Raw genomic sequence first — 56,805 nt, forward strand, 5'->3', positions numbered from 1 at the left:
TGAGTGGGATCATCTCGGGCGAAGCTATAGGACGCTTCTTCTCCCACGTCTTGAAAGGCCCGGAGCCCGACTCGTGCTGGTTGTGGCTCGGGGCGATCAGTGATGACGGCTATGGCCGCTTCTGGCTTCCTACCGCTAACGGTCAAAGAGCGGTCGCCGCTCACCGTTTCTCCTTGGCCACCGTCCACGGTGGGCTGGGTGCGATCGAGGGGCTGACCGCGCTGCACTGGTGCGACGTGCCGCTGTGCGTGCACGCGAGCTTGGAGCCGTCCACGCACCTGCTATTGGGCAGCCGGTCGGAGAACATGGCCGACCGGGCGATGAAGGGCCGGATGCCCTCGGCCACCGCCGCCCGGTGGCGGCGGCTGTCGCGGGCCGAGCGCTCGGCCCGGTCCCGGCAGCTGCGCGAGGAGTTGAAAACCCGCGGGTGGGACGAGGACGTGGTGCGCGAGCTCGTGCACGGCATCGACCCCGACCACCCCACCCTGTTCTGACGACAGCTCTATCCCGAAAGCGGAACCGAATACGTCGCGGCAGTTCCCACACACTCGCTCCAAGCCAGCTGAACATCGTCTTGCTGGTCCACGGAAAGGCCGGCCTCCACCTGGAAACCGTCCGCGCTCACGTGCGACACCTCCCACCCCTGATCGGTGAGGCATGAGGTTAGGTCCGCCCCTACCGTTTCGAGGTCCGTGGACGCCCCGCTGGTGGGCATGGAGGAGGGGGCGCAGCCGGTCAGCGCTGCTGCGGTGACCATCCCGGCCACCGATACGCGGGCCCAGGTCGAAGTCGGAGATGTTGGTTTGGCGATCATCGTTGCTCCTGTGCGTTGAAAGTGAGCGGGCTACACGCTGACGGTTTCACGCTGGGACGCCTCAGCGTCGTCCTGGGTCAGCTGTACATCGTCGTTGTTGCTGGACACGTCTGCGGCCTCTGTGGGCGCGTGAGCCGAGGACGCCTTCAACATGGCGCGCACCTCAGCGGCCGGCAGCTCCAAACGCTGGGCAATCTCGGGCACCGTGACCCGCTCAGCCTTCATGCCGGCCACCACGCGCACCTGATCCTCCTTGGCGCGGGCGGCGTCCTGCTCGGCCTTGGCCCGAATCTCCGCGATGCGCTGCTCGGCCGTCTCGATGATCTGCTCGGCCTCACCCTGGGCGACGAAGAACTCCTCACCCAACTCCAGCAACCGCTGCTCCCGAGCCATCGACTCCGCCGCCGCCCGGCGGGCCCGCTCCCGCGCCTCGGTCTTCGTCGCACTCTTACGCTGCGCCATCACGCCTCCTTTACATCAGCAACACCATTCCATCCCATTGAACACCAAACCCGCCCTAACGGTCATAGACCAACTTCTCCACCCCGACCGTTCCGCCGACCGCTCCACCGGCCGAGCCGGCAGCGCGCGAGAGGGCGCCTACCCGGCGGCAGTGCTGTGAGCTTTGGTGGGGATTGTGGACCGCTTCCGAGATTCATCCTCCGGTCTCTCCACCGGACCCACAGCCCCCACCAAACCTCGTGCAGGTTGTCCACACGAACACCACATGTGGACAACCTGGGTTCGCTTGCACCCAATCGACTGATCGTGTGGACAGCTGATGCGCTGCGGTTCGTCCTCGTTCCTCGTCCTCCCTGGGCATCCCCTGCCCACAAGATCAGTCTCGTGGGCACAACCGCGTCACATCCGTGACGGACTTTCTGGGTCGCTCCAGCCCAATGACTCGCAAGCTCGCATCGGCCTTCCACGCCCTGCCAGAACGTCACACCTAGTGCATTCTTGATAATCGAGGATGCGAACGCGCATGATTGCGTTTGTGATGACCCTCCACAAGCTCAGTGCTGGGGACGGGTATGCCTACTACACCTCCGAAGTGGCCTCGGCTGATGAGCTGCGCCACGGGGACCGGGAGCTGGGCGATTACTACACCGTGGAGGGCATGCCCCCGGGGCAGTGGGTGGCCCACTCCGAGGCGCTGCTGGGGGTATCCGGGGAGGTCACCGAGGCGCAGATGGCGGCCCTGTTCGGGGAGGGCATCCACCCGGATGCCGACCGCATCCTGGCTAACGGCGGCGGTGAAGCCGACGTGCGGCTGGGTCGGAAGTTCCACATGTTCTCCCAAGCCAACACCGAGCTGACGCGCCGCTTGGATGAGGAGATCGCCCGGCACGAGCGCACCACCGGGGCGGCACCGACCCGTCAGGAACGCCAGGCCATCCGCGGCCGCGTGGCCGGTCAAGTGTTCCGGGAGGCCCATGGACGCGACGCCCGGAACACCGAGGAGCTGGGACGGTTCATTACCGCTCAGACCACGCCGAAGCAGCAGACGGTTGCCGGTTATGACTTGGTGTTCTCCCCGGCCAAGTCCGTCTCCTTGCTCTGGGCCCTGGGAGGGGAGGAGGCCCGTAGCGCAGTCGAGACAGCGCATAACGAGGCTATTGCCGAGTCGCTGAGCTTCCTGGAGCAGGAGGCCACGTTCACCCGGCGCGGGTACAACGGGGTCCGGCAGATCGACGTGGAGGGTGGTCTGGTGGCCACCCAGTTCCGCCACTACGACTCCCGGAACGGGGACCCGCAGCTGCACGATCACGTGGTGATCGCCAACAAGGTCATGGGCGCGGACGGGAAGTGGTCGGCCCTGGACGGGCGCACCCTGTACCGGATGAAGGTGGCCGCCTCTGAGACGTACAACGCCAAGGTGATGGAGAAGGTCACCACCTCCTTGGGGGTGGCGGCGACTCCCCGAATGGCCGGTGGGGACGAGCCGATCTACGAAATTGCGGGGGTGGACCTGGATGCGATTCACCACGCCTCCTCTCGGCGCGCTGACATTGCCGCGACCCTGGAACGGCTAGAGGCCGAGTTCACCGACCGGCACGGGTACGCCCCACGGCCTACCCAAAAGATCGCGCTGGCTCAGCAAGCCACCCTGGAATCCAGGCCCGCGAAGAAGTCCGCCCGGCGCCTGTCCGAGCTGGTCGAGGAGTGGGGTAAGGAGTACGGCCAGAACGTCGGCATGCCTGTCGGTGACGACCTGCTGGCCCACGTGCGGGCCGCCGCCGGCAATGCCCCACAGGGCACCGACGCCACCCAGATCGATGTGGCCGAGCACGCCCGGACGGTGGTGCACGAGCTGTCCCAGAAGCAGGCCACCTGGAGCATTAACCACGTCTACGCTCAGACCCGCCGCCACCTGAAAGAGGCCATGATCGGGCGCACCGTGCCCGATGAACTGGTGGCCGAAGTCGTCAAAGAGGCCACGGACACGCACAGCCTGTCGGTCTCCCCGCAGGCCGATGTGCCGCACCTGGCTGAGTTCACCCGCGCCGATGGGACCAGCCAGTTCGTCCGTTCCGACGCCCACGTGTTCACCTCCCGGGAGGTCTTGGAGACCGAGCACCAGGTGCTCGTCGCCGCCCAGCGCACCGTCATTCCGGCCGTGTCGGCGGAGCGGTTCGAGGAGGTGCTGGCGGCACACACCGGCCCGCTCAGTGAGGGGCAGGTGGCTTTGGCCCGGGCCTTTGCCACCGACGAGAAGCTGCTCTCTTTGGGCATCGGACCGGCCGGTGCCGGCAAGACCACCAGCCTGGCCTTGGCCGCCGATGCGGTACGCGCCACCGGCGGCAACGTCGTTGGCCTGGCCCCCACTGCGGCCGCGGCCGCCGTCATGTCGGCGGACATTGGGGCGCAGGCGACGACCATCGACGCCTTCTTGATCGCCCACCGCACCGGCCGCACCAATGTTATGCAGCTGCACGCTGGGGACGTGGTGATCGTGGACGAGGTGGGCATGGTCACCACCCCGAAATTGGCAGAGCTCGTGGCCGTGGCCGCCCGCCACGGGGCCGTGGTGCGCGCCATCGGGGATGACCGCCAGCTCGGTGCGATCGGCTCCGGCGGGGCGCTGCGGCTGCTGGACAACGAGGTGGGAGCGACCCGCCTAGAGGCCGTGCACCGCTTCCGCGCGGAGGGTGAAGCCGCCGCGTCTCTGGCGCTGCGCGAGCCGCCGGCGGCCGGGGCGGACACCCCCTGGGCTTGGTACCTGGAGAACCGTCGTGTGGTCGCCGGGGATACCGAAGCCATGACGGACGCCGCGCTGCGCGCCTGGATCGCCGACACCGAGGCGGGCAAGCGGTCCCTGCTGATCGCCACCGACAACGCCACGGTCACCGACCTGAACGCCCGCGCCCAGGCCGCCCGCATCGCCACCGGAGACCTCGACGTCACCGGCTCCTCTGTGGTGCTGCGCGACGGGCTGACGGCGCATGCCGGGGACGTGGTGGTGACCCGCCGCAATGACCGCACCTTGCAGCTCAATGGTGGCAAGGACTTCGTGAAGAACAACGATGTGTGGACCGTGGAGAAGGTCGGGGCCGACACCGCGACGCTGCGCCATACCGGCCACGGGGGGAAGATCACCCTGGACGCCGACTACCTGGCCCAGCACGGCCAGCTGGGCTACGCCGCCACCGTGCACCGGGCTCAGGGCGCGACCGTGGACACCGCCCACGCCATCGTGGACTCCGCCACCGACCGGGCCGGCGCCTATGTGGCCGCCACCCGGGGACGCGAGACCAACCGGCTCTACGTCTCCCTGGCCGAGGGCGAGACCCGGGACGAGGTGCTGGAAACCATCGCCGGCGCCTACGACCGGAACCTGTCCGCCCACGAAACCGTGGCAGCCGAGGCCATGCGTAACGGCGACGTCGCCACCCTGGCCGGCATCTACCGCGAGACTCACGATGCCGCGTGGACGGCCAAAACCCACACGATCGCCGTGGAGGTCCTGGGCGCGGAGAAGGCTGCGCAGTTCACCGGCGCCGAGGCGTGGGGTGCGGTGGCCACCCACCTGCGAGAGGCCCAGGATGCAGGGATGGACCCGGCCGTACTGCTCTCCCGGGCAGTGGATCAGCGCGGGTTCGGTGACGCAGCAGACCCCGCCGCGGTGCTGGCCTGGCGCGTCGAACACCAGATGCAGGCCGCTCAGCGCATCCTCGACAACACCGACCGCCGGCCCCTGGGCAATCTCACTGACGAGCACTTGGAGAAGCTGGCTGAACGCACCCGCTCAGCTCTGGGACAGCCGGTGATCGAGGACCCGGACTGGGCGGAGCGCCCGTTCGCGCTCATGCCTTTCGAGCAGCTGGCCGACTCCCGCCGACTCGGCCTTGACCAGCTGGAGGCCCTTCCTCCCGAGCGGTGGACCTCCACCACCGCCGCCAAGCTGGAGTGGATGACTCAGGCCATGGGTGCCGAACAGGACCGCCGCGCACACCTCGCCCCGGCCCAGGCAGCCGTGGAGCAGATCGCCCGCGGTGAACGCCCCCGCACCGACTCGCACATCACTATCGGTGAGGCCATCGCCGTCGAGCAGCAGGTGCGCGCCGTGGCCGGTAAGACCCCGGCATCGGCCCCCGTGGCGGACGGGCGCCGGGTGAGCGAGGACCTGGCCCCCACGGCGTTGCTGACCGACCCGCAGGTGCCGGTGCAGTACCGGGAGCAGCTGGAGAGGCTGCGTACCCGCATGGAGGACCGTATCGCGGTGCGCGGGGCGGAACTGGCTGAGACCCGCCCGGAGTGGACCACGGCCCTGGGGCCGGTGCCGGCCAAGCCCGCCAAGGCCGCCGAGTGGCACCAGGTCGCCGCCGAGGTCGAGGCGTACCGCAACCGCTACAACATCGGGACCCACGAAACCACGCTGATCCCCACAGTCCACCAGGACGACCCGGTGGCGGTCGCGCTGATCGCCCGGGCCACGGCCCTGCACAAGCACTCCGCGCTCACCACTGCCGCCCCGCAGGACCAGACCCGCATCCGCCGGACAGTCGATGAGGCCCACGTGGCCGAACGGGTGCGCAGCACCCCCGCCGAAGCGCAGCAGCTTATCGAGCAGCTGCGCACCACCCGCGCCCAGGGGCCCGACCCGCTACCGGCCGGCCAAGCCCGCCAGGCCGCGGTCACCGCCGCGGCCACCGGCGGCGGCGAGAACAGCATTACCGACCGTCAGAAGCTCATCAATGCGGCGGTGGCCCGTTATCGGGCCAGCCAAGCTCACGAACGTCCCGATCCAATGCAGGAGCAGGGCATCACCCCGACCAACCAGAACAAGGAGAGCGCCGTGACGGAGACCCCTCGGACCCCGCAGCGAAAGTCATTGCACCAGCTGGGCCAGGAGCAAGCCGAACAAGCACGCAAAACCCATGCCGCCAAGTACCCGCAACAGCAGCAGAAGGACACTCCCACCCCCCAGCGCACCACGGCTCAGCAAGAAGCGGCCCGAGCGGCCGCCGCATCCCGGCGGGCGCAGCAAGCTCAACGCGACACCGGCGGCCGCAGTCTCTGACACCGCCTCGATCGTCCAACCGGGCGCAGAAGTAGGGCCGGGCCTCCTCGCGGGAAGCCCGGCCCTACTCGTGGACACGGCGCGGTGTCCGCCTATGCGCTCCATCCCGCCGGCGGTGGCACCGTGGGGAGACGTGGCTTGTCCACGTGCCCGTCACGGCATTCCCCGAACGGGCCGCGCTTGGCGAAGAGCACGGCCGCGTGATGGTCGAAGTGATCGGTCCACCATGAGGACAAGAGCCCGTAGGGCTGATCCTTATTCGGGGCCGAGGCGAGGTATTGCTGGTGCATCCCCCGGAACCGCTCGACCGCCTCGGGGTGGGCCCACCACTGCGGGCACCAGTGCATGTTGCCCTCGTGGTCGAAGCTCTCCACGCTGGCGATCAGCGTCTCCACCCACGACACCAGCGACATCCAAGAGGAATCGCGGTCCGGGACGTCCTCACCCTCGGGCAGCACCTCGTCCTCGTCCGGGCCCGGATGATCCTCCGGTTCGGGGAACTGATCGTCCTCAATGTCACTCATGGCTCAGCCGGCCTCCTTCATCTCGTCCAGGCCCTCGTTGATCCAGGCAGCCAGCGGCGGATCGGCAAACCAGCCAAGGGTGCGCACGATCGTGCCCCCACCCTTGTTGGTGCGTACCCACGCCCGCCCCGGAGGCAGGGCGGCGAGCTTGTCCACGGGCAGAATCTCGCGCTGCTGGGTCTGCACGGAGGTGCTGCGCCCCCCACCGCGGCTGGTGGAGTAGGACTGTGTGCGGTGGTCGTATTTGCCGGTGACCTTGGAGAGTTGTTCCAGGAACTTGTCGTCATCCACTCCGCCGCCGTAAACCCGCACCGCGGCCGCCGACCACAGTGTCTCCCATCCGGTGTGGCGCAGCATGGTCACCCCCTGGCCCTTGGTTTGGAAGAACGCCGAGACCACGATGCCCATCGACCCGAAGTAGGAATACCACTCGGCCAGGGCCGGCAGCTTCACGACGTTACCCACCTCGTCCAGATCGGCCACTAGGGGCACGCGCAACCGCCCGCCATTGCGCCGGGCGCTCTTTTGCGCGGCGGTGAACACCGTGTGCAGCACCGTGGAGACGAATGCAGCCCCGGAGCCGGCTGTGTCCTGGGCCAGCAGGACCAGTGTGTCATCGCTGTCCACGAAGGCCCCAGGGTCGAACCGGCGCACCCCCGCGGTCGGGGTAGCCCACCGAACCAGCGCGTCATGAGACAGGGCGGAGGCCATGCGCTGAGCTGTGGCGAAGACCGAACCGCGGGTGTCGTCGGGTTGCTGAGAGATGCCGCGCAGCATCGCGGCCCGGCCGGTGTGCCCATGCTCGCGCAGCACTGTCTCGGGGTCACGCAACTTCCCCGAGGTGATCCAATCCAGGATTGTTGCCGGCTCCCGCCCGTCCTCGGCCGCGGCGAGGATGCACGCCGAGAGCAAGTCTCGGCCCTGGGAGTCGAACTGCGGATCTCGCCCGCTCGCGCCGGCGGACCCGGCGGAGGCGGATTCGAAGATCGCCGCGACCTCATCGGCGGTGCGGGTGTCCTCCACCGAGGCGAACAGGTCGATCGTCATTGTCGGCTCCCCGGCCTCATCGAGGATGCGCTGGGGATCGAAGACCCACACCCGACCCCGGTCGCGGCGGGCGGCAATTACCTCGGTCACCCCGTCCACCTTGTTCGAGGTCATCAGGAACGCTCCCGGCGCCTCGGCCGCGTGCCGGACGACCTGACTGGTGGTCTTGCCCCGTCCGGTGCCCCATACGTGCACCGAGCACTCCCGCCACCCCTGGTATAGGCGCCGGTCCCCGTGCTCGCCCAGCGCCCCGATGCTCAGGCCCGGGCCGATGCCCGGAGCGTTCGGGTGCAGCTGAATGGCCTCCTCTTGACGCTTGTCCCGATCTACCGCACCGACAGGGTGCGCACGATCGAGGCGCTTGACGGTTTCCCCCATCGACCCGCCCTGGCGCCCGGAGTACCACCAGGCCGCCGTCACTGCCCCCAGTACGAGGGCCCCAATCAGCATCCACAGCGAGCCGCTCATGCCCGGGCCCTCGCCATCGCCTCGACCCACGCCTCATTCGTGTCGTGGATGCGGTACTCGGTGTCGGTGAGATTCATCTTGAACGGCACCCCGGGGGCGTTCTCCCCCAACTTCATCATGAACCGGCCCCGCCCTGGCGGGGGCAGCGATCGGCCGGTGCGCGGATCAGTCGCGCCCTCGGCTGACCATTCCACCAGCAGGTCCTTCTCCCGCTGGGACAGCGGCAAGACCTGTTCCAGCAGCTCCATCTCGTTGCGGGCCAGCCCGCCGAAGTACTTCACTGAGGACCGCTCCAGGAACCCGCGGGCAATCTCGGACAGCTGCTCGGTGGACAGCGTGAGGTCTTTCATGGTGTGGGTAATCATGATCTGCCCCAAGCCCTTTTGCCGGTTCAGACGGGTGAGCGCGTCGATCTGGTGCACCAGCAGCTCCGAGGCGCGCAAGGTCTGCCACAGCTCGTCCATGATCATCAGGTGGTGCCGCTCAGGCTCGAGCCCGGCCACCGCCAGCGTCTTGGCCGCCGAGACCCCGGCCTGCCCGTAGGCCCAGCACACGATCTGGATCGCCGCGCGCATCATCTCATCAGAGATGTCCACCCCGGACACGTCGAAGCAGGCCGGGCGGTCCACCCGCATCTGTCGGGTGGTGGGCTTGCAGAACACGTCCCCGAACGGGCCGTCCTCCAGCAACCCGATCAAGCCCTTGACCAAGGACTTGGACTCCGCCAAGAACTCCGCAGCGTCATTGGCCAGCGTCACCGCCTGCATCTCCGCCGGTGCCTCCCGGATCGCCGTCACCAGGTCCCCCAGCAACGGTTGCCGCCCCTCCGCCTCGGCCCGCACCGTAGCGGTGCGGATCGCCATGGACAGCACCGTGGGCTCCTGTTTCTCCGTGTCCAAGCCCCGACCACGGGCCAGCTCCAGCAGCCCGCGCACCGTGTTGACCCGGCGGGTGTGAATCTCCGAGAGCAGTTCGTTGCGCTTGGCCACCGGCAGCTCCTCGACCCGGTTCCACAGCGGCCCCGCATCCAGGGGGTTGACCGAGCCGATGCCAGGACCCACCCGGATCACCTGTCCGCCGATTTCCTGGATCATGCCCACGTAGTCCGGTTTGAGGTCGCCCAGGATCAGCGGCACGAACGACAGCGAGGAGAGGTAGATGCAAATCCGCACCGTCACCGAGGATTTGCCCCGGCCGTTGAGGCCCATGATGAACCCCGACGGGGAGGAGATCGTGCCGCGGATGAACAGGCTGATCGGGTCTCCGCACACCACCGACCCGTTGTTGGTGTTGCGTCCCAGCGGGGCGCCAATCAGCGGGGAGGATGTACCTACGCAATAGGGCCACAGCCCGGCCGTCTGGGCGCTGGTGGCCGCGAACTCCGGCGGAGCCTCTACCCACGAACACCGGCCCCCATCGGCCATGTCGAAACCCTTGGCGGTCAGTCCCGGCATCCGGTCTCCGCCGGCGGCGCCTTCCCGCTCACCGAAGAATCGATTGCCAATCCGGTCGATCACATCATCAAGAACGCTCACAGTGCCCTCCTCATCGCATCGGAAAGTGTGGCGGCCTTGTCCGGGACGATCCCCAGACCCAGACCCATCGCAAAGGCCGCGTCGTCGTTGTGATCGCACCCGCGCAACCGCAGCTGGATACCCTGGGCCGCCTTCTGCCGGATAGCAGCCTCAGCCTTGGCCAACTCCTGGCCGGCCGAACCCACCGTGGCCGTGACCAGGATCGAGAACCGCACCATCGCCGCACCCCGGGCCTGCTCCTGGGCAGCCTGCTTGGCCTTGGCCACCGCCAGCTGCTCAGCGGCCGAGACCCGCCGGTTCTTCTGGTTGGCCGCGAACTCCGCATTGACGATCCGGGCGTTGACCTCCCGCACGCTGGACTGAGGATCAGCCGGGCGGTAGAACACCGTGACCCGCTTCTGCAGGAAACGGTCATCGGGCTCCAGCAGCGCCCGCAGTCCCCACTCCCGGAACACTCCCGAGGGGGCGCCGAACATCTGCCAGGACTTCGACACCGCCCCCGAGTGCGCGTAGCACATTGGCTTCGCCAGCACCTCGGCTGAGGTCGGTCCCACTTCCTCCCAGGACAACCCAGTGCCGGCGGCGGTCAGCCGGGACCGTTCCACATCGGCGGCCGCCGAGGGATTGAATGCTACGTGCGTGGAATCAGTCACGTCCGCTACCTGCAGCAGCGACACCGCACCGGCCCCGGAGACGGTGGCCAACTCGCAGAAACCGGGCAGGACACCGCCGATCTCCTCCATCAACTCCTGGGCCGTGCGCGCGGGCACCGCCCCGTCCGTGGACTCTCGGGCGGAGAATGTCAGCGTGATCCACTGATCCAACCGCGGTGTCCAGGACGAGAGCTCATCGACCACATCACCGATCACCTCCCGGGCGAACGTGGACCCACCCGCCTCGGCGCCGGCCACGGAGCGGGCGACCTCTACGGCATCACGCAACCGCTCTCCGGGATCAGCCGTGGACTGGGTGGTGACCGAGACCTGCACCAGGGACGGGACACTGCCGGCCTCACGCTGGAACTCTGACCAGGCATCGACCATCTGATCCACACTCTCCTGATCGCGCAGCCCCATGCCGGTTGAGGAGGTGCCGATGAACACCGCCCCCGTCTGGGTCCGCGGGGCCCACAGCATCGCAAACGGCTGCCCGAACGTGGTGTGTCCCTCCAGCATCTCGGTGGCCGCCAAAAGCCCCGGCGCCCGGAAACTGCCGTCCGGGACCTGCGAGGCCGGCCCGGCCACATACCGGGTGTGCCCCTTCTTCTGCGCTTTGCGGAACATCGTCTGCGCCAGCCTCTTCTCCGCTCGGGACCGCTCGTTGCGGTCCTTGGACTGCAAATACCAGGTCGCCGGCACTGTCAGCACCAGTAGCAGCACCGCCAGCCACAACAGCTGCCCGAACCACAGCACCAGCAACGCCCCGATTGCCCCGGCCCCGGCCACCGCCGTAGCCGCCAGGGACAGGCCCATGATCCCGGTGACCTTGGTGTCCGTGATGTTGCCGTAGGACCGCACCCGCGGCGTGGAATCCACCACCGTCTCTGACATCGCTTACTCCCCTGACTCCATTGACTTCTCAGCGTCATCGGCCGCCCGACGCGCCTCGTACCCTGCTGCCCGGACCGCGTTCTGCACGAACGAAGCCCGCGCGCCCATCGCCCCGCCCGTCTGCGCAGCGGACCCTTCCGGGCCACTCACCTCACGCAACGGCTCCTCTGCGCCACCGTTGTTTCGCCCCGGGTTGGCTCCGGCGGCACCCGTGGGACCACCCGCGGTGCTCGATGTCCCTCCGGCCGACCCGCTGCCCGCCCCGGCTGCCTCCGCGCTCTGTGCAGAGGCACCCGAAGGGCCGGTGCCGTGACCGCCTGAACTACCCGGACCCGACGCGGGAGCACCAGGGGCGCCATCCGGGGAGGACCCTCCGGCCCCAGTCTCAGGCTGTGCACTCACAGGACCGTTCCCGCCACGTCCCTCGGCGGCGCTGCTACCAGTGGCGGCGCCACCGGCGTCAGTAGATCCCTCACCGCTGGCTGAGGTTCCGCTGCCTCCTTGGGCACCGTTGGCCTGTGCAGGTGCCCCCAAGCCCTCGCCTCCCCCGGGGCCGCCGGCGGCGCCAGAGCCGCCACTGGTGCGACTGCTGGGGCCGGTCCCGCCACCACCGGCCAGGGCGCCACCCTGCCCACCACCGACCATCCCGCTACCGGTCATTCCGCCGCCGAAGCCGCCACCGCCGGCTCCGGCCGCTCGTGCCCCAGCACCGCCGGCCAGCGTGCCGGCACCGGCGGTGGCGGCACCAATCAGCGCACCGGTGGCCAGCGCGCCGCCGGCCGCCACGAGGCTGCCCGCCCCCATACCCCGCGGGCCCTCGGCCACCATCGGGGCCGCCACCCGGGCCAGGGCCGGCAGGGCCAGGGAGGCTCCCACAACCATCACCAGGCCCACGAACAGGCCCACCATCTGATCCATCGGCTCCTGAGAGCCTTCTCCGACGTAGCCCTTGGCCAGGGCCAGGCCCACTCCCCAGATGATCGCGGCCACCGGCTTGAACAGCACTACAGCGATCAGCCACGACAGCACCTTGTCGAAGCTTTTCTTGCCCTTGTCCGTGGTGGACACCGCGGCGAAGAACGCCAACAGTCCGGCCAGCACGGACGCCATGCCGTAGGAGAACAGGACCAGGAAGGCGTTGACCAGCGACCCCAGCAGCGCAATGAACGCCAGCACCAGGATGATCACCGCCAACGCCGCGGAACTCTGGACGCCGCTGATCATCGCCTGCAACCCCAAGGTCTCGGCCATCTGTTCATTGACGTCCTGGCCGCCGATCTGCTCGACCAGCCACGGGGAAATCTGCGTACCGAAATCCAAGCCCATGGACGTCGCCACCAAAGCGACAGCCACGGCGGCCACGCTGCGCAGCATCGATGCGATCAGGCCCTCCACCGATCCTCGGTTCTGCTCTCGGGCGATGCGTACGCAACCAAAGGCCATGCCGATCACACCGAACAGCGGCAGTAACGCCCGCGTGGCCTCCACCGCACGCATGGCCGCCGACCCTTCACCCATCCCTGGGGCCTCGATCGACAGCCACCAGGTGCCCAGCCATTGCACCGTGTCGAACAGCGCAGTCAGCACCACCCCGGCCAGCCACGTCAAGATCGCCTCGACCCCACCCTCGGCCGCTGAGGCCGCCATCTCGCCAAGCCGTTCGAGCATCACGGGCCCCAAGTCACGGACGGCGAGGTAGTGGCAAAGTCGACCGTCATGAGCTGCTGGCCGGATGCCGGCTCAACCCGCCAATCCCCGTTTTCCCATACAAGATCGATTTGCCCGACTGCCTGCTGACGAACGCCTGCATCGTTGTCAAAGCTCATATAGATGTTGAATGACGCTTGGTCTTTGCTGGCCTCTCGCACGTCGTAGCCAACAAACTCGGCACTGCGCATCGCTGCCGGGTCTGTCGCCGGGGCGCTTCCACTGCTGATCTGCTCGGCTCGGTCAAGCAGCTCGTCCCGATCAGGGCCTTCGGCAACGGCTGCCTTGATGCTGTCCTGCGCCTTAGTACCCGAGGGATCGACAACCACGGCGTAGTTAGCGGCCGCCATCAGGGCTCCGGCGGGGGTGTGGGCGTAACCCACCCTCAGACCAGAATCCTGCTTCTCGCACCCACCCAGTTCCGTGGACATCGGCACGACGTTGTAGCCGGCCGACACCCACTCATCGACCTCGGGTGCCTTGTCTTCGACCGAGGCAGTGTCGGTGGACAGCTCTGCTTGACACGGGTAGGCAAAATCCTCGGAAGAGGAGTCCAGCAGCCCGTCCACCTCAGGAGCAGCCTCCGAGGCCGGCGCCTGCGCGTTTTCCTCGGCGGGGCCAGCCTGCTCGTCGGGCTCTACCGTGACGGTGCGGACCAGCAAGGCGATGATCACCAGCGCCGCCAGTACCCCGACCGCTACGGCTGCACCCAGCCACCGCGGACGGTTCTTTTGCTGTGTTCGTTCCTGCTTCATCTGTCCTGTCCTCCCTGTGGGGCGTCGTGTTCCGGGGCGTGATTGCGGGCCTACAAGGGGCAGGCCCGCAACCACGCAGGGGCCGGTGTCAGCCGATGATGACGTTCCAGATCGTTCCGGCGGCGCCCAGCAGGGCGGCGGCCACCAGCGGCCAGATCGGGGCTTCGATCTCGTTGCCGTGCCGGCGGTTCCGACCGGCTGAGACCAGGCCGAAGATGAAGAAGACGAACAGCACGATGCCGGCGCCCCACAGGATCCAGGACACGATCAGGTTGAAGTTGTCCAGGCCCGGAGGTGCCTGAGGGGAAACGTTGATGGCCTGCATCACAGCGGCCTGGGCAGTGGCGTAGAGAGGGGGGATGTTCATGACTACTTCTCCTTTCGGGGGGAGCTCGTCCGGGTGGCGAGCTTGTCGAGGGCCTCGATCACTTTCCGGGATCGAGTCACCCCCAGATCGAGGGCCGGGGCCGCGGATTCGCGCAGCTCCGGCAAGAACGGGATCGTGTACCCGCCGCCTTTGACCATTCGCAGGACCGCGCGGGCCCGGCGGCGGCAGTCCTTGGACACCAGCTCAGCGGACCGGTCGTGGACGATGACCACGGCCACCGCCTCCCAGGGCACGGTCCCGGCCTGGGAGGCCTGCACCAGCTCTTGGGCGGCGTCCAGGCCGGTGCGGGTGCAGGAGGTGACCACTGCGGCGCGGGCGGCCCACGGAGGCTCCGAGTCGGCGCCGTCGTGCACGTGTGCCCCGCACGCGGCGGCCAGAGTGGACACGCCCACCCCGCCGGCCGCGCCGATCAGCCACAAGCCTTCGCCGCCTCCGGTGTCCTCCACGCCGGCGCGCCCCAACAAGGAGGCCGCGGTGCCCAGCACCGGGTCGGTGTCGATCGGCTCAGGACCGGCTTCCTCTTCCTCCGGGGGAAGTACGAAAGGGTTGCCCCCGGCCGGGGCCATCCGACGGACCGGGCGGTCCAGCGGGGCAGGTGCGGGGACCGTCGTTTCCTGCTCCTGGCTGCCTGCCTGGGTATTCTTGTCCTGGTTGGTGATCACTTCTCCTCCTTTCGGAGTGCGGACGGCGCGAGGCCGAGGCGCTGAGTGTTGAGGTGTCGCATCAGAACTCCGCGATCACAGCCGCGGCCGCCAACTGCCACGCCCGTCGAGTGGGGCCGGAGAGGTCCTGGGCGCGCATCCGGCCCTGCACCAATGCCTGATCGAAAGGCACGATGTGGGCTGAGCGCACGATTGGAGCGAATTCACCCACGATTTCCTGGGCTTTGAGAGAGTGCTGGGGGTGGACCTCCGAAACGATCACCACCGCGTTGCGGGCCAGTTCCGCGGCGTGACCACCGCGGGCATGGAGGGCCTGGAGAGAGTTGACTGCGCCCTGGGCCTTGTCCGACTCAGAGGTGGTAGCGATCACGACCTGATCGGTGTGGTCGATCATCCGCGTGAAGTTCTCCCCGCGGGTCGAGTTGCCCGAATCCATGATGATCAGCCGCCAGTTACGGGAGGCGACCTCATGCAGCAGGTCTACCTCGGCTCCGGTGATGCGGTGATCGTGCTCGGGGCGCTCGTCGGAGCGCAGCACGTCGAAAGCGTCCTCGGGCTGGTGGTGGACGAACGCGGCCAGATCGGCCTTGCTCGCCCCGGCCTTCAAGAACTCCGGGGCGGCAGTGATGAGGTCCAGCACCGTGGCGCTGTGTTCCCCCGAGTGGGTCCGCCATCCCAGGGTCCCCAAGGACTCGTTGTTGTCCCAGGCCAACACCCCGCCCCCACCGGCGCGGGCCAGTTCGGAGGCCAGCCGGATCACCGTGGGCGTCTTGTTCGCCCCACCCTTGGAGTTGAGCACGGCCACCGTGCGGGAACCGATCCAATGACGCGACAGGGCATCCACCGCCGTGCGCTGGCGCAGCTCGGACTCGGAGGGACCGACTTTGAGCCCGAACACCCGGTTGAGCCAGCCCTGCCAGCCCTGCTCGGCCGGGTCCGGGGTGACCGGGGAGTTGTTCTGCAAGAAGTTCGGGGTCTGTCCCGCAGCGCCGGCGGCGCTGAGGCTCTCCACCGGTGGCGCCGACACCGGAGCCGTAGCAGGCCCCTCTGCCATGCCCTGCATCGGCGCGACCGGGGTCTTCGCAACCAGGAACGGATTGCCCCCGGCGCGCTTCTCCGCGGTGGGAGCAACAGCCTCAACCGCGGCCTCCGCTTCTTTTGCCTGCGCCGGGACGCTCTCCTCGACGTCCTGCGGGGCCGTCTCCTCCACATCCTCCGGGGCAACCTCATCGGGTGCGACCGGTGCCGTGGTCGCCGGTTCCTCAGCGGGCGCCTGTCGTGCTGCCTCTTCGGCGGCCGTGGCCGGCGCGTTGAAAACCTGCCCATCGGCGGAGACCGTCAGCACGTGCATCCCCGAGGGGTCCAGGGTCACCGCCCGAGTCGGCTCCCCGGTCGATCCAGCGACCTCGCTGGAGAGTTTCACCAGCGCCCGCCGGGCCGCGGCCACGTTCTCGTGCTGCTCGGCCAGCTCCTCTTGGTCTGCGCCCATGGTGACCGTCATGGCTCCGGTCTCGGTGATCGTCGCGTGCAGCTCCATCACTTCTCCTCTTCCTCGGGGGCCGTCGAAGCGTCCCCGTCCGTCGTCTCCTGCTCGTCCTGTTTCGTGCTCGCCTGCCCGGCCGGGGTAGTAGCCGGGTTCGGGGCGGTCTCGGTCACGGCGTACACCTGGCCGTTCTCCTCTACCACCGCCAGCCCACCGTCCGTGATCAGCGCCGGCACCGAGGCTTTGGGGTCCCCGGCGTCCAGGGCGGTGCCCGCCCGGGAGAGCCGGGCGCTGGTCTCATCACCGGTCCCTGTCACCCACAGGTGTCCGGCGGAGGCTTGGGCTGACTCCGGCAGCACAGTCACCGTCACGGCCTCGAAATCCACCGACACCCGCCCCAGGGACACCAGTGCCCCGGCCGGGTCCCACTGCGGCTGGCCCGTCCCGGTGGAGCCCTTCACCGACTGGGACACCAGCTGCGTCACCTCCGTCTTGCCCTCTCCGGCGGTGAGCTCCAGGACCGCGACCTCACCGGTGCTCTTCTCGCCGGCGAACTGGGCCACCACCAGCGACCCGTGCCCGGCCGGGAACGCCGCCACCTTCATGCCCTTGGGTGCTTTCACGGTGGCCGGCTGCGGTAGCTCCGGGCTCTCCTCGGTGATCTTCCACAGACGTCCGGTCTGCGCGTCCGCGGCGATCACGGCCCCACCATCGGCGGCGACCGCTTCGGCCCCAGCGGGCACGATCCGCTTCTGGACGCTGTTGCCGGCCAGCACCCCGGCGGTCTGGTCCGCTCCGACGATCAGCGGCTCCCCACCTTCCAACACCACCTCGGCGCGCTCGGGCAGCTGGACCTCAGTGAACTGCTCGCCGTCCTGGTCCATCACCGCCAAACGGCCCCCGCCCCCGGATACGGCCAGCCGCGGCGTGCCATTGTCGGTCCACACCGCCAGCCCGGTCGGCTCGAACGGGGCCGCCACGCGCTTGACCTCCCGCCCGGTCTCGGCCTGCCGGGTGACCACCTCGCGGTCCTCGACCATCACCAACCGTCCCGCGGCGTCCTGGCGCACGGGCACCCGGTTCTCGGCCGGGGCCGACCACTTCGCGTAGGTGGACCACCCTGCTGGGGCCGCCACCGGCAGCTGGGTGGGCCCCGGTGCCGGCAGCACGACTTCGGCACTGGAGTCCTCCCCGAGCACCTGGGCGCCCACCGGCACCGCCACCCCGACCAGCACGAACAGCCCGGTCAGCGCGTAACCGGCCTGCCGCTTGGTCAGCGTGCGTAGGTCCCACCGCCGGCCCCGCCGGGGTCCACCGGCGGCCGCAGCCATGCTCCGGGTCCTCCCCACACCATCAGCAACCGGGGACGGAACAGGCGCCTCGTGCAGCTCCACCAAAGTGCCCTCATCCACGTCCACGACCATCTGATACACCTGGTCGTCATCGGTGATCCCCTCAACCCGGCACCGCCGCTTCCCCAGGGCCTCGCACACCGCCAACGCGGCATCACGAGCCGCCAAGGCCACCGATCCGGCCTCATCGACGGAGACCACAGCCCGCTTGCCCCCACATGTGGCCAAGGCCTCGTGTGAGGTCATCGTGACCACGATCAGCGGCCACCGGTGGACCACCTCAACCATCACTGCTCTCCCGCCCCGCCGGCGTCCATGTCGCGCAGCTGGTGGCCCACGACCTCCCACGCACCGTCGTGCTTCTCCAGATAGAGAGTCACCTGGCGCCGCCCCGTGCCCGGGGCCGGCTCCTCGTCGCGGCTGATCCAGCTCCAGGTCACGTCGTAGACCCGGATCGCCTTATCCGGTGCCACGTCTCGGGCAGCGTCCCCAATCGCCGTTACCGCCCGAGCCTCGCTGTAGGCCCGGTGCTCAGAGGGCTTCAACCAGGCGCCCTGCGAGGAATTGCGCTGCGGCTCGATTTGATTGGCCGCCCACTCCTCGGACATCAGCGGCTTGGCGCGGATCGCCGCGGCCGTCTCGGTGCGGTCGGTGGCCGTGTCCCAGGAGTGCAGCATCAGCGCGGCCGTGTGCGCGGTGGACTCCACATCGGAGCGGTCCGCGTCCCCCGGCACCGGGAACGTGCCATCCCCCGGCACCGCCGGGGTCGCCTGCACGGTGGGAGTGCTGGTGGAAGCGGCCGCACTCGTGGGAGAGGTGGTGGCCTGCTGGGAGGTCTGCTCAGCGCCCGCCCCGCAACCTGCCAAGGGCAGGGCGCACACGACCAGGACAGTACTCAGACGGTGACGGTGGCGGATCATCTCGGCCACGCTCCCTTCTCTTTGAGGATCGGTTCGGGGTCGATGTTGTAGCCCTCGTAGGGGAAAACGACGTCCGGGGCGGAGGGCTTGTAAATCTCGAAGTGCAGGTGCGTGGCCATGTCGAACTGGCCTCGGCTGCCCTCGGTGCCGATCACGTCCCCGCGGGAGAGCTTCTGGCCCTTCTTCACCGCGTAGGAGTTCAGGTGGCAGAAGGCGAACCCGAAATCGGGATCGTCGCCGTTCTCCTTGGCGATCACGCACCCGTCCTCGTTGTTGAACCCGGTGATGCGTAGATCGGTCGGAGCGATCACCGGACCCCCGGAGTCAGAGCCGGCACCGGCGGTGGCAATATCCACTCCCACGTGGTCCTGCGCCCAGTCGGGCAGGCCGGGCACGTTGCGCCGCCCGTAGCCAGAGGTGAACTTTCCGCCAGGTAGAGGCACGGTCCACTCCCCGTCGCCCAGGTCGCCATCCCACTCCTTGGCACCGGTGGGCACCTCGCAGTCCGCGGAGAACTCAACCTGCCCACCGTCGAGGATCGTGGTCACGTACTTCTGGGTCTCCGCGAACGGCGGTACCCCCTTGTGTTGCTGCACGGCGCCGGGGCCGGCGTTGTAGGCGGCCAGCATCAAGCGCACCAACTGGTCCGCGTCATCGCCGGCCAGGTCCTTCACCTCATCGCGCAGCGCAGCCATGTACCGCCCATAGGCCGGAATCGCATCCTCGGGATCGGTGATATCCCCACCCTGGCCGTACCGAGCCCAGGTGTCGGGCATGAACTGCGCGATCCCCTGCGCCCCAGCAGAGCTACCAGCGTTGGGGTCCCAGTTGGACTCGGCTTTGAGCTGGGCCGCGACCACGCTCACCGGCAGCCCAGCCTCCTCAGCCGCCGCCTCCACCAACGGTCCCCAGCCGTTGGGAACGTTGATCAGACCATCCTCCGACTCTTCGCCGGAGACCACCGCGGCCGGGGCGCATTCACCGGCTGATGCCTGGGTCTGCGTCAGCACCGCCAGACCCGCCACTCCGACCACCGGCACTGCCGTCAGCAGGAGCGCACCCACGGTCACCGCGGCCACCAGGCCGCCTCCGCCCTTGGACTCCTCGCTCATGCTGACCTCCGGTCCCAACAACAGTCATTCAGGGTTATCCTTTATGAAAAGTGTAACTCGTTCTATTCGTGGCGTGCGTCATCACGCCGTATCCGTTTAAGTGAGAGGACAGTGGAGAATGGGACGCATGCCAGCCCCGATCCAACCCCGAGGTCAGAGCGACGCAGTGCATGCGGCTGCTGTGGCCTTGGGAAATACCGTGCGCCTCGCGATCATTCATGAACTCGCGCAGGGCCCGCTCCTCGGCCCAGACCTCATCTCCCGCCTCGGCCTGCCCTCAGGAACCGTCGGGCCGCACTTGGAGCTCCTTCGGGGCCAGGGCGTCATTACGTCCACCGCGCAAAGCGGGCGGGGCCGCCCCACCCTTCACGAGCTCAACACGGATAAAACCCGTGAGCTGCTAGACATCTGGACCACGTATCTGCTGAACCAAAACACGCTCTGATCCATCGCGGCACACCACTCCGACACATCTCCCTGCGGCGCTACTGGCCTTGTCGTCCGGCGGACCTTCCTGGGGCGCCTACAACGATGATATGTATGCAAACGACTGCTTCCCAACGTGCGCTACCGGCCTTTCGTCGGCCGTGATCAGCAGGGGAAGCAACGCGCAAGCGCAGGGGCAACCGGCTACATCCTCTGCTTCTTGTCCCCGACATAAGGGATGGCCTCCCCCGCCATGCTCGGCTTCGCCCAGTGGCTTGACTGATGGAGCCTGTGAGCCGGCCAGAAACAAGACACACCCTGCGGTGTCCTAGCGCTAGCAAAAGCTATGTGAGATGGTGAGCGCATGAAGGAGTACACACCCCCCAAGCTGTTTGGGCAGCGCGTCGCACTCAACATGCGCGTTAAGCCTGCTCAGCACCGTCGTGTGGCGGAGCGGGCGGCTGCGCTGGGCCTATCCCAGGCTGACTATGTGGGTGCTCTAGTTGATCGTGACTATGGGCTGCCGAACCTGATTGACGACCGGCAGAACCAGGAGAAGGACCGACTACCCCTTGACCCTTAAATGACTGACGGCCCGCCGTGGTGGGCGGGCCGTCGAAGTCATCCAGCTGTCACAAGTTTGCCGACCGAGACAGCTGGTTCAACAGCTAACTGAATGAGACCTATCAATGAACCCATTAACAGGGGACTGTTGTGCCCCCTAGTGTAGCCGAGACGCGTCATCATGTGGAGCCCTCCCGGCTCCGTGCCGCCGACGTGACGTCGGCCGCTGACCAGGTAGAACGTCAGCACCCCCAAAAGTTCCCGTCGCGTACCCGTCGTGTGCGGGTGGAGCAGGAGCGTTCCAAGGCTGTCGTGTTGCGGGCGGTGCCCACGGGGTGCCAGCTTGCCAAGCACGCCGCCGCCTGGCGCCGGGCCGTGCTGGAGCACCCCAGCCTGGAGTTGATCCGTGCCGATGCCCGGGCGAACCTGCTGGCCGTGGTGGAGATCATCTGCCACCAGCAGGACCCCGCCTCGCGCACCTGGCGCACCACCTGGGACTGGGTCGCTGCGAAGATCGACCGCTCCCGCTCCACCGTGGCGCGGGTGATCCGCCACCTGCGCGAGTGCGGGCTGCTGGCCGTGGTCGCCACCGGCCGCAGCGCGGCCCGTACCCCGCGCGCCACCGGCCGCACCCAGGGCGAGGCCCCCGTCTACGCCCTCATCCACAACACCCCTCAGCCGGCCCCTGAGCCTGTGGAGATAACTGACACCCCGGTCCCCACGAAGTGGGAGAGTCTTTCCCCGCACGCGCGCGAAGAACTTTCCCGGAAGGACGCGGCTACGCCGCGACCGACCCGAAGGCGCGCCGCACAGCGGCGCGAGGTGGTCGCCGCCCTGAGCCGTCGTACAGCCCCGCTGTGGCCCCGTCATGCGACGACGGAGCCTTTGACGAAGCGGGTGACCCGTCGGGCGCGGAAGGAGACTCAGCGGGCGGCTGCCCTGGAGCTCCAGTACGAGGCGATCGTGCTGCGCCAGCTCACCACCGCCCACGTCGCAAGCGTGTGCAAGCCCTTCTTCGAAGCCGGGTGGACCATCGCCGACGTGCTCACCGCCCTGGACTGGACGCCTCAGGGCACCCGCTACGGCTTCCTGACCGTGGAGGGCATCGAGAACCCCGGAGCCTGGCTGGCTGCCCGGATGCGCGCCTGGACCCACCCCGACGGCACCCCGATGCGGTCCCGGGACCAGCGGGTCGCCGCCGAGGCCGCCCAGCGCCGCGCGGCAGCACGCGCGGCCGCCGAACGCCACGCCACCCGCCAAGCTCAGCAACAAGCTGAGAGGTGTGGCGTGGCCGTTAGGTCCGATGGTGAGCCGGTGGTTGGGCAGCGGCCGTTCCGCCAACGCTTCGCCGCCCAGATCGCCGCCGGCCGGGCAGCCGCCGCACCGCTAGCCTGATCCTGCCCCCAGCACCGGAGAACTGCCCTCCCATGACTGCACCTACCTACCAGCGGCTCGCTGGAGTGCTCCCCGGCGAGTCCCTGCCCGACCCAGCGCCGGCCGACACGCGGCTTCACCTTCTACTGCACTACGTGCACGAACGCACACGTGTCCTACCCTGGGGACATCGATCAGCAACGGCCAGTACTCCTGCCGCAGATGGACGTATTCCTGCGTGCCACGGGAGTAGATGCTGATCGACGATGTTCCGTCACCTCCCCCGTGCGGGCATCGGACGGGCCCTGCCGCCCCCTCAACCAGGCAGGGCCCGCCCCCTTTTAAGCCAAGCACCCGATAAGGGAGTCCACCGGGACCACAGCATCGGCCCCCACGGCAGACGAAAGACCGGGAACGAGCCCCGGCCTTTCGGGTGAGATGCCTTTCACCGACGCCCAGTGTCCTCCCCGTGCTGGCAGTCGTCTACTCCCGTGACCACCGCACCTCGGAAGGCCGTCGATGGAGGCACGAGACGAATCGGTTCAGGCGAACAGTGGACAAACACCAGGCATGCGCCGCGTTTCGATCCGGGAAACGCACTCCCGTACCCTTTTGCTGATGCGACAACGACAAAAGCGGAAGAGTCGTGCATTCCATGCGCGGCAAGGGACCGCCCATGCCTTGGGGGCGCTGGGGGTCCTGGTCATAGGTGTGGCCGTGACCACGGCAGCGCTGGGCACCATGGTCGGACCCCCGGTGGACACCCTCCTCAGCGAACCGAAGTCCGAAGCTGCCGATGCCCGCGAACAGCTCCAGCAAGTATTGGCCGCGGAGATGAGCTGGCACCATGCGGTGCTGGAAGACCTCGCCCCCACCCCGGCGGCCATGGCTGACACCGACCGCTACGTAGCCGGTGACATCGACCTCGACGAGCTCGCCCGACGCTCCCAAGAACGCCGCGGACAACCGTAATCCACCACCCCGAGAGCAACAGTGAACACCTGGCCCTCTAGGGTGAGCTGCCGTTCGGGGCGCAGTGCCCACCGAGATTTGCCCTGAGGACCTCCCCCAGCGACACCTCCGACTAGGCGGAGCTGCCCACCGTAAGCTGCGTGGGTGGTTGTCTGCTGCGGTGCTGTGTCGAGGTAAGACCCAGTTCCGGCTCCTACCCTGGCTACGTCGATGCGCCACCTGGAACCTGCTGGACGTGAACGACAATCCACCGGCAGGCAGGTGCCCTCATCGATGTGCGTCCAGGCTTGGCCGCTTCATGGACGCACGGGGCCCCGCTGAATCCCATGGCGGGGCCCCACTGCGCGCCCGCCCACACCGCCCCCGCGTCCTCTCTCCTTTCTGGCCCCCGCCGGCCGTTCCGGCAACGCTGGGCCGCCCAAATCGCCGCCGGCCAGCACGAAGCAGCTGCTGCAGCCGCCTCGACCCCGTAGCCGGTCCGCCCTTGGCGTGTCCGGTGGACGGGGCAGAATCCGCCCCGTCAGCACCAGTCAAACCGCATATGTGTACGGTATGAGTTTATGTTTTGGCTTTGGGGTCGAATAGGTGTTCTATCCTGGCGGCATGAGACACCCAGTTCCGCTCACCATTGACCGCCCCGTGCTGGTCTCTGCGGTCCTGGTCCGAGTCCCGGCTGGCTTCCCCTCCCCTGCCCAGGACAGCTTCGACGACGGCCGGATCGACCTCAACGAGGTCCTGATCAGAGACGTCACCTCCACCTACGCCTTCCGGGTCACCGGAGACTCCATGGAAGGCATCGGGATCTACCACGGCGACGAAGTCCTCGTGGACCGATCCCTGACCCCCAAAGACGGCGATGTCGTGATCGCCGTCCTCGACGGGGACTTCACCATCAAGACCCTCCACGTCCACCCGAACCGGGTCGTGCTGCACCCGGAGAACCCGGCCTACCCCGACGTGGAGGTCCCGTCGCTGTCGACCCTGCACATCTGGGGTGTCGTGGTATACGGAATCCGCCACATCAACCAGCGGAAGCTGCACTAGGACGGTGGTCTGCGGTGATCGCCCTGGTCGACGTGAACAACTTCTACGCCTCCTGCGAGGCCCTCTTCGAGCCCTCCCTGGCCGGCAAACCCCTGGTGGTGCTCTCCAACAACGACGGCTGTGTCGTCGCCCGTTCCGCGGCGGCCAAGGCGTTAGGGATCAAGATGGGGGACCCCTGGTTCCAGCTGCGCGCCGACGCGGCCCGGTGGGGATTGATCAAACGCTCCTCCAACTACCAGCTCTACGCGGACCTGTCCGAGCGGGTGATGCTGCTGCTGGCCCGCCACGCGATGGGGCAGGAGGTGTACTCCATCGACGAGTGCTTCCTCCTCCCACCCGAGGGCACCCCGGCCGAGCAAACCCGGTGGGCACGCCGGCTCAAGGCCACCGTGGCCCGCAACGTCGGGCTGCCCGTGAGCATCGGGATCGCCAGCTCCAAGACGCGGGCGAAGATCGCCACCGAAACCGCGAAGAAACTGCCCGCCACCGGTGGGGTGGTGCACTGGGACCAGGCCCCCGAGGGGTACTGGGAGAAGCTCATGGCCGCCCTGCCCGTCACCGAGGTCTGGGGGATCGCGGGTCGGCTGGCCCAGCGCCTGGAGGCGATGGGCATCGAGACCATCGCCGACCTGCGCGATGCCGACCCGGTGGCCATCCGGAACACGTTCTCCGTGGTGCAGATGCGCACCGTGCTGGAGCTCAACGGTTTCCCCGCCATCCCCGTGGAGGACGAGGTGGCCACCAAGCAGCAGATCCTGGTCTCCCGATCCTTCCCGGACCCGATTCATGACCCGGAGATCGTCGGGGCCGCGGTGGCCGAGTTCGCCCAACGCGCTTCCCGCCGTCTCCGGAAGGAAGGCGAGGTCACCGGGCGCTGCACCGTCTTCGCCAGCACCTCCCCGCACCGGCCAGGCCCAGCACACAATGTCTCCGCGCACGTGCGGCTGGCCGTGCCCACCAACGAGCCCACTCCCCTGGTGGCCGCGGCCCGGGCGGCGCTGGGGCCCAAGCTGATGCACGGCATGTCCTACATGCGCGCAGGCATCCTCTGTGTGGACCTCGCCCCCGAGGGTGCCGTGCCCGTCCTACCCGGTGTGCTCGAGCAGCCGGCCCCGCTCGGGGAGCTCATCGACGCGGTGAACCGCCGCTTCGGCACCGGCAGCCTGGCGCTGGGCCGGCTTGGCACCCGCTCCTCCGCCCCCTGGCGGAACCGGCAAGCTGACCTGTCGCCCCGGTATACGACCGACTGGGCAGAACTACGCACCGTGAGCTGACCCAAGACACATGAGGAGCTGCCGCACGTTTCCTCGGCCCCGGAGGGCCTCCGAAACGCTTGCCAAAGAAGACTGGGGAACCTAAGTGCCACTTCCCTGCCCCCGCATCTGGGAAGACACGTCACCTTTGATGTCAGTGTGCCTTGAGGGCGGCCGCATCACTGGGGTAGCAGATCCTTGAGCAGCTTTCCTGTATAAGTTTGGTGCCACGCCTGGCCAAGACGTTGGAGGTAATAGTTCTAACTGTGTACTGTTAGTTCCAACGGAACTAACAGTGATAGGCATGCTTTGGCATCACTCCCCCGAGACCCAAGGAGTCCCCGTGGACATCGTCGCTGTCGCCGCCCAGAAGGGCGGGGTTGGGAAAACAACCACCACGTACCACCTGACCCGAGCCGCCGCCCGTGCAGGTCTGCGCGTACTGGCCGTCGACGCTGATCCGCAGGGCAATCTGACTTCCGCACTGGCTGCTGAACCCCCACAGCCGGAAGCCCTTGGGGTTGCTGACACGCTCAATCCGGAAGCGGAGCACCGCTACGCGCTTGACGACGTGATCGTCCCCGCTGTTTGGGAAGGCGTGGACCTTGCTCCAACGTCCGGTGAGGCGCTGACTTACATCGAGGACGAGCTCACCCAAAAACCCAAAACGCCAGAGAACTCCTCACGGCTGAAAGCCAACCTGGCCACAATGGCCGACCGCTACGACTTGGTGATCATCGACTGCCCGCCTAACCGCGGGGCTCTGACTGTCAATGCCCTGGTGGCCGCCACGCAGGTGCTGGTGGTGACCATGCCGGCACTGTATGCCGCCAACGGAGTCGCCCATATCTTCACCTCCATCCAGGAAGTTCAGAAGGAACTGAACCCGGAGCTGATCAACCGTGGGGTGCTACTCAATCTGTGGGAACCCTCCACTATCGCCTCGCGAGAATGGCGCTTGTGGCTGGCTGAAACCTACGGGGACCAGCTCCTGGAGCCCTATATCCCCAAACGCGAAGCTGTGAAGACTGCTCAGGAGGCCGGAATGGGATTGGACGAGCTGCCCAAGACGGAGGAACTGGTTCGTTTTTACGATGCTCACCTCCAACGCCTGCTGCCCACCCGAGTTGGAGGGAACTGACCAATGCCCGCACGCCCAGCGCGCCGACAGGCCTTGACCCCTCCGCTGCCAGCCTCGGACCGTCTCATATCCCCTATCGCCGGGCGATCCACCTTGCCCTCACGCAACACGCCGGCGCCCGAATCGGGGCCCGAGGCCAAAGCAGGCCCCAAGCGCCCCAAAGCAAATCTGCGAAAGACGCGTGTCCAGCCCTACGTGGAGCCCGAAATCGATGTCAGGCTGAGGGCGGCCTACAACGCTCTGGCTCCACGGGACGATTCGTTCAGTGACTTCCTCGAACAGATGCTCGTGGACCGATTGCAGGATCTGGAGTCCACCCACAACGGCGGCAAGCCTTTCCCTCCCGTCACCAAGCGTCTGCGCACTGGCCCGCGGATGAAGATGCCTGATGCAGAGTGAACTTGTAGCTGCCAACGCGCCTCCACCATCGTGGCTCGGTGCCTGTTCGAGCGCGCGTATGGCGTTCGAGCAATGTCTGCCTTTCTCGTAGCTGCATCGAGCAGAAAAAGAACGACGGAGTGAACTTGACGCTCCTCTATGCAAAGACCGCGGGTCATTTAGAGATGTTAGTTCTAACAGTTCCAACAGAACGATCATCTGTAAACCACTGCCTTTGTCGGGGCAGGGCTTCAGGCGCAGATCTTCCATGATGAAACGTCACTTGTTGGAGCTGTTGGTTCCAACTTTCCCACTAGGTCCTGGCTCCTCGGGACGACCTCACTGTTGCGGGACAGGCTATGTAGGTAGTGACGACATGAGCTCCGATTTCATCCCGTCCAGGTTGCACGCCAAAATGTTAGAGCGGTTAGAACGGTTAGTTCTAATCGCTCTAACATTTTCGGTAGACCGGCTTCGCCTAGGGTGCTTGATGGGTGGTGTGGGCAGTTGATGTATTGCCTCGCTGCCCAGGCTTCCGCCGAAGCGTGGATCCGAGTTATTGGGGGCCCGCTTCAGGTGGGCGAGCTAAGCGTCTGCTGCTGCCGTTGTTACCTTCAACCTCGATATAGGTCCGGTTGCCCGGAGTTGGTTGGCTGTGGGGCGGTGACGCTTGATGGACATTGTGAGTAGCTCTCCGTGGCCTTCCTGATATAGACATCCATTAAGGGCAACATGGGACGGTGGCACGTAGTTGGAGCGGTTAGATCTAACAGTTCCAATAGGCCCAGGGGCCTTTTGATTCAAGCCATCTCAGTCCATGCCGAAGGGGCATGCGATCAGAGGTGGGTGGCGAGGATGGCGCGGCCGCGGGTGAGGACGTCGCGGATGAGCTGTTGCTCGGCGCCGGTGAAGTCGGGCCTTCGGAGGTGGGGGCGGTGGCGATCTGGCTGTCACGGACCGGCACCGTGTCGGTGTCCTCGTCAGAGGTCTGCGTCCCGTCGTCGGTCTGCCAGATCAGGCCCAGATCTGTGCCACGGAAGCGGATTCACAGCGGGCAGGAGAACCTCATGGGCGCACTTTATCCGTCGACGCCAGCGCCCTCATCATGCCAGGGGAGTGTCCGAGAGTGCGGGCTGGCCGTGGCGGGTTGAGCGTGACGGGAGGGGGCCGGCCAGCTCAAGGACTGCCCTTTCGTAGTCATCCCCGAAATCGATCTGGGTGATGTCTTTGAGGCGGATCTTGTCCATGGACTGCTCCCACCGCCCCTCCGGGGTGATGAGCAACAGCCACAGGTTCCTCTCCTCCCACTCAACCGGTGCCCCGATCAACAGCGTTCCCGGGCGGGTGGCCTCCCGGTAGACGGACACAACCCCAGTAAGGGACGCACCGGCGGTGATGATCGAACGCGCCTCAGGCAGGTCAAGGGAGCTGATCGGAGCTGCCGGTGGCCACGACTGGCGTCGCTGCAGGAGCGGCACGAAGGTGGCATGGGTCTCCACGCGCACCAGGTCCTGGAGGCGCAGCGCGTGGTAACCGTTGAGATAGGCGCCGTCACGGATGCCGACCAGCAGCACCCAGGTCTCACCGAGCTCGACCACCACGCCCTCGAGCACCTCGTGCGGTTCCACGGATCGCTGAACCTGGACCGGAGTAGCTGAAATCAGGGACTTCCGCAGCGTAGCCAGTATCTTCTTCCGCGACGTCTTCTTCGAAGGCTGGTTCTTGATCACGGCCCATGGTGGCACCCGGGCGAGATGGCACAGATGGGGACGCGCGGTATCCCAGCGACCCGCAGGGTCAGCGCTACATGCGACTCCAGGCGCACACTGTTAGAACGGTTCGTTCTTCTGGAACTAATAGCTCCAACATAGTGAAGGTCGCTTCGCGCTCATGGGCGGGGTGAGGGCAGTAGTTGGTCAGAGACGTCGTGACCCGCCCATACTTTCTTTCCTGTGACCGCCGCATCCGGCGGTCACCGCCGGATGCGGGCACACCACTGCCCACCGGAGGTGCGGCTGGAGGCCGTGGCTTGCCACGGGTGGCCTTATGGGCACAGCCACCACATGGACCGGTCCGAGGCGGGCCTGAGATCCCGCGGGCCCAAGTTCCCGTTGCGGGTGGGGTGCCACTGCGTGGCCACCGCCGTGCTCTTCTCCTCCAGCGACCGCCCCGGCTTATGGAGTGGGGGAGGCCCCGGCGCAGTTTGCCGGGGCCGAAGGCCGGGTCACCCAGGTCTCAGCCCGTGCGGCTTTGGTTGCCGAGTCAGGCGCGCACCGGGGGCACCTGGTGTCCGACCTGGTGCCTAAGCCGGTGCGGGAGGCGACAGGCCCTCATCGACACTACTTAGTGTGTGTTTGATAAAGCATGGGCCAAGGGGGACATGGCTAAGCTCGGCTTATGACAGCACAAATTACCGAGGGTGAGTGGATCCCGCTTCCTGGAGCGCTTCCCGAGACAGTCAAAGCAGACACCGTCTATGTAATCCCGACACGTGCTCCTGCCGAAGGCAACGACACACCCCGCTATACCGAGACCGTGAGGTACCTGCCCAAGGTCGCACGGTCCAAAGACGTGCCTGTGGAGTTCGCTACGCCAAGCGGTACGCGCCAGTACCTCTCTGAATACAGCATCGATCCGGAGATGTGGTCGCTCGGTCTCGCGTGCCTGCAGATGGCAAATGACTGGATCATCCACACGGTCTCGCACTTCATCAGCCTTCGTGCCGACTCTCAGGGATGGCAGCAAGAGGAAGCTGCTCAACTTCCTCTCAAAGTGACCGTCGCCGAGACTTCGACCGGTCGAAATTACGAGATCGAGGGCAGCGGTGCCGAGGTCATTGAAGCGCTGAAGGTTCTCCAACAGGAACAAGCCGAGGGTGAGGAGAAGGTCGACTGACGTGGCGGAGCGCAGAGGGGGCCAATTTAAGATGAGGATCATGCAGGCCGGGCCTATCCCCCCGTCGGGAGGCCCCCTGCGAGAGAGGTACCTCGACCATCACGGTCGAGAGGCGCTTGAAGTCGCGACCTCAGAGTACTCCGAGGCCATCGCACTCCTGGGTGCCCGCGCCGCGTCCATGCCAGCTCTAGATTTTGCCCTTGTCGAGTTCGACGACGATGTGCGGGACGCCATCCAGCGCGACAAGCGGACTCGGTGGAATGAATTCCGGGCGGGGATGGATCAGTCCACGCTCGAGGCCATCGAGCCTCACGTTAAGAAGTCAGTGAAGGCTGCAATGGATGCGCTTAACTATCTTGAGGATCACGAGTTAATGGAGGAGGCGCACACGCTCATCCATTGCGCCGCGTTCGTCAACCGGGGTCTTTTCGGCTGCCCAATCGTCCTCCGTGACGATCAGTACTGGAGCGACTGTCCCATCAACATGTCACACCTTCGGATGGGTGTGTCGCCTGGCTTTGTCAGCGACTTTGAATGCTCGATCTGTGGCGAACTGGTTGAGGATTGTGACCACCAGATGGGACAGCCGTACTCAAAAGTTGCCGGACGCACCGGCGAGGGCAAGTGCATCATCTGCGATTCGGTCGACTGCGAGCATCCCGAGGGTGAAGTTTTCCTCGTGCAAGCACACGCTCGTGCGCGGAATATCAAGCCGAGCGAGGTCTCTTTCGTGGCGCGTCCGCGGTATCCGCTGTCTCGGATCGTTGAAGAGGCGAGGGACATGGGACCGCTGCATGATGACCCGCACGTAAAGCATGCCGCCGAGCACGGCAACCTCAACTGTGACGCTGACCTCGGGCCATGTAAGGGCTTCAATGAGATGAAGGACTGGAACCTCAACGAAGTATGACGGCCTGGACAACAGAACTAGGCAACGTATGAAGAGACCTGTCGCGACCCGTACCCCCGTCGCGGGGCAATGAGCAGCCCGAAACTCGCCTGCATCCCCCAACAATGACGTCAGACGATGATGCTGGCACGGGTCAACCCCTCCCACCGATCGGGATCCCAGACCGGCCTTGGGGTCATTCTCCTTCGTGGACGGCCAGTTCCTTCCCGGTGTAGCGTCCGCGGGCTTGGACGTGTTCGGAGACCGGGGTGGCTTCCAGGACCGTTTCGATCAGGGAGGTGAAGAACTGGGGTGCTCCGAGGTCTTCGGGCACGCCTTCGCTGAGTTCGTCGTCGGGGCCGGTGGTGTGGTCGAGGACCCGCACGGAGTCCCCGGGGTTCGCGTCGTCCCATTCCAGGAGCAAGAGGCAGGTGGCGGTGTAGCCGTTGCCGTCGCCGCGGTCGCGTAGTTTGCGCATCATGTCCACGGTCTTCTCAAACGCGGCCTTGTCCTTCTCACCCAGGATGGTGGCTCGTTGGACGAAGAGGAACCCCACTCCGGCCAGGGGGTAGCGGGCGCGGAGGTTGCCGGCGTCTCCGTAGGCTTCTTCGAAGCGGTTGGCCACGTTCTTGCCGAAGGAGGCGGTCATGGCTTTGGTAGAGATCAGCAGTTCCGGGCCGCGGTCCCAGCGGGCCATGGCCACATCGACCTGTTTGACGTAGGCCCGCCCCAAAAACCGGGCATCAGAGGGCGCCACACTGGTCAGGGCCGGCAGGCGGCGGGCGATCTCCGCACTGAGGGTCCTGGGGAGCTTCTCCATCAGCAGCCGCACGTCCCGGGGCAGCACCCGTGGGCGGGTGGCCCGGGGCCAGACGTCGTCGGGGTCGAAGCCGGCCCGGCGCAGTTCGTGAGCGACCCAGGCGTCGATGCCTTTGGCCAGGCGCCCGCTCTGGGTGGTGGCTTCATCGGCGATGGGCAGGCGCACCAGGTCCTGCAGCAGGTTCGTGTCGATGCGGTAGCGCGGTGTGGGCCCGGCGTGGTCCCACGGATTGGCGGCCAGGTCCGCGGCGGCCAGGACGGCGTCGAATTCCCCGTGCTTGGCGGCCACTTACTTCACCGACTTGGAGCGGGCGACCCGGCGAGCCTTGAGCGTGGCCCGCCCCTGAGCCAGGGCTTCGAGATCCTCGGGGGCCATGCCGAGGCCAGCGACGAGCAGCACCTGGTCGACCAGGGCGGTGGCCCGGTCCCGGTCCCCGTTCTCCAGCAAGGCGGTGACCTTCGGTTTGATCGCCAGCAGTGCTTCCCGGTGCTGCTCCAGCAGCTCGGGGGAGGGCACATGCCACCGGTCGGCTTCCCGCGGTTCAATCTTGAGCATCCCACCCCCGTAGGCCCGGCCCACGGTCTCCGCGCTCAGGGAGGTGACCGTGTTCAGTGCGGCCAGCGGCAGCAGCTCCTGACCCAGCTGGTGATAGGGGTCGGCCAGGTACACCCCGTGCACGGAGTTCAGGTGCCGCACCCGGGCGGTGTTGGTGGCCAACTGCGGGATGTCGGCGTTCATGTAGGTCAAGAACAGGTCCGGGGCCTCCAGCAGCGGGGTGCGCCACCACGGGGTGCGGACCCGGCACTTATAGGCCTGATCCACCCCGGCGGCCTCCCCGGCGGCGATCTTCACCTTCGCCGCCGCCGATGGGTTGACCCCGGGGCGGAAGAGGTAGGTGGCCGAGCCTGCCTGGGTGAGTTTCTTCAACCGGGCCGGGGTCAGGGCCAGCTGGCGCAGGTGGCTGGAGCCCGGTGGGGAGATCCGCACCACCTCCCCACGTCCCAGGCCGAGCTCGGCGACCTCCTGGGCGGTCATGGTGAAGTACCGGTTCCCGCCGGTCACCGCCCCGAGGCTGGTCTTGCCCCACATCCGCAGCTCGGTGAAGGCAGGGGAGTCGGCCACGGTGTGGAACAGGGCGCTGGCGATGGGGGAGACCATCGCGGCCGTCCACTTCTCCCCGGTGCTGGTCGGCACCCAGGTGGCCGGGGCCCCGAGGTGGGCCAGATCCGCGGCGTTGTGCGCGTGGAAGAGCTGGAACCGGTCCGTGGGGCCCTGGGCCCAGCCGCTGGCCAGCAGCAGCACGACCTCTTCCTGGACCGTGGGGAAGACCCGTTCGGAGAACAGCACCAGGTCCACCTCGGCAAAATTCTCCATCAGGAACGACCGGACCGGGGCGGCGTAGTTGGTCGACAGCAGCTCCGCCGGCAGCACCAGCCCCAGCTTCCCGCCCTCACGCAGGAACGCGGTGGAATGGGCCACGAACGCCGCCCAAGAAGAGGCGAGCTCGGACAGCTGGACCCCTGCGGCGGCGGCCGCGGCACGGGAGGCGGCCCGGGAGGCCCCGGCGTGGGCCTGGTAACGGATGTAGGGGGGATTGCCGATCACCGCATCAAAGCGTGGGGAGGCCGGGACTTCGAAGAAGTCCGAGACCTCCAGGTGGGCCTGCGCCCCGTGATCGGCCAGGACCTCGCTGGCGAAAGCGGCCGAGGACTCGTGCAGCTCCACCCCGACCAGCTCCACCGCCCCGCCCACGGCCTGAGCGCGGGCGGCGGCGGAGAGGAGGAAGGCTGCCTCACCGGCCGCCGGCTCCAGCACCGCCTCGGTGGTCTCATCGATGGCCCACTGCGCGATGAAGTCCACGATCGCACCCGGGGTGAAAAACGCCCCCCGAGCCTTGCGGAGATCGACGGTGTCCCCGCCACGCAGTACATCAAGAGCCACAGCTTCGGTCATCCCACCATCCTAGGGCGACCCCCCGTCACGGTACGCCAGCTCAACCACACACCTCCAGGTCAGCATCAGATCAGTGCGGGGCACTCGCCAATCTCAAAAGTAAAGCGGATATGCCCTCAAAGCCCCAAAATATTCAGCTTGCCTAAACAGGGCAACACGCCAGAAGCTGCGCTGAATCGGCCACTAAAAATTCACCTATGGCGAAAAAAGGCAAACAAGCATTATGAAAAAGTAAAAACGCTAATTAGCCACCGGGTGCGTCGATGTCAGGATAGTCGCTGGCTTTAACGTCATCCAAAATTGCTTCATAAACCTGAAGATCAACAGCTGGGGCGGTGCCAATAGCTTGAAGTCGGCGGAACAAGTGCATCGTGAACCAAATAAGCTGAACGTCAGAATTGGAAAAAGTTAACCCGGGGGACAGTATTTTCGTATTGCAGTCATTGGGAACGTGATCAAATCCTGTATCAAGGAGAGATAAACCTAAATCAATATGCGTTTCCCCCTGGTGCTTTCTAAGATGACTTACCCCAACATCGCTGGATAGGCCGCTAGCCCAATCAGTGCGAAGGGCAAGAATCCCCCCGATGATTGGTCGATCCCGAAGAGCAGGGCCGTCCTGGGTGCCATAAATGTCTACAATGGGCGCTGATGTTCGATTCAATCTCCGAACACTAGCAATTTTGTTAGCCGCGTATGCTACATGTTTGGAATTTATACTCTGTTTGATTTCAAAAATGGCGTAAACACTTTCGACAGGGACAAACCGATGACCACCTGATTCAAACCAGAGCGGGGAATATTGGCGGTCGTAAATGGCTAGATCGATTTGCTCACTTTGACCTCCCTTGGCATCAAGTGCATAAATACCACCAACTTCGTAGCGGCCAGGAAGAAAAGATTTCAGCATTCGAGTCCAGTTCGCCTCCGTGGCATCGCCGAGGGTCGTGGGGTGTTTGGTGAACTGAAGAGGAAGTTCAAGCTCTGCCGACAATAATTTTTGTCGTTCCAAAAAGGCTTGGCGGAGATCAATTGTGTTTGTCTTTCTTGCCATAATTCTCAATTGCCCTTCTAATGGGTGGGTAGGGAGTAGCAACTGGCTTTCTATTTTGAGGCAACACTACTGTCGGATACGTGCTCACACACACCCCGTCCGTGGCAACAACAACGTACGCGAGGCTGTGTGCATTTCCTTTCGATGCCTTAACAAAGGTCCTTCGGTCGATCCAACTTGGCGGGCTCAAGGCCGGATGTGAATGCCACGCCCCGACATATCCGCGTCGAGCATCATCGGTAAATGTTCTGTACTTGTCCAACGCTTGGTTGACGAGATCAGGATCAAGTTGATAGGCGGATGAAGTAAGGCCTGTGGACAGTAGCTCTATAAAATCAACGACAACGACTCGGTGGTCTTCGCGCCAACCGATTAGTATTCCACCGGTTTCCAAGGGGCGAGCCATAACAGCCGCCTCCTCAAGGCATATATGGACAGTATCAGTAATAAAAAGGCAGTCTGTCTCAATCACAGAAATTCCTGCACCTCTGACTGGGCAGTTCCCTTAATGAAATAATCAACGATCTTTCTGCACGCCATCGCTGCAACTTCTTGCACCGCATACGGTGGCGTCGGGGATACGGGATCGCCACACCCTTTTTCAATACCGTCGTCAGCTAGGGGGAGCATGTATGTCACCTCAACGTCCGGTTCTTCGGAGGTAGGGTGCACAGTCACCACATGAGAGCGACCTTGATTAGCGAGGTAGACAGTAATAATTTGGGTCTTCGCATCTTTCGCTGCTTCACGCAACAGGGTGGTCGTTACTTGGTTAGCCGTCGCATCGATCACCAGATCTGCCAATTCAATAACATGTCTAGCTTCGATCATCGTAGAGAGAGACGTATTGTGATAACTAATCGATTTATGGTCAGTTCCCAACGTTCTCGCCATCGCTTCGCCCTTCATCAAGCCAATAAAATCGGGAGAAGCAGCATGTCGAACCAAGTTTCCCGGACGTAACCTATCGCCGTCAATCAGAGTGAGTCGGCGTGCTCCCGAGCGAAATAGTCCATCAGCAACAAAAGATCCCACTGCGCCAACACCTACAACCACGATGTGACTTGATTGCAGTACTTCAGCTTGAGGCCCGGCTCGGAGTGAGGTAATTTCCTCGCTCCACTCTGCGCAATTAATTGCTTTGGCACTAACTAAACCGTGTTGCACGGACATTGCAAGTCCGAGTATACCCGTATAACCAGCTCTCGAATACCGAACTAAAAGCAATTTGATACGTCCCGAACGAACTAAAGATTCAATTTTACCCAAGTTAGAAACTAGATTCTGCAAATCCTCCCATTTGCGTGGGGGTTGAATCAGTTCGCCCACGTCAGTTAGCATTCCGTAGACGTTCCTAGGCTTTTTGTTTCGCTTTGCTGCCTTGTGCGGGATGCCTGCTTGGAAAAGTACGCCCGAATTACTGCCCCATTGAAACCTGAGGTCTTTGCCCACCGGCCAATTAGACAAATCCGAATGAACAAGCAGTTTATATCTGCTGCTCTGTTCCCAGTATCGCTCAAGGTCCAAATCTGGATTGGTTTCGTTTGGCCATCCGGCATCGGCCTGGACCAGCCAGTTGGTTATTTTCGTGAGTAATTCGCCATGCTGAAACCACGGAAATTGACCTGGTTGGGTCTGAGAGTACAAGCACATAGAACCATCGAAGTTCTGATGCCAGGTAAGCGGGGCACCATCTGTCCGCTTCACACTCGGCGGATACGTTGGGTAACCGCTACGCATGTTAATTTCAACTGGCCACGAGCGTCCGTCATCATGGGAAACAGTTCCGGACCATACCCCATTTTCGCATTCGAGGAATCCCTTGACTTCCAATTCATAAGTAAGGTCCGCATGCAGTGGGGTGAATAGAGGGTCAACTTCCATCATGCGTACCGTTGCGGCTCTTTGCTTCCGCTGCGGTCGCCGACGTATACACGGGACTTGCTGGTGCCGTCTTCATTACAGTCGGAGGGGAGAGGATAGACCCAGTCGCCGTCAGAGTTCTGTCCCAGTAGCTCTCTGAAGGCAACTTCTGCTTTGCACCGCTCCTGATCGCGGGTTTTTTCAGCCCGTGTGGCGGCCTCTTCAAGCCTGTCTCGCGCAGACGTCCATTGGAAGTCAGTGGCCCGAAAGAACAGTTTCTCTATTGGTCGTGTTGGATCAGGGATTTCGATGTTCTGATCAACTTTTTCGCGAGTTACGTCTGCCAAGCCCCGAAGGGCTGATATATACAACTCTCGCAATGTTATGCCGTCAACTCGACCTTCTTGGCATGCTTTATAGAGAGCTGTTTCTACATAAAGTCCACCCGGCCGCTTAATGCCTAATGCTCGTCTAGTCTGACGCACCAATTTGACTAGAGGAACGTACATATCTGCCAGTTCTTTATTCATGGCTGTGCTACATGCCGTAAGCTCTTCCGGATTGGTTTCTTGCCAACCAGAAGCAGGGTCACCTTTGTCGGGTATTTCCCAGTATTTGTCCCCCGGCCGAGCGGGCACTATATCCACATGTAGACCGCCCCAAGTTGCAACTTCGACATTTAGCGATCTTGCCTGCGGCGTCACGGCGTCTTCACCGTAGTGGGCTTTGATGACCTTAGAAAAATGGTTCAGAGCCTGACGGCCCGTAACGTTTTCCGGAACGGTATCAAGTCGGCAAAATACGTCTACATCTTTAATGCGGCGGATCGCTACTTGGCGCCTGTATGATCCAATTAGAACCGGATTAATGCCCCATTCGCGCAACTTCTGGTCCTGGTTCATCACGTCTCTGATGTCCAGGTGGGCTTGTGCTGCCTGCGATTTGTCTGACTTAGTAGGCTCGATGTGTCCGAGGGCTTCTTCAAAGGCGCTAGCCATCTTGCATTTTCCTCTCCCTTTGCTAACAGCAAAGGGTAGGTCATGCACTAGCAAATCGCATGTATATCGAACTACATGACGTGGTGCGTCAAAAGGCACCCACGGCTTTCCTTGGCGACGCAGCCCGCGTGCGGCTGGAGGCGCTGGGCCGTTCAGCCGCACGCGGGCACTACCCGACCTACCCCGGGGTCAACACCTCAATTGGCGGCGTAGTAGGCATCGCGGATGCTTTGGTGGATGCGGCCGCGGTCGGAGACCTCGTAGCCGTTCTCCTTGGCCCAGGCCCGGATCTTGGCGGTGTCCGGGTCGCTGCCCGAGGCCCGGGACCGAGTGCTGCGGGCGCCACCGCCGCGGGTGGCCTTGCGGCCGGCTTCCGCGAAGGGACGCAGCGCCTCACGCAATTTCTCCGCGTTGGTGGTGGACAGGTCGATCTCGTAATCCTTACCGTCCAGGGCGAAGGTGATGGTGTCGTCGGCGGGGCCGCCGTCGAGGTCGTCCTCGAGGTGTATTTCGACTTTCTGGGCCATGGGCGATGTTCCTTTCGATATCCGGCTGGGGGAGTGGGGTCAGAGGTGGTCGGGGTCGTTGTCGGCGGACACCTCAGGGGCCGCATCGTCGACTGGTGCTTCTGCTGGGTCCATGGCATCTGCCGGTGCCGTGGTCTTTGTGCGGTTGCCGGTGATGACGGTGCCCTCGGTCGCAAGGTCCACGCAGAGCATGCCGTCCTCCACGAAGGGCTTCCATCGCCGGGTGGCGGTGGTATCGATGCCCTAGTGGGCGGTGAAGGCCGTGGCCGAAATGACTGCCTGTCCGGGTCCACGCTTGGACGCGCTGCGCACCGCATAGGCGTGCGGGGGGGGGGGAATTATCAGTGGCGCGCACCGCCATGACCTGACGCTCACGGTCGTAGAGTAATTCCACCGTTTCCGCGTTGTCGATCAGGTCATAGGCGGCCTTGTTCAGCGAGATGACTCCGCGCTTCTGGATAGTCACGCTTGGCGCCTTAGCCAGCGGAGTCATTCTCTTGTCGAACACCTCGAACGGCATCGTGCCTTCTGTGGCTTGCAACTGATGGAGTACATGTTCATTGTAACCATTGCCCGAAATGCTAGAACACCTACCGGTAGCCGGGGAGGGTGTCTTGGAAGGTAGGGGATGCGAGACGTCTCGTCACGAGAATTTGCGCCCGCATGTTTCCGCGGTTTGCTGTGTCTCGCATCCTTGTGCTTTATCGATGCCCCTAGAATCGGATACTCAACGTCAGTTACGAGACAGATGGGGTGGACTTGGGGAAGCTGATCGGGTATGCCCGGGTGTCGACGCGGCAGCAGGACGCAGACCGTCAAGTGTCTGACCTGCTGAATGCCGGCGTGCGGCGCGATGACATCTATACCGACCATGGAGTGTCTGGGGGCCGTGCGTCACGTCCCGCCTTCGATAACGCGGTGGCCGCACTTGAGAAGGGCGACACCCTAGTCATCACCACGCTGGACCGGTTGGGGCGCTCGACGCAGAATATGCTGGCCTTTGCCGAGGCGCTGCGGGCGAGGGGAGCGGGACTGAGGGTGCTCAACCTGGGTGGGGGAGACGTGGACACCGCCACCCCGATGGGTTCGATGGTCTTCACCGTCATGGCAGCTCTGGCGCAGATGGAGCTGGAGATCAAGCGGGAGCGGATCACCGACTCGGTGGCCAAGCGCCGGGCCGCCGGCAAGGACCTGGGCGGGCGGCGCCAGACTTTCACTGACTCCCAGATCCGTAACGCCCTCCGGCTCATCGACGGTGGGGAGCCGGCCACCCAGGTGGCCAAGGACCTCGGCATGTCGCGGGCGACGCTCTACCGGCGCATCCGGGAGCTGCCGCATGCGACGACCATCTGAGTACGTCTTGCCTGTGGACATCGTGATGCGTATGACGCACCTGTGCGGGCCTTTTCATTGCACGGGGTAAACGGGCATGACAATCACGCCTGGTTGCTTGAGCTTCGGGTGGGTTCATCCGCACCTGCTCGAGGCCCCCTATGGGTTCCTTGGGGGCCCTCTTGGCATAGCCCGGCAGGGCATGCTCAGCAAGGGAGCGTGGTCAGCGGGGTACAACCCAGATCGCGGCGGCGTCCTCGGAGTCCAGGATGATCCGGTGTTGTGGGGCCACCGTGAGCGTGGCCGCCCCGTCGGGGGTCCGGTCGGCCAGGTGCAGGGCGGTGCCCGGGGTCAAGTCGTGATCGTGAAAGCGGGTGAGGCGGTGCGGGTCGGCGTCGGAGATGCGGGTGATCTGGTAGGCCCCGGGTGGGGCGGTGTCCAGGCGCAGGGCGTGGGTGGGGCGGTGAGGGTGGCCGTCGGCGGAAGGGATGGGGTCTCCGTGCGGGTCATGGGTTGGGTGGCCCAGGGTGGTGTCGATGCGCTTGATCAGCTCATCCGAGGCGGCGTGCTCGAGGCGTTCGGCTTCCTCGTGGACCTGGTCCCAGGCGTAGCCCAGGGTGGTGACCAGGAAGGTTTCCAGCAGGCGGTGGCGGCGGACCATGGCGACCGCATAAGCACGGCCTTGACCGGTGAGGGTGACCGGCTTATATGGCCGGTACTCCACCAGCCCTTGGCCCGCCAGGCGTTTGACGGTGTCGGTGACGTTGGGGGCTGTGGTGCCCAGCCGAGTGGCCAGGGCGGTGGTGGTGATGGGCGGGTCTCCCCACTCGGTGGCCGACCAGATCGCCTTGAGGTAGTCCTGGGCCACCGGGGTGATCTCGCTCAGGTTCATGGGTCCCACGCTACCGGGGGTCATCTCAGCCCTGCCCGGTGATCATGAGTCCGATCAGGGCCAGGTTCAGCGCCACGATCAGGGCCACCACCACCCAGGCCGCCACTCGCAGTGGCACCGGGTTGACGAAGCGCCCCATCAGGGCTCGGTTGCTGCTCAGGGTCACCAGCGGGATCAGCGCGAAGGGAATGCCGAGGCTGAGTACGACTTGGGAGAGCACCAGCGCCCAGGTCGGGTCCACCCCGGCGGCGATGATCACCAGGGCAGGGATCAGGGTCACGGCCCGGCGGATGACCTGGGAGATGTTCCGGTGCAGCAACCCGCCCATGATGTTGGACCCGGCGTAGCAGCCCACCGAGGTCGAGGCCAACCCGGAGGCCAACAGGCCGAGCCCGAAGGCGATCCCCACGGCGGGGCCCAGGGCGGCGGTGATCGCCGCGTGGGCGCCTTCGATGGTGTCGGTGCCGGGCACCCCGGCGAGGTTGCCGGCGGCCAGCAGCAGCATCGCGATGTTCACGGAGCCGGCCACCAGCAGGGACAGCACCACGTCCCACCGGGTGGCGACCAGCAGCCGGGGCAGTGCCTGGGGTGGGGGCGGGTTGCCGTGGCGATCCCGGGCCAGGGCGGAGTGGGCGTAGATGGCGTGGGGCATCACGGTGGCCCCGAGCATGCTCGCGGCCAGCAGCACCGTCTGGGTGCCCTCGAATCGCGGGACGATCCCGGCGGCGGCCTCGCCCCAGGAGACGGGGCCGAAGAACAGTCCGGAGACGAACCCAGCCGTGATAATGACCAGCAGCCCGACGACGACGAACTCGAAGGGCTGCTGCCCGCGCTTAGACTGCAGCGCCAGCAACCCCATGGAGACCACCCCGATGATCACACCCCCGGCCAGCAGCGGGATGCCGAAGAGGATGTGCAGGGCGATCGCCCCGCCCAGCACCTCGGCCAGGTCCGTGGCCGCGGCCACGGCCTCGGCCTGCACCCAGTACGCCAACCGCCGCCGGCGCGGCAGGCGCTGCCCCAGCAGCTCAGGCAGGGAGGAACCGGTCACCAGTCCCAGCTTGGCTGACAGGTACTGCACCAGTACGGCCATCAGGTTCGCGGCCACCAGCACCCACACCAGCAGGTACCCGTATTGCGCCCCGGCGGTGAGATTCGCTGCGACATTGCCCGGATCCACATAGGCCACCGCGGCCACGAACGCCGGGCCCAACAACCACGCCAACGGCTGGCGGCCCACCCATCGACGCCCAGTCGCCGGCGCGTCCATCCCGGACCCGTCCGGTGGTCCCGGCGGTGTCCCGGTGGGTGCTCCCTTCGGTGGTGCCGGTCGTGACGGCGGCCTGGGCGTCATCGCTCTCATGGAAAGTTAAGCTAGGCGAACTTTCTGCTTGGGGGAAGTGATCCGTGGTCTTCAGGGACCTCCTCGTGGCCTGGCGTTAGGGGCTCGCACTGCGCGCCGCCTGTGCGGCCGGGGTGGTTAGGCAGTGAGGTTGGCGACCTCATGGTCGCAGGATCTGGTTGGTCATCGCCGCTCACACCCGATGACCCCTGACCCTCCGACCGTCGATCTGCGCAGGCTTTGGGAGAAGCCCTGTCCCGAACATGGCTTACCGGTATGCCATGAGCCGTCGACGGGCTGACACGAGATCGCGGCCGCAAGCGGCCTTATTTTTCTTGTCCCAGGGGACCGACTGAGGCGTAGCTCCCGGTCACGCACGAAATGTAACGGCTCATCGGTCAGGTAGTTGGAAACGGTCGTAGTGTCAGAAGAATGAGGGGGAAGGGCAAGAATGCGGAGACCATGGGGGATGCGGGTCTCGCTGTAGCGTTTGTGGTGTTCGGATGCGTACTGGTGGGTTTGCTCACGTATGTCTTCTGGAGGGGGTCCGTTGACTTGGTGTTGGCGCTCGTCATCGCAGTAGTTCCGGTTGCGGTATGCCTGGCGTGGCTGTGGTCACGGATGCGCTGAAACATCGTCGGGCGGAAGTCCTAGCAAGGCGCGGCTGACGGCGGAATGGGGTGCGAGGATGTGCCGGCGCCTCGAGAACAGTGGGCACGTGTACAAATGGGCAGGCTCAGCTTGGGCGACATGAGGTATCCGCGGGGAACTGGCACTTGACCCGGCCTGCGGGGTTGCAGGCGACGCAAGTCGTTGGTCAGGAGTCCTGGGTCCAGGACCCGTTCCGGTCGCGGTCTGCGGCGGCTGCCGAGGGCGGCTCGGTGGGTGAGTCTCACGCTGCGGCCCACGGCCCGTTCCAGAGGGATTCGCCCCGAGGTTCGTTGCCATGCGGTGGCGAAGAGCGCAACGGTCCCCACCTGGACGCCGAACCAGAGGTAGGGCTGGTCGTAGTGCACTTCGGTGGGCAGAGTCAGCGGGTGGGCCGTGTGCAGGGTAAGGGTCATCGCGCTCATGATCGACAGCGGCACCAGTCAAGCACCGATCCGATGCCCGGCACCGGCTGAGCCAGCACCCGCACTTACGTTCGCTGGCCAGGATCGTGATAAGTGACCCAGGCTCAGCGCTTCGGTGCGCTATCGGTGGGGGAGCGGGAGCCGAAGGAGAGGGCTCCACCGTCACGTTGCTTCAGTTCTTCATACCAGCGTGCGGCGTCGTCTTGGGAAGCCAGCTCGGCGGCGCGCTCGGTACGGTCGCCACGGAAGATCGAGCGCAGAACGAGCCAAAAGATGAGGCCGATGCAGATGGACGGCAGCACGGCCGCGATGTATTCCATAGACGTATTGTCCCTCGGCAATCTGGGCGGATGCTGGCGCCGGCTCCGTGCTCAGCGCGACGCACGAGCGCCTGATTGAGGTATTCCACGAGGGCGGGTGGCGCTGTACCACTGGGCGCAGAAAACGATGATCAAGGTGACGTCCACGGCGTCCCCGCCGTAGTACATGATCTGCGCCCCGGTGCGTGCGTCGGTGGATTCAACGCCGGAGGGCGGGTGGCCATAAAGCCATTTGGCCAGGATCGAGTGGGCTGTGAGGAACCCGATGAGCGCCGTTGCCCGTAGAGGAAAAGAGCTGCGGTGCGGGTTGGGGTCAATCCCTACTATCGCTACGGTGAAGAGATACCCGGCCACGAGGACGTGGGTGTGGATGAGCGCGTGCAGCCACACTGAGGTGTGCATCAAGTGGTACAGATCAGTGGTGTAAAGCGCCCACAGCCCTCCGGCGTTGAGCACCACGGTGACTACCGGATGGGTCAACCCACGCACAAGAACGGTGCGCAGAAGGCGGGAAAGTTTGCGGGCCTTAGCTACGGGTAGAGCGCGCAGCGCAAGGGTGACAGGGGCACTGAGCGCTAGGCACAGTGGCCCAATCATGCCCAATAGCAGGTGCCCAACCATGTGAGCGGAAAAGTTCGTGCGGGCGGCTTCAGCAACCGGCCCCACCAGCCCGGCCCCGGCACAAAAGACCCCGGCGTACCACAGCACTGTGCGGTGGATCGGCCACCGTCCACGGCTTCGGGACGCCCACAATCCCGCAACATAGCCGACCGCAGCCAGCCCCAGCACCATGATTGCGAGGTATCCGAACAAAGCCCCACTGATGAAGCTGTGATCGTGACTCATCACGGTCACCATAGTGCAAACCGACGGAACGGTGGACTGGACGTGTTGGCCCTGAGCTTTGGACCGCATGGCCATCCGGTGCTCATGCAACGCCGCTGAGATACGCGGCGCAGCAGGGCGCAGCCACTGTCCAGAGGCGCCACTTCTCGATGCTGGTCCCGATTGTTGAGCTTGAGTAAAGGCGCCGTGTAGATACCATCAAACCTGGTCAAATATGGCTTCACGCCCTATTTCCCGGGCTGGAGAAGACGTAACTTTCAGATTGAGGACCCCCAGTTCTCATTGGCCGGTGCCCCGGACAGTCCTTCCGGGTCAGCGGTGTGAGGGTGCCCTGGTTCGGCCTCCCCCGAAGCCAGGGCACCCTTTAAAACGAACTTGCGTGACCTTAGCGTCATAGATATGACGGCCACCATAGGTTCTCCACGCAGAAGCCGACAATGCGGCATCAAGCTTTTATTTTGTTGTACCGCTTATACAGCCATTGGCTTTTGCCAGCGGCGCAGGGAATCCCTATGAGGAATTGAGGTGACCGGAGCGGGAGGCGCCGGCGTAAGAATCTCACTCCGGCTGGCCCCGAGTGAGCCGGCGAAGGTTCGCTACTGCCTGGGGATGCTGGAAGCGTTGACATGCCTGACCGTGTCTACCGCTGTCACAAGCCACTCGGGTGCTGGGGCTGAGATCAGTCCGTGGGTGTGCGGCGGGGCAGATGGATGCGGAAGCTGGTCCCGCGCCCGGGTCCGGGGCTGGTGGCCTGCAGGGTTCCGCCATGGGCCTCGACCAGTGATTTGCTGATGGCCAAGCCCAGTCCCGAGCCGACACGGTGAGCTTCCCGACCGGCGTCGGCGCGGTAGAAGCGCTCAAACACGTGCGGAAGGTGCTTGTCGCTGATGCCTTCCCCGGAATCGGTGACGGTGACGGTGACGGCGTCTGGGGTGTGATTGGTGTGCACGGTGATGGATCCACCGGGCGGGGTGTGCCGCAGGGCGTTCTCCAGTAGGTTGCCCAGCACCTGCCCCATTCGCTCCCGATCCAGCAGCACCGGGGCGACCCCCCTGCCGGTGCTCAAGGATGCGACCGACACATCCTTACCGACTGCGTCGGGCTCAATGGCCGCGACCGCCTGGACCGCCAACTGCTCAGGGTCTTGAGGGGTGAGCTGCAAGCCGGTCGTGCCTTCTTCAGCGGCGGTGAGCTGGCGGATGTCGCGGGCCAGGCGCTCCAGCCGGGCGATCTGGGCGTCCAGAATGCTCGTGGTCCGATCATCCCACTCGACCACCCCGTCCTCGATGCCTTCCAGATATCCTTTGAGGCTGGCCAAGGGGGTGCGCATCTCATGGGCCAGATCGGCCAGCATCTGGCGGCGGGTAGTCTCCACGGCGTCGAGTTTGGCGGCCATCTCGTTGAAGGACCCGGCCAGGGAATCGAACTCCGGACCCAGTTTCGCCGAGGTCACCCGCACCGCGTAGTTGCCAGCGGCTACCTCTTGGGCAGCGGTGCTGAAAGAGGCCAGGGACCGACCGATCGCGCGGTAGAGGTAGAAGGTGAGCAACCCAGCGATGTAGAGGGCCGGCAATCCACCGATGGCCAGAGCTGTCAGGCTTACCGACCGGAAAGCGTGCTCCAGATGCACCAGCCCGGCGGCTTCATTGGCGTGGCCGGCTTGGACGAGCTCGTAGTAGAACATTCTTGGCCCGAGGACCACCGCGGTGATCACCACGATGAGCAGCCCGACGGCCAGTACCGCAGTCTGGGCCAGCATCAACCGCACCGTCAACGGACTCCAGGACCAACCGCGGGCTGTTGTGGCAGGGCTGCTCATGTTCCGGTGCCCATCCGGTATCCGATCCCGCGGATGGTGTGGATGAACCGGGGGCTGGTGGCCTCATCGCCGAGTTTCTTGCGGATCCGTCCGATGTGCACGTCCACCAGGTGCTCATCCCCGGTCCAGGCCGTGTCCCAAACCATTTTCACCAGCTCTTGGCGGGAGAGCACCAGCTGCGGGTTGGCCACCAGGCACAGGAGCAGGTCGAATTCGATCTTGGTCAGTGCCACCGGCTCCTGGCCCAGATGCACCTGGCGGGAGGCCTCGTCCACCACCAGGTCCCCAATCACCAGCTTCTGCTCGCTGTGCTGCGCGGTCGTAGGAGAGCCGACGTCTCGAGTACGCGCCCGGCGCAGCATGGCCTGTACCCGGGCTACGAGCTCACGTGGGCTGAAGGGCTTGGTCACGTAGTCGTCGGCGCCCATCGACAGGCCGACGATCTTGTCGACCTCATCATCACGAGCAGTGAGCATCAGCACGTGGCACTGGGAGAAGGCCCGTACCTGACGGCACACTTCGATCCCATCAATACCTGGCAATCCAAGATCAAGCACCAGCACATCTGGGTCAAAGGCACGTACGGCTGTGACGGCTTCGGTGCCGTCGTGGCGCACAGCGACCTCGAGGCCGGCCTTGCGCAGATACCCCTCGATCAACTGCGCCAAGTCGATCTCATCGTCGACCACCAGGATCCGACCGGTCATGGGCGGGGGCATGTGGGCTCCTTGATTCGTGAATGGGGGGGCAGTGTTCGGTCCACGGCATTTGAAGACCGGCGATCCGACTGGGTCAACGAGGTCTCCGAAGAGGGGAGTGGGGGAGTGAGCGTGTCAACATCATGCAGGCCAACTGGTCGTAGCTTAAGCGGCTTTGAGCACCGGCATGTGGGAGCGCGCCAATGATCCGGATGGTGTTATCGCCCCGGATCGGACATGCAAACGACTGCACATGGGGGGACACCGCAGCGCGGAAGTGGGGGCATCCCAGACACGTCATGCATTGCTAATGTGAATTCGGCGAGCATTGGGGGAGACACGGGCTGGTGTTCCGAATGCTGCGCCCACGGGCTGGTGTCCCGTGCGCCACTTGAGATCTGGGGGATCCCACGGCGGTAGGCGATGTGCCGACCGCCGAACGATGAGGCAGCAATTGCCGAACCGATGGGGGAACACATGCTCAAGTACCAGGCCCACGCGGACAGGCTGGGCAAGATCGAGATTCCGATCAGCGGCATCCGGGTGACACCAATGGACTCCAACGAGTTGCACCAGTGGATCTCGCAGACATGGGAGGAACACCGCAAGGCCGTGATCCTGGGCCACAATCTGCACAGTCTTTACACCTGGGAGATCAACCCGACGTTCCGTGCCTTCTACGACAAGGCAGAGGTGGTGCTGACGGACGGCTTTCCCATTCTGAAAATGGCCAAGTGGTGCTCCGGGCGCCGGCTCAGCGCCCGGCGGCACCGCCTCGGCACCATGGACTGGCTGCCCGGCCTGATGCGGTGCACCCCGGTGCGGCGCGTTGCGGTCATCGGCGCGAGCCCTGAAAGCAACGCGCGCACGGTCGAACTGCTGCGTGCAGAGGATGCAGAGCGCACGGTTGAGGGTTGGTCTGGCGAAGGGTGGAATCCCGGGCTTGAGGACCACATCGTGCAGGCTGTGCAGGAGTTCCGGCCGGACTTCGTCATCGTGGGCCTGGGCATGCCGCTGCAGGAAGAGTTCCTGAGCCGGCACTGGGAGAAGCTGCCGACGGCGATTTACGCGGCCGTGGGGGGAGTGATCGACCAGTACTCCGGTATCCAGAAATCGGCCCCGCGCTGGCTCGGACCCCTGGGCTTGGAATGGGCCTACCGGCTGGCCACCCAACCTCGGCGGCTGGGTCACCGGTATCTCGTCGAACCGTGGATCCTCGCCTACCTCCTGACGACCAAGGCTCTCCTTGCCGGACGCCGCAAGGGTGGACGTCAGGTCTTGAACCGACCCTGAAGGGCGGGCCGAGACTGACAGTCCTGGCCCACCGCCTCGAGGCGGCCCGCAAGAACAACGGTGAGTCAGTACGACCGGCCCGCGGACCGGAACGGAACGTGGCTTCCGCTCCGGTCCGCGCCGGTCGTCTCCAGGAGGTCCAGCATCGCGTCCTCCTCGTCCTCCCAGGTGGGGCGGGTGCGCCGGCGCTGCGGCTTCGGGCGCATCAGGGACTTCAGGTGCGGGGGCATGTCGTCGGCCATCTCCATCTGGCGGATGACGAGCTCCTCGTCGCCCTCGCCGATGTAGGTGCCGTCCTCGTCGTAGAACTGGGAGAGGTGGCGTTCCATCTCCGCGGCGTACTGGCGGTCCCACTCGTCGTTGCGGGCCTGCTGCCGGGCGGCGTAGCCGTAGGCCACGAAGAACAGGGCGGCGAAGGCGTACCACTGCAGGGAGTAGGACAGGTGCGGCCCCGGGTCGACCTCGGGCTCGGGCGCGGGCGCCGGGGCCACGGCTGGGGCCGGGTCCTCGGCGAAGACCTCCCCGTAGGCGGCCGTGCCGATCGGCAGCCCCCACTGCTCCCGGAGCTCCCGGAGCTGGATGGAGGCGATCTGGCCCTCCGGGGCGCCGCGGTCCACGGCGGGCTCGCCGGGCTGCAGCCGTGCGGTGACGGTGACTTCGCCGGCGGGCGGGCCGGGGACCTCGTCGGGCATCCCGTTGGCGGCCGAGCCGGTGGGGATCCAGCCGCGGTCCAGCACGACCACGTCCCCGCCCTGGGTGCGGAAGGGGACGAGGACCTCGTAGCCCACCCGCCCGTTCTGGGGACGGTTGCGCACCAGGACCTGGTCCTCGGCGAGGTACTCCCCGGTCAGGGTCACCGGGTGCCAGGTGAGCCGCTCGTCGAGGGCGGCGAACTGGGCGGCCGCCTCGTCCCCGGTGAGGGGGGCGGCCCGGTAGTTCTGCGTGATCTTGGTGTTCTCTCCGACCAGGTGGTCGTTGCGGTCCATCTGCCACCCGCCCAGGTACACGGCCACGGCCGCGGCGGCGCAGGCCATCAGGAGCCAGAACAGCCACTTGCCGCTGAGCAGGAAACGGTAGGCACCCATGTCAGATCCCACCGTCTGCCCGGTGGCCCTGGCAGGACAGGTGCGACGTATCGGGCTCCGTCGGGGAAGCTGCGATGCTGCGCGGTGACAACAAGCCGAGCCGGTCGAACGTCACGGTGGTCGCGCTCCTCAAGGTATGCGGTCGGTCTATCGGGGCGATCCGGTACAGGCCCCAGGGGCGCGGCGACAGCCGCGCCCCTGGGGCCTGTACCGCGCAGCCTCTGCGCCGGCCCAGCTGCGGGATTAGCTGTTGCGGCGGCGACGGGACATCAAGCCCAGAAACCCGATCACGACCAGCGCCAGCACCACCACAGTGGCGCCGACGGCCCAACCGGAGAGACCCCCGGAGTTCTCCTGGCCGGCCGCCTCCTGAGCTTGGGCGGAGCCGTCCGAGCTGTCGGCGCCCTCACCGGCCGGGGCTTCGGACGGGGTGCTGCTGAGGCTGGGAGCCGGGTTGGGGGTGTCCGTCCCGCCGCCCACCTCGTAGCTGTAGGTGCCTTCGATGGGGTGTCCGTCGCTGGAAACCACCCGCCAGACCACTTGATAGGTCCCTTCCTCGGACCCGGTCTCGGCCAGGGGCTGGATCACCTGGGAGCCGTTGCGCTCGAGTGGTCCCTCGGTCACGGACTGCCCCTCGGGGCCGGTCACCAGCACCTGGTGACCAATGTCCATGATCTCCCCGCTGTAGGAAAGCTTGATCTGTTCGGGGGCGGTTTCCAGTACGGCATTCTGCTCGGGGGAGGTGCTCAGCACCTCGTCGTGGGCGGCGGCGGGGGCCAGCCCCAGGGCGGTCAGGGCGCCTACCGCGCTCAAGGTGGCGGCGGCACGGCGCAGAACAGAAGTGGTGGTCGGCATGGTGGAGGAGTTCCTTCCAAGGGGCAATGCGTGAGTGGGTCAGACAGAGCCGCCGCGCCGGTGGGCGATGCGGCGGCCAGCGAGTCGTCGAGTCTGCCATCCGAACTCACGGCCACGACCGGCCCCACCAGGGGTGGTGTTCAGCCGGTGGGCACCAGGGTGAGCCCGGTCGGGAGCAGATGATTCCGACGACAAGCTGCCGGTGGTCCGCGGTAGGAGCGCACCGGGCGCAGCAGCGACTGATCCGTCAGTACGTGCGGGCGCCTCTGTGAGACAGGTCGGGGCCGGTGCACCACGACCGGGGCGGAGAAGACTCGCCACAACTGGCGCACGCGCAGTCGCAGGGCGTCGAGCAGACCCACGAGGGCCACCTCGCCGCGGCGCAGGAATCCGTACGTGACCGCAGCGGCCAGCACGTGGAAGTCCAGCATGCCCGGGCCACCATGCACCGCAGGAGCCTGAGCCTGCAGCACCAGGGCCGGTCCGATGGCCGGTGTGCTCACCTGCGCGTGGTGGGTGGCGTCGACCACGGTCGTCACGGATCCGGCGACGGTGAAGATCAGATGGAAGACACCCTGGCTGACCAGCACACCGGCGAGCAACAAGGAACGGGAGAGCACCCGGCCGGCCAAGGCCATGCACACCGGCCCGGACAGGGCCAGGGACAGCAACACCAACAGCAGCGGAGGGACCTGACCACCGGCGACCACGTGAGAGGCAGCAGCGAAGGCCGTGGCCATCCCGGCTCCGGCCCACCCGCGGGCAAGACGGCGTGCACGTGCGCCCACGTCTCCACCCCCTCGATTCATCAGCCGCTCGAGGCGGCGATCCCATTATGTGGTGGCTTTCGACAGTCCCACCAAATCGACCGGCCCTGGCCGCAGGTGCCGGTCGAGTCAACACCGCGGTGCGTCGTCTCTCCCCGGTTGTCAGGTTGCCGCGAATGTCACTGCCTCTTGCGCGGCCCCGGCTCAGGGGCGCCTCATGGGCTCGTCGCGCTCGGCAAGCCGAGCCATCATCTCGTTGTAGGCCTTCAACTCGGCATCATCGGTGCGGTCCGCCTGGCGATCCACACGACGGTTCTCCTTCTTACCCTCGATCGCCCACATGATCGCCACGACCACAGCGACGACGACGGTGGGGAACTCTCCGATGCCCCACATCAGCGCCCCACCGAACTGCTGGTCCTCGATCGCACTACGGCCCCAATCCCTGCCCATGTTCGCGAACCACCACTCCTGCAGCAGGGTCTCCGAGCCCATCAGGGCCACCCCGACAAAGGCGTGGTAGACCATCGTGGCCAGCAACAACATCAGGCGCATCATGTGCCCGGGGCGGTACGGGATCGGATCGCTGCCGATGAGCACGAGCATGAACAGGTACCCGGTGATCAGGAAGTGGGTGATCATGAACACGTGCCCCACGTGGTACTGCAGGGTGACCCCGAACAGTGGGGTGAAGTAGAAGACCACGATCGAGGCCGCGAAGTTCACCGCGGCGAAGATCGGGTGAGTCACGATTCTGGAGAACGTGGAATGCACCAGGCGCAGGATCCACTCGCGCGGCCCGCGCGAACCGTCCTGGCGGGCCTCCAGCGCCTTGAGCACCAGCGTCACCGGCGCCCCCAGCACCAGGAAGATCGGCACCACCATGGTCAGCGCCATGTGCTCCACCATGTGCGCCGAGAACAGCACCCGGCCGTAGACGGCGACCCCGCCGGAGGTGACGTAGAACAGCACCGCCAGCCCGATCAACCAGGAGAGGCTGCGCAGCACCGACCAGGAGTCCCCGCGGCGGCGGACCTGCACAAACGCCCACAAATAGACGGCGGCGAGGAAGACCACCACCGCCAGCCACAGCGGGTCCACCCGCCAGGTGGTGAACCAGGAGGCGGGCGTGGGCTCGGGAGGCAACGGGTACCAGGTGAGGATCTCGGCCGGGGTGGCATCCGCGGCGATCTCCTCAGGCACCGGTGGGGCGGTGCGGGACAGAGCTACGGCCACGCCCATGACCGCCCCCATGACCAGCAGCTCTCCGGCCACCAATTGCCACACCGCGCGCCGGGCGGTGAGCCGGCCGGCCTCCAGACCGGGAATCAGCCAGCGACGGTGGGCCAGCCCCGCCACCCCCAGCCCCAGGGTCAGGGCAGCTTTGAGGAGCACCAACTGCCCGTACGGGCTGAACAGCTGCTCCCAGGAACCGATGCGCACCGCTGCATTGACCGTCCCGGAAAGGAACACCAGGAAGAAAGCTCCGAAGGCGACCGCCGAGAAGCGACGCAGCACCACAGCAGCCATCGGCACCTGCCGTCGGGCCCCGACTCCGCGGCTGGCGCCCGCCGGCAGCGTGCCGGTGCCGGCATCGGAGGCGCTCAGCTGCGGCGAGAGCCAGGCGAGCACCACCAGCCCACCGGTCCACAAGCACACCCCCAGCAGGTGAAGGCCCAAGGAGTTCACCGCCCCCATGTGGTCCGCGCCCCCGGCAGCGTGACCGGTCAAAGCCATGGACACCAGAGCCGCGCACGCCAGGAGAAAGGTGAGCAACAGCCCCATCAGGGCCCGGACACCGAAGACGAGGGTGGTGACCACGGCAGCGGCCACCACGGTCGCCGACTGAGCCTGCCCCAGGGACAGATCCGTGGCGTAGTACAGCAGCTGCTGAGCGTAGGTCTCGTCCCCGCCCACCGGCACTCCCGCCACATCGGAATAGGACAGCACCAGCACGGCCACGGCCGCCACCGTCCACACCACCGACGCCACCTCGGCCAGTCCCATCGTGGCCGTGAACAGGGGATGCTCCGCTTTCTGGCCGTCGCCGCGGCCGTTGCCGTGACGGTTCCCGCCACGGGTTCTCGGCACGACACCGAGAGCGAAGAGCAAGGCCCCCAGCACCACGACCAGGGCGCTGTTGTGCACCACCTCGACCACCGGCAGGCCCCAGCGCACCAGCGCCCCCGGATCAGCGGCCAAACGCGCAGCCCCCGAGCCGCTGTAGAGCATCGCCAGGGCCAACACCACCAAGGCCACGATCAAGGCAGCAGCGATCTGCCACGGCCTCACCCTGTGATCGCCCGGCCTGCCCGGCCCGGTGTGCCTCTGCCCGGTGTGCTCGGGCGTTGTCGTACTCATCAGCTGCTCTCTTCCACCCGCCTGTGGGCGACGGGACAAGTTGCCTCCATTCTCCCTGGCTGATGCCCCGGTCAAACCCCCAATGACCGGAGACGGTGGTCAGCGCCTGCTGGTGCTGCCGCTGTGATGCTCAGCTCCCAGCGACAAGCGGGCGTTGCCGGGCCCCTCAAGAACCAGCTCAACGGCCTGATCCGGCAACTCATAAACCAGCTCCGCCTGCAGGATCTCGCCCTGCTGCAGGGACACCGGGCCCGTGGACGCCCACGCCAGCTGTGACTGGCGCCCGCCCAACCGTTCCACCGCATAATCCTCGGCATTGAACTCGAGGCCCCCCGGTTCCATCACGGTGATCTCCAGCAGGACCTGCACACGGTGACTGCCCTCGGCCACTGGTCCGATGAGTTCGGGAGGCACCTCACCCGGTTGCGGACCAACCTGCGCATAGGGCAGCACACCATTGATGCGCGCCAGTCCACCAGGCACAGAGCCGGAGGCTCCCAGCATGGTGCTCGGTGCCTCCTCGGCGGCCACCCCACGGGCGAGCACCGCAAAGAGAACCAACAGACAGGCCGCCGGCATCATCCAGCGCCACCGGCTGCGAGGACGCTGTGCGACGGACGGGCCCTTGATTGTCACGGAGGTGGTCATGACACCACAGTGAGGAGCCAACCCTGGAGAAACGTTGCCACGACATCCGCCAGTACACGACGCCAACCGGGACCTCGTCTTCCTGCGCGCCTTGGATCCCGTGTCCTCGACACCCCACCGGTAGGCCGGGGGCCCTATTTCAGGAGTTCCTCTCGCTTTGGGGAATGCGCTGCAGTCGGCCGAGGCCGGGCAGGAACCGGCCGACACCAGCGGCGTAGGAGCCGTAGTCCTGGGGATGGGTGGCCAGCAGGTAGGGCTCTTCGACGAGACGGACCTGAAGTTCGACGGCCAGCAGCAGGCACAGCCACGCTGCTGCACTCACCACGGTGGGCACCAGGAGGGTCAGTCCCAGCAAGGTGGTGAGCATCGCGGTGAAGACGGGGTTGCGGATCACCGCGAAAACTCCGGTGGTCACCAGCTCGGTGCGTTCGGCGGCGTCCACCCCGATCCGCCAGGAAGCGCCCATGCCAGCCTGGGAGACCAGCACACCGACGAACCCCACGACGGTGATGACCAGCCCAGCCCACGCGATGACCTCCGGCAACCGGGGTGCGGTCACGGAGCCGGTGAGCGCCAGCGAGGGGCCGGCCGCACCGAGGACCAAGGCCACGGCGAACAGAACCCCGCCCCACCACTCCGCCGTCCCCGGTGCCCCGCTGATGCCCTGGAAACCAGTGGAGCCGGTGCGGGCCCGGTGGATCCAGGACCGCACCCCGAACGCGGCCACCAGACCGGTCAGGTACAGGCCCAGCGCGAGGGCCGGGGCCAAGTCAGTCATCATCGTCGTCCTCCTCGATTGGACGGGCCCGTCCAGGCCTTCCAGCTTTCAGGAGCGGTGCCGGCCAGGGCGGCACTGGCGAACTCAACAACGGCCTGGGGCCCAACCGTGCCGGTGAGCCGGTAACGCCCCGTGGAGCCATGACACTGACAGTACATAGGTTCGTGTACCTTTGGGGCATGAGCACGGTGACCCTCACACATGCCTCGGCCCTGTCCCGGCTGGGTAATGCCCTCTCGGATGCGACGCGCACCCAGGTCCTGCTGGCCCTGCGCGAAGGACCGGCCCGGCCCTCGGAGCTGGCTCAATCCCTTGGTGTCTCCAAGCAGGTGATGTCCAATCAGCTGGCCTGCCTGCGTGGCTGCGGGCTGGTGGCCTCTACCCCGGAAGGGCGTAGCACCTGGTACTCCCTGGCCGATCCCCGCCTGGGCGAGGCCCTGGGGGACCTGCTGGAGCTGGTGGTCACCGTGGACCCGACCTGCTGCTCCCCGGAAGGATGCACCTGCGCATGACCTCTCTGACCCTGGGTCCTAAGCCCGTCACCGATGCCCGCCGAGCGGTGCTGCACCGGCGGGTGCGCTGGATCGTGGCCGGCACCATCACCTACAACGTGCTCGAGGCGATCATCGCGATCACCGCCGGGCGCATTGCGTCCTCCTCGGCACTGATCGGGTTCGGCCTGGACTCCATCGTCGAGGTCCTCTCGGCGGCCGCGGTGGCCTGGCAGTTCGCCGCCCCCGACCCGCACCGCCGGGAGAAGATGGCCATGCGGGTGATCGCCCTCTCCTTCTTCGGGCTGGCCACCTTCGTCACCATCGACGCGATCCGCACCCTGGCCGGGGCCGCCGAACCCGAGCACTCCCCGGTGGGGATCGTGCTGGCGGCCGTGAGCCTGGTGATCATGCCGTTCCTGTCCTGGTTCGAACGCCGCACCGGCCGGGAACTGGGCTCGGCTTCGGCGGTGGCCGACTCGAAGCAGACCTTGCTGTGCACCTACCTCTCGGCCGTGCTCCTGGTGGGCCTGGTGCTCAACAGCACCCTGGGCTGGTCCTGGGCCGATCCGCTGGCTGCCCTGGTGATCGCCGCCGTGGCCGTGAAGGAAGGGCTGGAAGCTTGGCGCGGGGATGCCTGCTGCGCCCCGATCTCGGTCCTCACTGCCGAAGACAGCACACGTGACAGCGACGGCTGTGGCGGATGCGGGGCCACATGCACCTGCTGCGCCCACTGAAATTCAGCCCGCACGCACCGGCACCGCGTGACAGGCGCCGGTGCGTGCGGCTTCTCAGATGCCCGGGTAGGCGGGAATCGGGGCGGACAGCGCGCAATCCTCCGATGAGCAGAAGCGGGCCCTACGCACCGGTAGTCCGATTGGGGCTTCGGTGGGCATTTCTCCGGCCACCATGCTGATCATCGCCCCACCGGTCACCACCAGGGCCGACAGAGCCAGGGCGTCCGCGGCCTGGTGCAGGGTGAAGTAACCCAGGGTGGGCCCGAGCAGGATCAGGACGGCGAAGCCTAGAGCCAGCAGACCTGGCGGCGCCGGGCGATGTGTGCCCGGCGAACCCGTGGCGATGCTAGGAGCACCACTGAGTACGCGCATCCTCAGGCCCTCCCATAATTTCCAGGAAATTCACAGAAGAAATTCGATAAAACTCTAGGGATTTATCAAATCTTGATCTTTTTCTTCATGATCTCTATACATTCTCGAATCCGACTGTGATTGTTTCGTGATCATCTTGTACTCTTCGGTGCGTGCCGACCGCTGATCCTGTCGGCGCCCTCGTGCACATCGCCGAATTCTGCCGGTGCCCGGGGCCCATGCACAGAAACTGCTTGGCAGAAGCGGGGGAACCATTTCCGGTCCCGGTGATCCGGGGCCTTGGGGTTAAGTCGTTCGGAGCGCGTGCGCTCCGCGGCCGGGTGTCTCCCACCCGAATCCGACAGCTCACCTCGTAGGCAAAGGGAGGAACACACCCATGGCTATTTTCAAGCGCAGCACTGCCCGCCACCGCGCCGAGACCGCCTCGAACGCCGTGCGCAACACCACGATCGCCGCCGCGGCCGGTGCTGCGATCGTCGGCTCCATCGCCCCGGCCCAGGCCTACGCCGAGATCCCCGCCGCCAGTGGAACTTCCTATGCGGCTCCGGCCTCCGCGATGGCCGACCTGGCCTCCTACACCTATCAGGCCCCCGCTGCGCAGGCCCCGACCGTTCAGGCTGCCTCTTCCGTGAGCCCGCAGTCCACCACCACGACCGCGATTACCCCGGCCGCCGGCGGGATCGTCGGCACCGCCCAGCAGGGCGTGGGGGGCGGCTACGTCTGGGGTGGAACCTCGTTCGGCGCGTGGGATTGCTCCGGCTTCACCCAGTGGGTCTACGCCCAGAACGGCATCGACCTGCCCCGCACGAGCTTCCAGCAGATCGCCGCCGCCACGCCGACCACCACTCCGCAGCCTGGTGACCTGGTGTCCCAGAACGGCGGCAACCACATCGGCATCTACATCGGCGGCGGCAAGATGATCTCGGCGCTGAACCCCACCCAGGGGACCTTCGTTCACTCCGTCAACGCCATGGCCCTCGACGGGTACTACACCTACCGCTGAGTCTCGCCACAACGCCGGTGGCCACGCCTTCTGAAGCCATTCCCCCAGTGCGGGGTGCCTCGAAAGCACCAACACCTGAAAGCCTTTCAAGGTACCCCGCG

53 protein-coding genes and 1 riboswitch are annotated in these 56,805 nt (G+C 65.8%); of the genes, 17 read left to right on the forward strand and 36 right to left on the reverse strand.

Going from position 1 to position 56,805, the window contains the following annotated elements:
* Window positions 1-173: 173 nt before the first annotated feature.
* Window positions 174-494: a hypothetical protein gene (locus tag ACWCOM_RS11665; protein ID WP_454548917.1), complete on the forward strand. Its 321-nt coding sequence runs from the start codon at window positions 174-176 to the stop codon at window positions 492-494.
* Between the two features lie 198 nt (window positions 495-692).
* Window positions 693-833: a hypothetical protein gene (locus ACWCOM_RS11670; RefSeq protein WP_454548918.1), complete on the forward strand. Its 141-nt coding sequence runs from the start codon at window positions 693-695 to the stop codon at window positions 831-833.
* 11 nt (window positions 834-844) lie between these two features.
* Here the strand turns inward: ACWCOM_RS11670 and ACWCOM_RS11675 are convergent, their stop codons facing one another.
* Window positions 845-1,276: a hypothetical protein gene (locus ACWCOM_RS11675; RefSeq protein WP_454548919.1), complete on the reverse strand. Its 432-nt coding sequence runs from the start codon at window positions 1,274-1,276 to the stop codon at window positions 845-847.
* Window positions 1,277-1,814: 538 nt separating this feature from the next.
* Between ACWCOM_RS11675 and mobF the strand changes: the two genes are divergently transcribed.
* Window positions 1,815-6,338, forward strand: coding sequence for a MobF family relaxase (mobF, locus tag ACWCOM_RS11680; RefSeq protein WP_454548920.1), 4,524 nt, complete (start codon window positions 1,815-1,817; stop codon window positions 6,336-6,338).
* A gap of 92 nt (window positions 6,339-6,430) precedes the next feature.
* On the opposite strand, the gene ACWCOM_RS11685 is transcribed toward mobF, so the two are convergent.
* From ACWCOM_RS11685 to ACWCOM_RS11740, 12 genes are all read right to left on the reverse strand, one after another.
* Window positions 6,431-6,862 carry a DUF4913 domain-containing protein gene (locus ACWCOM_RS11685; RefSeq protein WP_454548921.1) on the reverse strand — a complete coding sequence of 144 codons (432 nt, stop codon included), beginning with the start codon at window positions 6,860-6,862 and terminating at the stop codon, window positions 6,431-6,433.
* A gap of 3 nt (window positions 6,863-6,865) precedes the next feature.
* Window positions 6,866-8,377: a type IV secretory system conjugative DNA transfer family protein gene (locus ACWCOM_RS11690; protein WP_454548922.1), complete on the reverse strand. Its 1,512-nt coding sequence runs from the start codon at window positions 8,375-8,377 to the stop codon at window positions 6,866-6,868.
* Window positions 8,374-9,912 carry a hypothetical protein gene (locus ACWCOM_RS11695; RefSeq protein WP_454548923.1) on the reverse strand — a complete coding sequence of 513 codons (1,539 nt, stop codon included), beginning with the start codon at window positions 9,910-9,912 and terminating at the stop codon, window positions 8,374-8,376. Before ACWCOM_RS11695 ends, ACWCOM_RS11690 begins: the two co-directional genes overlap by 4 nt.
* Window positions 9,909-11,462 (reverse strand): SCO6880 family protein, encoded by a 1,554-nt coding sequence (locus ACWCOM_RS11700; protein WP_454548924.1) that lies wholly within the window; start codon window positions 11,460-11,462, stop codon window positions 9,909-9,911. Before ACWCOM_RS11700 ends, ACWCOM_RS11695 begins: the two co-directional genes overlap by 4 nt.
* Before the next feature lie 3 nt (window positions 11,463-11,465).
* Window positions 11,466-13,133, reverse strand: coding sequence for a hypothetical protein (locus tag ACWCOM_RS11705; protein WP_454548925.1), 1,668 nt, complete (start codon window positions 13,131-13,133; stop codon window positions 11,466-11,468).
* Window positions 13,130-13,924, reverse strand: coding sequence for a hypothetical protein (locus tag ACWCOM_RS11710; RefSeq protein WP_454548926.1), 795 nt, complete (start codon window positions 13,922-13,924; stop codon window positions 13,130-13,132). The genes ACWCOM_RS11705 and ACWCOM_RS11710 overlap by 4 nt, the downstream gene beginning before the upstream one ends.
* Window positions 13,925-14,012: 88 nt before the next feature.
* Complete coding sequence (locus ACWCOM_RS11715) at window positions 14,013-14,291, reverse strand: hypothetical protein (protein ID WP_454548927.1); 279 nt, start codon at window positions 14,289-14,291, stop codon at window positions 14,013-14,015.
* A 2-nt stretch (window positions 14,292-14,293) separates the two neighbouring features.
* A complete protein-coding gene (locus ACWCOM_RS11720; RefSeq protein ID WP_454548928.1) occupies window positions 14,294-14,974 on the reverse strand; it encodes a DUF6668 family protein in 681 nt (226 codons plus the stop codon).
* A 61-nt stretch (window positions 14,975-15,035) separates the two neighbouring features.
* On the reverse strand, window positions 15,036-16,511 hold the full coding sequence (locus ACWCOM_RS11725) for a chromosome partitioning protein ParA (protein WP_454548929.1): 1,476 nt from the start codon (window positions 16,509-16,511) through the stop codon (window positions 15,036-15,038).
* Window positions 16,511-17,788 carry a hypothetical protein gene (locus ACWCOM_RS11730; RefSeq protein ID WP_454548930.1) on the reverse strand — a complete coding sequence of 426 codons (1,278 nt, stop codon included), beginning with the start codon at window positions 17,786-17,788 and terminating at the stop codon, window positions 16,511-16,513. Before ACWCOM_RS11730 ends, ACWCOM_RS11725 begins: the two co-directional genes overlap by 1 nt.
* Before the next feature lie 308 nt (window positions 17,789-18,096).
* Entirely contained in the window at window positions 18,097-18,729 is a 633-nt protein-coding gene (locus ACWCOM_RS11735; protein ID WP_454548995.1) for a hypothetical protein, read from the reverse strand.
* A complete protein-coding gene (locus ACWCOM_RS11740; RefSeq protein WP_454548931.1) occupies window positions 18,726-19,841 on the reverse strand; it encodes a transglycosylase SLT domain-containing protein in 1,116 nt (371 codons plus the stop codon). The genes ACWCOM_RS11735 and ACWCOM_RS11740 overlap by 4 nt, the downstream gene beginning before the upstream one ends.
* Window positions 19,842-19,968: 127 nt before the next feature.
* Between ACWCOM_RS11740 and ACWCOM_RS11745 the strand changes: the two genes are divergently transcribed.
* The 7 genes from ACWCOM_RS11745 to ACWCOM_RS11775 all read left to right on the forward strand — a co-directional run bounded on the left by ACWCOM_RS11745 (window position 19,969) and on the right by ACWCOM_RS11775 (window position 27,014).
* On the forward strand, window positions 19,969-20,286 hold the full coding sequence (locus tag ACWCOM_RS11745) for an ArsR/SmtB family transcription factor (protein WP_454548932.1): 318 nt from the start codon (window positions 19,969-19,971) through the stop codon (window positions 20,284-20,286).
* Window positions 20,287-21,116: 830 nt separating this feature from the next.
* The gene (locus ACWCOM_RS11750; RefSeq protein ID WP_454548933.1) at window positions 21,117-22,226 is read left to right on the forward strand and encodes a hypothetical protein; all 1,110 of its coding nucleotides are present in this window, start codon (window positions 21,117-21,119) and stop codon (window positions 22,224-22,226) included.
* A gap of 696 nt (window positions 22,227-22,922) precedes the next feature.
* Entirely contained in the window at window positions 22,923-23,177 is a 255-nt protein-coding gene (locus ACWCOM_RS11755) for an antitoxin VbhA family protein (RefSeq protein ID WP_454548934.1), read from the forward strand.
* A 603-nt stretch (window positions 23,178-23,780) separates the two neighbouring features.
* Window positions 23,781-24,221, forward strand: a complete 441-nt coding sequence (locus ACWCOM_RS11760) for a LexA family protein (protein ID WP_454548935.1) — start codon at window positions 23,781-23,783, stop codon at window positions 24,219-24,221.
* A 14-nt stretch (window positions 24,222-24,235) separates the two neighbouring features.
* Window positions 24,236-25,495: a Y-family DNA polymerase gene (locus tag ACWCOM_RS11765; RefSeq protein WP_454548936.1), complete on the forward strand. Its 1,260-nt coding sequence runs from the start codon at window positions 24,236-24,238 to the stop codon at window positions 25,493-25,495.
* A gap of 322 nt (window positions 25,496-25,817) precedes the next feature.
* On the forward strand, window positions 25,818-26,615 hold the full coding sequence (locus tag ACWCOM_RS11770; protein WP_454548937.1) for a ParA family protein: 798 nt from the start codon (window positions 25,818-25,820) through the stop codon (window positions 26,613-26,615).
* Between the two features lie 195 nt (window positions 26,616-26,810).
* Window positions 26,811-27,014, forward strand: coding sequence for a hypothetical protein (locus tag ACWCOM_RS11775; RefSeq protein ID WP_454548938.1), 204 nt, complete (start codon window positions 26,811-26,813; stop codon window positions 27,012-27,014).
* Between the two features lie 1,082 nt (window positions 27,015-28,096).
* On the opposite strand, the gene ACWCOM_RS11780 is transcribed toward ACWCOM_RS11775, so the two are convergent.
* Window positions 28,097-28,723, reverse strand: coding sequence for a hypothetical protein (locus tag ACWCOM_RS11780; protein ID WP_454548939.1), 627 nt, complete (start codon window positions 28,721-28,723; stop codon window positions 28,097-28,099).
* A gap of 314 nt (window positions 28,724-29,037) precedes the next feature.
* The gene (locus ACWCOM_RS11785; protein WP_454548940.1) at window positions 29,038-29,133 is read right to left on the reverse strand and encodes a zinc-ribbon domain-containing protein; all 96 of its coding nucleotides are present in this window, start codon (window positions 29,131-29,133) and stop codon (window positions 29,038-29,040) included.
* A 257-nt stretch (window positions 29,134-29,390) separates the two neighbouring features.
* Between ACWCOM_RS11785 and ACWCOM_RS11790 the strand changes: the two genes are divergently transcribed.
* Together ACWCOM_RS11790 and ACWCOM_RS11795 are read left to right on the forward strand one after the other, a co-directional pair.
* Window positions 29,391-29,888 carry a hypothetical protein gene (locus tag ACWCOM_RS11790; RefSeq protein ID WP_454548941.1) on the forward strand — a complete coding sequence of 166 codons (498 nt, stop codon included), beginning with the start codon at window positions 29,391-29,393 and terminating at the stop codon, window positions 29,886-29,888.
* Between the two features lie 31 nt (window positions 29,889-29,919).
* Complete coding sequence (locus tag ACWCOM_RS11795) at window positions 29,920-30,798, forward strand: hypothetical protein (RefSeq protein ID WP_454548942.1); 879 nt, start codon at window positions 29,920-29,922, stop codon at window positions 30,796-30,798.
* Window positions 30,799-30,973: 175 nt separating this feature from the next.
* Here ACWCOM_RS11795 and ACWCOM_RS11800 read toward each other — a convergent pair whose 3' ends face one another.
* From ACWCOM_RS11800 to ACWCOM_RS11835, 8 genes are all read right to left on the reverse strand, one after another.
* Window positions 30,974-31,885, reverse strand: a complete 912-nt coding sequence (locus ACWCOM_RS11800; protein ID WP_454548943.1) for a hypothetical protein — start codon at window positions 31,883-31,885, stop codon at window positions 30,974-30,976.
* Entirely contained in the window at window positions 31,886-33,550 is a 1,665-nt protein-coding gene (locus tag ACWCOM_RS11805; protein ID WP_454548944.1) for an HsdM family class I SAM-dependent methyltransferase, read from the reverse strand.
* 244 nt (window positions 33,551-33,794) lie between these two features.
* Window positions 33,795-34,604 carry a DUF6602 domain-containing protein gene (locus tag ACWCOM_RS11810; RefSeq protein WP_454548945.1) on the reverse strand — a complete coding sequence of 270 codons (810 nt, stop codon included), beginning with the start codon at window positions 34,602-34,604 and terminating at the stop codon, window positions 33,795-33,797.
* Window positions 34,579-35,076: a Mov34/MPN/PAD-1 family protein gene (locus ACWCOM_RS11815; protein WP_454548946.1), complete on the reverse strand. Its 498-nt coding sequence runs from the start codon at window positions 35,074-35,076 to the stop codon at window positions 34,579-34,581. The genes ACWCOM_RS11810 and ACWCOM_RS11815 overlap by 26 nt, the downstream gene beginning before the upstream one ends.
* Complete coding sequence (locus tag ACWCOM_RS11820) at window positions 35,073-36,491, reverse strand: ThiF family adenylyltransferase (RefSeq protein ID WP_454548947.1); 1,419 nt, start codon at window positions 36,489-36,491, stop codon at window positions 35,073-35,075. The genes ACWCOM_RS11815 and ACWCOM_RS11820 overlap by 4 nt, the downstream gene beginning before the upstream one ends.
* Window positions 36,488-37,465, reverse strand: coding sequence for an SMODS domain-containing nucleotidyltransferase (locus tag ACWCOM_RS11825; protein ID WP_454548948.1), 978 nt, complete (start codon window positions 37,463-37,465; stop codon window positions 36,488-36,490). Before ACWCOM_RS11825 ends, ACWCOM_RS11820 begins: the two co-directional genes overlap by 4 nt.
* 197 nt (window positions 37,466-37,662) lie before the next feature.
* On the reverse strand, window positions 37,663-37,992 hold the full coding sequence (locus ACWCOM_RS11830) for a histone-like nucleoid-structuring protein Lsr2 (RefSeq protein WP_454548949.1): 330 nt from the start codon (window positions 37,990-37,992) through the stop codon (window positions 37,663-37,665).
* A 39-nt stretch (window positions 37,993-38,031) separates the two neighbouring features.
* On the reverse strand, window positions 38,032-38,196 hold the full coding sequence (locus ACWCOM_RS11835; RefSeq protein ID WP_454548950.1) for a hypothetical protein: 165 nt from the start codon (window positions 38,194-38,196) through the stop codon (window positions 38,032-38,034).
* A gap of 555 nt (window positions 38,197-38,751) precedes the next feature.
* On the opposite strand from ACWCOM_RS11835, the gene ACWCOM_RS11840 reads away from it, so the two are divergent.
* On the forward strand, window positions 38,752-39,345 hold the full coding sequence (locus ACWCOM_RS11840) for a recombinase family protein (RefSeq protein ID WP_454548951.1): 594 nt from the start codon (window positions 38,752-38,754) through the stop codon (window positions 39,343-39,345).
* A 202-nt stretch (window positions 39,346-39,547) separates the two neighbouring features.
* Here ACWCOM_RS11840 and ACWCOM_RS11845 read toward each other — a convergent pair whose 3' ends face one another.
* From ACWCOM_RS11845 to ACWCOM_RS11870, 6 genes are all read right to left on the reverse strand, one after another.
* Window positions 39,548-40,216 (reverse strand): metal-dependent transcriptional regulator, encoded by a 669-nt coding sequence (locus ACWCOM_RS11845; RefSeq protein ID WP_454548952.1) that lies wholly within the window; start codon window positions 40,214-40,216, stop codon window positions 39,548-39,550.
* A gap of 25 nt (window positions 40,217-40,241) precedes the next feature.
* On the reverse strand, window positions 40,242-41,486 hold the full coding sequence (locus ACWCOM_RS11850; RefSeq protein WP_454548953.1) for an Nramp family divalent metal transporter: 1,245 nt from the start codon (window positions 41,484-41,486) through the stop codon (window positions 40,242-40,244).
* A gap of 1,249 nt (window positions 41,487-42,735) precedes the next feature.
* The gene (locus ACWCOM_RS11855) at window positions 42,736-42,951 is read right to left on the reverse strand and encodes a hypothetical protein (protein WP_454548954.1); all 216 of its coding nucleotides are present in this window, start codon (window positions 42,949-42,951) and stop codon (window positions 42,736-42,738) included.
* 51 nt (window positions 42,952-43,002) lie between these two features.
* The gene (locus ACWCOM_RS11860) at window positions 43,003-43,797 is read right to left on the reverse strand and encodes a cytochrome c oxidase assembly protein (RefSeq protein ID WP_454548955.1); all 795 of its coding nucleotides are present in this window, start codon (window positions 43,795-43,797) and stop codon (window positions 43,003-43,005) included.
* A 679-nt stretch (window positions 43,798-44,476) separates the two neighbouring features.
* Window positions 44,477-45,556 carry a sensor histidine kinase gene (locus tag ACWCOM_RS11865; protein WP_454548956.1) on the reverse strand — a complete coding sequence of 360 codons (1,080 nt, stop codon included), beginning with the start codon at window positions 45,554-45,556 and terminating at the stop codon, window positions 44,477-44,479.
* 56 nt (window positions 45,557-45,612) lie between these two features.
* The gene (locus ACWCOM_RS11870) at window positions 45,613-46,335 is read right to left on the reverse strand and encodes a response regulator (RefSeq protein WP_454548957.1); all 723 of its coding nucleotides are present in this window, start codon (window positions 46,333-46,335) and stop codon (window positions 45,613-45,615) included.
* 456 nt (window positions 46,336-46,791) lie between these two features.
* Between ACWCOM_RS11870 and ACWCOM_RS11875 the strand changes: the two genes are divergently transcribed.
* Entirely contained in the window at window positions 46,792-47,607 is an 816-nt protein-coding gene (locus tag ACWCOM_RS11875; protein WP_162460010.1) for a WecB/TagA/CpsF family glycosyltransferase, read from the forward strand.
* Between the two features lie 65 nt (window positions 47,608-47,672).
* Here the strand turns inward: ACWCOM_RS11875 and ACWCOM_RS11880 are convergent, their stop codons facing one another.
* The 6 genes from ACWCOM_RS11880 to ACWCOM_RS11905 all read right to left on the reverse strand — a co-directional run bounded on the left by ACWCOM_RS11880 (window position 47,673) and on the right by ACWCOM_RS11905 (window position 54,104).
* Window positions 47,673-48,692 (reverse strand): SURF1 family cytochrome oxidase biogenesis protein, encoded by a 1,020-nt coding sequence (locus tag ACWCOM_RS11880; protein WP_454548958.1) that lies wholly within the window; start codon window positions 48,690-48,692, stop codon window positions 47,673-47,675.
* Window positions 48,693-48,935: 243 nt separating this feature from the next.
* Window positions 48,936-49,547 (reverse strand): copper resistance CopC family protein, encoded by a 612-nt coding sequence (locus tag ACWCOM_RS11885; protein ID WP_454548959.1) that lies wholly within the window; start codon window positions 49,545-49,547, stop codon window positions 48,936-48,938.
* A 140-nt stretch (window positions 49,548-49,687) separates the two neighbouring features.
* Window positions 49,688-50,287, reverse strand: a complete 600-nt coding sequence (locus ACWCOM_RS11890; protein WP_454548960.1) for a hypothetical protein — start codon at window positions 50,285-50,287, stop codon at window positions 49,688-49,690.
* A 231-nt stretch (window positions 50,288-50,518) separates the two neighbouring features.
* The gene (locus tag ACWCOM_RS11895) at window positions 50,519-52,675 is read right to left on the reverse strand and encodes a cytochrome c oxidase assembly protein (protein ID WP_454548961.1); all 2,157 of its coding nucleotides are present in this window, start codon (window positions 52,673-52,675) and stop codon (window positions 50,519-50,521) included.
* A 99-nt stretch (window positions 52,676-52,774) separates the two neighbouring features.
* On the reverse strand, window positions 52,775-53,323 hold the full coding sequence (locus ACWCOM_RS11900) for a hypothetical protein (protein WP_156270574.1): 549 nt from the start codon (window positions 53,321-53,323) through the stop codon (window positions 52,775-52,777).
* 139 nt (window positions 53,324-53,462) lie between these two features.
* Window positions 53,463-54,104 (reverse strand): methyltransferase family protein, encoded by a 642-nt coding sequence (locus tag ACWCOM_RS11905; protein WP_454548962.1) that lies wholly within the window; start codon window positions 54,102-54,104, stop codon window positions 53,463-53,465.
* A gap of 176 nt (window positions 54,105-54,280) precedes the next feature.
* Here ACWCOM_RS11905 and ACWCOM_RS11910 point away from each other — a divergent pair, with 176 nt between their 5' ends.
* Together ACWCOM_RS11910 and ACWCOM_RS11915 are read left to right on the forward strand one after the other, a co-directional pair.
* Window positions 54,281-54,613, forward strand: a complete 333-nt coding sequence (locus ACWCOM_RS11910; RefSeq protein WP_454548963.1) for an ArsR/SmtB family transcription factor — start codon at window positions 54,281-54,283, stop codon at window positions 54,611-54,613.
* A complete protein-coding gene (locus ACWCOM_RS11915) occupies window positions 54,610-55,329 on the forward strand; it encodes a cation transporter (RefSeq protein WP_156270571.1) in 720 nt (239 codons plus the stop codon). Before ACWCOM_RS11910 ends, ACWCOM_RS11915 begins: the two co-directional genes overlap by 4 nt.
* A 54-nt stretch (window positions 55,330-55,383) precedes the next feature.
* On the opposite strand, the gene ACWCOM_RS11920 is transcribed toward ACWCOM_RS11915, so the two are convergent.
* On the reverse strand, window positions 55,384-55,701 hold the full coding sequence (locus ACWCOM_RS11920) for a hypothetical protein (protein WP_454548964.1): 318 nt from the start codon (window positions 55,699-55,701) through the stop codon (window positions 55,384-55,386).
* A gap of 180 nt (window positions 55,702-55,881) precedes the next feature.
* A riboswitch (cyclic di-AMP (ydaO/yuaA leader) is annotated at window positions 55,882-56,072 on the forward strand.
* 5 nt (window positions 56,073-56,077) lie between these two features.
* Between ACWCOM_RS11920 and ACWCOM_RS11925 the strand changes: the two genes are divergently transcribed.
* The gene (locus tag ACWCOM_RS11925) at window positions 56,078-56,704 is read left to right on the forward strand and encodes a C40 family peptidase (RefSeq protein ID WP_454548965.1); all 627 of its coding nucleotides are present in this window, start codon (window positions 56,078-56,080) and stop codon (window positions 56,702-56,704) included.
* Window positions 56,705-56,805: the final 101 nt, after the last annotated feature.

The sequence above is a fragment of the Kocuria sp. KH4 genome, assembly GCF_053711175.1.

Excerpts from the sequence above, each read along its gene's own strand:
- ACWCOM_RS11675 (WP_454548919.1), bottom strand. The coding sequence starts at position 1,276 with ATGGCGCAGCGTAAGAGTGCGACGAAGACCGAGGCGCGGGAGCGGGCC.
- mobF (WP_454548920.1), top strand. The coding sequence starts at position 1,815 with ATGACCCTCCACAAGCTCAGTGCTGGGGACGGGTATGCCTACTACACC.
- ACWCOM_RS11685 (WP_454548921.1), bottom strand. The coding sequence starts at position 6,862 with ATGAGTGACATTGAGGACGATCAGTTCCCCGAACCGGAGGATCATCCG.
- ACWCOM_RS11690 (WP_454548922.1), bottom strand. The coding sequence starts at position 8,377 with ATGAGCGGCTCGCTGTGGATGCTGATTGGGGCCCTCGTACTGGGGGCA.
- ACWCOM_RS11700 (WP_454548924.1), bottom strand. The coding sequence starts at position 11,462 with ATGTCAGAGACGGTGGTGGATTCCACGCCGCGGGTGCGGTCCTACGGC.
- ACWCOM_RS11710 (WP_454548926.1), bottom strand. The coding sequence starts at position 13,924 with ATGAAGCAGGAACGAACACAGCAAAAGAACCGTCCGCGGTGGCTGGGT.
- ACWCOM_RS11715 (WP_454548927.1), bottom strand. The coding sequence starts at position 14,291 with ATGAACATCCCCCCTCTCTACGCCACTGCCCAGGCCGCTGTGATGCAG.
- ACWCOM_RS11725 (WP_454548929.1), bottom strand. The coding sequence starts at position 16,511 with ATGGAGCTGCACGCGACGATCACCGAGACCGGAGCCATGACGGTCACC.
- ACWCOM_RS11730 (WP_454548930.1), bottom strand. The coding sequence starts at position 17,788 with ATGGCTGCGGCCGCCGGTGGACCCCGGCGGGGCCGGCGGTGGGACCTA.
- ACWCOM_RS11735 (WP_454548995.1), bottom strand. The coding sequence starts at position 18,729 with ATGATCCGCCACCGTCACCGTCTGAGTACTGTCCTGGTCGTGTGCGCC.
- ACWCOM_RS11740 (WP_454548931.1), bottom strand. The coding sequence starts at position 19,841 with ATGAGCGAGGAGTCCAAGGGCGGAGGCGGCCTGGTGGCCGCGGTGACC.
- ACWCOM_RS11745 (WP_454548932.1), top strand. The coding sequence starts at position 19,969 with ATGCCAGCCCCGATCCAACCCCGAGGTCAGAGCGACGCAGTGCATGCG.
- ACWCOM_RS11760 (WP_454548935.1), top strand. The coding sequence starts at position 23,781 with ATGAGACACCCAGTTCCGCTCACCATTGACCGCCCCGTGCTGGTCTCT.
- ACWCOM_RS11790 (WP_454548941.1), top strand. The coding sequence starts at position 29,391 with ATGACAGCACAAATTACCGAGGGTGAGTGGATCCCGCTTCCTGGAGCG.
- ACWCOM_RS11795 (WP_454548942.1), top strand. The coding sequence starts at position 29,920 with ATGAGGATCATGCAGGCCGGGCCTATCCCCCCGTCGGGAGGCCCCCTG.
- ACWCOM_RS11805 (WP_454548944.1), bottom strand. The coding sequence starts at position 33,550 with ATGACCGAAGCTGTGGCTCTTGATGTACTGCGTGGCGGGGACACCGTC.
- ACWCOM_RS11810 (WP_454548945.1), bottom strand. The coding sequence starts at position 34,604 with ATGGCAAGAAAGACAAACACAATTGATCTCCGCCAAGCCTTTTTGGAA.
- ACWCOM_RS11820 (WP_454548947.1), bottom strand. The coding sequence starts at position 36,491 with ATGATGGAAGTTGACCCTCTATTCACCCCACTGCATGCGGACCTTACT.
- ACWCOM_RS11825 (WP_454548948.1), bottom strand. The coding sequence starts at position 37,465 with ATGGCTAGCGCCTTTGAAGAAGCCCTCGGACACATCGAGCCTACTAAG.
- ACWCOM_RS11830 (WP_454548949.1), bottom strand. The coding sequence starts at position 37,992 with ATGGCCCAGAAAGTCGAAATACACCTCGAGGACGACCTCGACGGCGGC.
- ACWCOM_RS11845 (WP_454548952.1), bottom strand. The coding sequence starts at position 40,216 with ATGAACCTGAGCGAGATCACCCCGGTGGCCCAGGACTACCTCAAGGCG.
- ACWCOM_RS11850 (WP_454548953.1), bottom strand. The coding sequence starts at position 41,486 with ATGGACGCGCCGGCGACTGGGCGTCGATGGGTGGGCCGCCAGCCGTTG.
- ACWCOM_RS11855 (WP_454548954.1), bottom strand. The coding sequence starts at position 42,951 with ATGGAATACATCGCGGCCGTGCTGCCGTCCATCTGCATCGGCCTCATC.
- ACWCOM_RS11860 (WP_454548955.1), bottom strand. The coding sequence starts at position 43,797 with ATGAGTCACGATCACAGCTTCATCAGTGGGGCTTTGTTCGGATACCTC.
- ACWCOM_RS11865 (WP_454548956.1), bottom strand. The coding sequence starts at position 45,556 with ATGCTGGCCCAGACTGCGGTACTGGCCGTCGGGCTGCTCATCGTGGTG.
- ACWCOM_RS11870 (WP_454548957.1), bottom strand. The coding sequence starts at position 46,335 with ATGCCCCCGCCCATGACCGGTCGGATCCTGGTGGTCGACGATGAGATC.
- ACWCOM_RS11875 (WP_162460010.1), top strand. The coding sequence starts at position 46,792 with ATGCTCAAGTACCAGGCCCACGCGGACAGGCTGGGCAAGATCGAGATT.
- ACWCOM_RS11880 (WP_454548958.1), bottom strand. The coding sequence starts at position 48,692 with ATGGGTGCCTACCGTTTCCTGCTCAGCGGCAAGTGGCTGTTCTGGCTC.
- ACWCOM_RS11885 (WP_454548959.1), bottom strand. The coding sequence starts at position 49,547 with ATGCCGACCACCACTTCTGTTCTGCGCCGTGCCGCCGCCACCTTGAGC.
- ACWCOM_RS11890 (WP_454548960.1), bottom strand. The coding sequence starts at position 50,287 with ATGGCCACGGCCTTCGCTGCTGCCTCTCACGTGGTCGCCGGTGGTCAG.
- ACWCOM_RS11895 (WP_454548961.1), bottom strand. The coding sequence starts at position 52,675 with ATGAGTACGACAACGCCCGAGCACACCGGGCAGAGGCACACCGGGCCG.
- ACWCOM_RS11900 (WP_156270574.1), bottom strand. The coding sequence starts at position 53,323 with ATGACCACCTCCGTGACAATCAAGGGCCCGTCCGTCGCACAGCGTCCT.
- ACWCOM_RS11905 (WP_454548962.1), bottom strand. The coding sequence starts at position 54,104 with ATGATGACTGACTTGGCCCCGGCCCTCGCGCTGGGCCTGTACCTGACC.
- ACWCOM_RS11910 (WP_454548963.1), top strand. The coding sequence starts at position 54,281 with ATGAGCACGGTGACCCTCACACATGCCTCGGCCCTGTCCCGGCTGGGT.
- ACWCOM_RS11915 (WP_156270571.1), top strand. The coding sequence starts at position 54,610 with ATGACCTCTCTGACCCTGGGTCCTAAGCCCGTCACCGATGCCCGCCGA.
- ACWCOM_RS11920 (WP_454548964.1), bottom strand. The coding sequence starts at position 55,701 with ATGCGCGTACTCAGTGGTGCTCCTAGCATCGCCACGGGTTCGCCGGGC.
- ACWCOM_RS11925 (WP_454548965.1), top strand. The coding sequence starts at position 56,078 with ATGGCTATTTTCAAGCGCAGCACTGCCCGCCACCGCGCCGAGACCGCC.